Origin of the sequence: Ottowia massiliensis (assembly GCF_900240305.1) — a bacterium.
Classification (GTDB): Bacteria; Pseudomonadota; Gammaproteobacteria; order Burkholderiales; family Burkholderiaceae_C; genus Ottowia; species Ottowia massiliensis.
Map to the genome: position 1 here is coordinate 898,668 of NZ_LT964854.1, position 56,607 is coordinate 955,274.

General features: G+C 63.9%; 47 protein-coding genes, 2 tRNA genes and 3 pseudogenes (2 of these 52 running past the window's edge). 19 read left to right on the forward strand and 33 right to left on the reverse strand.

Features of this window, described 5'->3' with window-relative positions; genetic code table 11:
* A protein-coding gene (locus tag C1720_RS04040; RefSeq protein WP_102283319.1) for an NAD(P)/FAD-dependent oxidoreductase crosses the window boundary here: on the forward strand, window positions 1-1,100 show its 3' portion. The gene continues 16 nt to the left of window position 1, outside the view; only the last 1,100 of its 1,116 coding nucleotides appear in the window; its start codon lies off the left edge, out of view; the stop codon is at window positions 1,098-1,100.
* On the opposite strand, the gene C1720_RS04045 is transcribed toward C1720_RS04040, so the two are convergent.
* The 8 genes from C1720_RS04045 to C1720_RS12800 form a co-directional block, all read right to left on the reverse strand.
* Window positions 1,095-1,586, reverse strand: coding sequence for a CinA family protein (locus tag C1720_RS04045; protein ID WP_102283320.1), 492 nt, complete (start codon window positions 1,584-1,586; stop codon window positions 1,095-1,097). The two genes, C1720_RS04040 and C1720_RS04045, sit on opposite strands and share 6 nt — an antisense overlap.
* A gap of 253 nt (window positions 1,587-1,839) precedes the next feature.
* Window positions 1,840-2,985, reverse strand: a complete 1,146-nt coding sequence (gene lldD, locus C1720_RS04050) for an FMN-dependent L-lactate dehydrogenase LldD (protein WP_102283321.1) — start codon at window positions 2,983-2,985, stop codon at window positions 1,840-1,842.
* Window positions 2,986-3,020: 35 nt separating this feature from the next.
* The gene (gene lldP, locus C1720_RS04055; RefSeq protein WP_102283322.1) at window positions 3,021-4,688 is read right to left on the reverse strand and encodes an L-lactate permease; all 1,668 of its coding nucleotides are present in this window, start codon (window positions 4,686-4,688) and stop codon (window positions 3,021-3,023) included.
* 309 nt (window positions 4,689-4,997) lie between these two features.
* Window positions 4,998-5,825: a twin-arginine translocase subunit TatC gene (gene tatC / locus C1720_RS04060; protein ID WP_102283323.1), complete on the reverse strand. Its 828-nt coding sequence runs from the start codon at window positions 5,823-5,825 to the stop codon at window positions 4,998-5,000.
* A 77-nt stretch (window positions 5,826-5,902) separates the two neighbouring features.
* Window positions 5,903-6,403, reverse strand: a complete 501-nt coding sequence (tatB, locus tag C1720_RS04065) for a Sec-independent protein translocase protein TatB (RefSeq protein ID WP_102283324.1) — start codon at window positions 6,401-6,403, stop codon at window positions 5,903-5,905.
* Between the two features lie 38 nt (window positions 6,404-6,441).
* Window positions 6,442-6,681, reverse strand: a complete 240-nt coding sequence (gene tatA / locus C1720_RS04070; protein WP_050715476.1) for a Sec-independent protein translocase subunit TatA — start codon at window positions 6,679-6,681, stop codon at window positions 6,442-6,444.
* Window positions 6,682-7,042: 361 nt separating this feature from the next.
* Window positions 7,043-7,924 carry a 4-hydroxybenzoate octaprenyltransferase gene (gene ubiA, locus C1720_RS04075; RefSeq protein WP_102283325.1) on the reverse strand — a complete coding sequence of 294 codons (882 nt, stop codon included), beginning with the start codon at window positions 7,922-7,924 and terminating at the stop codon, window positions 7,043-7,045.
* Between the two features lie 139 nt (window positions 7,925-8,063).
* Window positions 8,064-8,417, reverse strand: a complete 354-nt coding sequence (locus C1720_RS12800; protein WP_146006857.1) for a hypothetical protein — start codon at window positions 8,415-8,417, stop codon at window positions 8,064-8,066.
* Between C1720_RS12800 and C1720_RS04080 the strand changes: the two genes are divergently transcribed.
* The 3 genes from C1720_RS04080 to C1720_RS04090 all read left to right on the forward strand — a co-directional run bounded on the left by C1720_RS04080 (window position 8,416) and on the right by C1720_RS04090 (window position 11,530).
* Window positions 8,416-8,889, forward strand: a complete 474-nt coding sequence (locus C1720_RS04080; RefSeq protein ID WP_146006858.1) for a hypothetical protein — start codon at window positions 8,416-8,418, stop codon at window positions 8,887-8,889. The genes C1720_RS12800 and C1720_RS04080 overlap by 2 nt on opposite strands.
* 100 nt (window positions 8,890-8,989) lie before the next feature.
* Window positions 8,990-10,966, forward strand: a complete 1,977-nt coding sequence (locus tag C1720_RS04085; RefSeq protein ID WP_102283327.1) for a DNA topoisomerase IV subunit B — start codon at window positions 8,990-8,992, stop codon at window positions 10,964-10,966.
* A gap of 312 nt (window positions 10,967-11,278) precedes the next feature.
* Complete coding sequence (locus C1720_RS04090; RefSeq protein WP_050716497.1) at window positions 11,279-11,530, forward strand: hypothetical protein; 252 nt, start codon at window positions 11,279-11,281, stop codon at window positions 11,528-11,530.
* A gap of 76 nt (window positions 11,531-11,606) precedes the next feature.
* On the opposite strand, the gene C1720_RS04095 is transcribed toward C1720_RS04090, so the two are convergent.
* Both C1720_RS04095 and C1720_RS04100 read right to left on the reverse strand, forming a co-directional pair.
* Window positions 11,607-12,206, reverse strand: a complete 600-nt coding sequence (locus C1720_RS04095) for an SIS domain-containing protein (RefSeq protein WP_102283328.1) — start codon at window positions 12,204-12,206, stop codon at window positions 11,607-11,609.
* A 192-nt stretch (window positions 12,207-12,398) separates the two neighbouring features.
* A complete protein-coding gene (locus tag C1720_RS04100; protein ID WP_102284489.1) occupies window positions 12,399-12,809 on the reverse strand; it encodes a YraN family protein in 411 nt (136 codons plus the stop codon).
* A gap of 55 nt (window positions 12,810-12,864) precedes the next feature.
* Between C1720_RS04100 and rsmI the strand changes: the two genes are divergently transcribed.
* Window positions 12,865-13,824 carry a 16S rRNA (cytidine(1402)-2'-O)-methyltransferase gene (rsmI, locus tag C1720_RS04105; protein WP_102283329.1) on the forward strand — a complete coding sequence of 320 codons (960 nt, stop codon included), beginning with the start codon at window positions 12,865-12,867 and terminating at the stop codon, window positions 13,822-13,824.
* 19 nt (window positions 13,825-13,843) lie between these two features.
* Here the strand turns inward: rsmI and C1720_RS04110 are convergent.
* A tRNA-Thr gene (locus C1720_RS04110) sits at window positions 13,844-13,919 on the reverse strand.
* 205 nt (window positions 13,920-14,124) lie between these two features.
* Between C1720_RS04110 and C1720_RS04115 the strand changes: the two genes are divergently transcribed.
* From C1720_RS04115 to C1720_RS04130, 4 genes are all read left to right on the forward strand, one after another.
* Complete coding sequence (locus C1720_RS04115; protein ID WP_233199798.1) at window positions 14,125-14,964, forward strand: lytic transglycosylase domain-containing protein; 840 nt, start codon at window positions 14,125-14,127, stop codon at window positions 14,962-14,964.
* A gap of 185 nt (window positions 14,965-15,149) precedes the next feature.
* On the forward strand, window positions 15,150-17,534 hold the full coding sequence (parC, locus tag C1720_RS04120) for a DNA topoisomerase IV subunit A (RefSeq protein ID WP_102283330.1): 2,385 nt from the start codon (window positions 15,150-15,152) through the stop codon (window positions 17,532-17,534).
* A 292-nt stretch (window positions 17,535-17,826) separates the two neighbouring features.
* Complete coding sequence (locus C1720_RS04125) at window positions 17,827-18,753, forward strand: tRNA dihydrouridine synthase (RefSeq protein WP_233199799.1); 927 nt, start codon at window positions 17,827-17,829, stop codon at window positions 18,751-18,753.
* A 39-nt stretch (window positions 18,754-18,792) separates the two neighbouring features.
* A complete protein-coding gene (locus tag C1720_RS04130; protein ID WP_102283331.1) occupies window positions 18,793-19,737 on the forward strand; it encodes a DUF808 domain-containing protein in 945 nt (314 codons plus the stop codon).
* Between the two features lie 178 nt (window positions 19,738-19,915).
* Here the strand turns inward: C1720_RS04130 and C1720_RS04135 are convergent, their stop codons facing one another.
* The gene (locus C1720_RS04135) at window positions 19,916-20,455 is read right to left on the reverse strand and encodes a hypothetical protein (RefSeq protein WP_199170948.1); all 540 of its coding nucleotides are present in this window, start codon (window positions 20,453-20,455) and stop codon (window positions 19,916-19,918) included.
* A 76-nt stretch (window positions 20,456-20,531) separates the two neighbouring features.
* On the reverse strand, window positions 20,532-21,131 hold the full coding sequence (locus C1720_RS04140; protein ID WP_199170949.1) for a tlde1 domain-containing protein: 600 nt from the start codon (window positions 21,129-21,131) through the stop codon (window positions 20,532-20,534).
* A gap of 803 nt (window positions 21,132-21,934) precedes the next feature.
* On the opposite strand from C1720_RS04140, the pseudogene C1720_RS04150 reads away from it, so the two are divergent.
* Window positions 21,935-22,680 (forward strand): annotated as a pseudogene (locus C1720_RS04150) (IS5 family transposase).
* A gap of 15 nt (window positions 22,681-22,695) precedes the next feature.
* Window positions 22,696-22,842: pseudogene (locus C1720_RS14175) on the forward strand (DUF1153 domain-containing protein); the annotation flags it as partial.
* A 1-nt stretch (window position 22,843) separates the two neighbouring features.
* On the opposite strand, the gene C1720_RS04160 reads toward C1720_RS14175, so the two are convergent.
* The 5 genes from C1720_RS04160 to C1720_RS04185 form a co-directional block, all read right to left on the reverse strand.
* Window positions 22,844-23,725, reverse strand: coding sequence for a hypothetical protein (locus C1720_RS04160; protein WP_102283333.1), 882 nt, complete (start codon window positions 23,723-23,725; stop codon window positions 22,844-22,846).
* Between the two features lie 3 nt (window positions 23,726-23,728).
* A complete protein-coding gene (locus tag C1720_RS04165) occupies window positions 23,729-24,076 on the reverse strand; it encodes a hypothetical protein (protein ID WP_199170950.1) in 348 nt (115 codons plus the stop codon).
* Window positions 24,077-24,653: 577 nt separating this feature from the next.
* Window positions 24,654-25,454, reverse strand: coding sequence for a tlde1 domain-containing protein (locus C1720_RS04175; protein WP_158241625.1), 801 nt, complete (start codon window positions 25,452-25,454; stop codon window positions 24,654-24,656).
* 202 nt (window positions 25,455-25,656) lie between these two features.
* Window positions 25,657-26,121, reverse strand: coding sequence for a macro domain-containing protein (locus C1720_RS04180; RefSeq protein ID WP_102283337.1), 465 nt, complete (start codon window positions 26,119-26,121; stop codon window positions 25,657-25,659).
* 341 nt (window positions 26,122-26,462) lie between these two features.
* Window positions 26,463-29,378: a valine--tRNA ligase gene (locus tag C1720_RS04185; protein WP_102283338.1), complete on the reverse strand. Its 2,916-nt coding sequence runs from the start codon at window positions 29,376-29,378 to the stop codon at window positions 26,463-26,465.
* Between the two features lie 158 nt (window positions 29,379-29,536).
* Here C1720_RS04185 and C1720_RS04190 point away from each other — a divergent pair, with 158 nt between their 5' ends.
* Window positions 29,537-31,045, forward strand: coding sequence for a DEAD/DEAH box helicase (locus tag C1720_RS04190; RefSeq protein WP_102283339.1), 1,509 nt, complete (start codon window positions 29,537-29,539; stop codon window positions 31,043-31,045).
* Window positions 31,046-31,292: 247 nt separating this feature from the next.
* Here C1720_RS04190 and C1720_RS04195 read toward each other — a convergent pair whose 3' ends face one another.
* The 8 genes and pseudogenes from C1720_RS04195 to C1720_RS04235 form a co-directional block, all read right to left on the reverse strand.
* Complete coding sequence (locus C1720_RS04195) at window positions 31,293-32,915, reverse strand: O-linked N-acetylglucosamine transferase, SPINDLY family protein (RefSeq protein ID WP_102283340.1); 1,623 nt, start codon at window positions 32,913-32,915, stop codon at window positions 31,293-31,295.
* Window positions 32,916-32,990: 75 nt separating this feature from the next.
* Window positions 32,991-33,305 (reverse strand): annotated as a pseudogene (locus tag C1720_RS14405) (tetratricopeptide repeat protein); the annotation flags it as partial.
* 27 nt (window positions 33,306-33,332) lie between these two features.
* Window positions 33,333-33,527, reverse strand: coding sequence for a tetratricopeptide repeat protein (locus C1720_RS04205; protein WP_102283342.1), 195 nt, complete (start codon window positions 33,525-33,527; stop codon window positions 33,333-33,335).
* The gene (locus C1720_RS04210; RefSeq protein WP_146006860.1) at window positions 33,520-34,605 is read right to left on the reverse strand and encodes an FHA domain-containing protein; all 1,086 of its coding nucleotides are present in this window, start codon (window positions 34,603-34,605) and stop codon (window positions 33,520-33,522) included. Before C1720_RS04210 ends, C1720_RS04205 begins: the two co-directional genes overlap by 8 nt.
* A complete protein-coding gene (locus tag C1720_RS04220; RefSeq protein WP_102284493.1) occupies window positions 34,602-36,158 on the reverse strand; it encodes a S1 family peptidase in 1,557 nt (518 codons plus the stop codon). Before C1720_RS04220 ends, C1720_RS04210 begins: the two co-directional genes overlap by 4 nt.
* 156 nt (window positions 36,159-36,314) lie before the next feature.
* The gene (ahpF, locus tag C1720_RS04225; protein ID WP_102283345.1) at window positions 36,315-37,886 is read right to left on the reverse strand and encodes an alkyl hydroperoxide reductase subunit F; all 1,572 of its coding nucleotides are present in this window, start codon (window positions 37,884-37,886) and stop codon (window positions 36,315-36,317) included.
* Between the two features lie 262 nt (window positions 37,887-38,148).
* Window positions 38,149-38,712 (reverse strand): alkyl hydroperoxide reductase subunit C, encoded by a 564-nt coding sequence (gene ahpC, locus C1720_RS04230; protein ID WP_050715461.1) that lies wholly within the window; start codon window positions 38,710-38,712, stop codon window positions 38,149-38,151.
* A 437-nt stretch (window positions 38,713-39,149) separates the two neighbouring features.
* Window positions 39,150-39,641, reverse strand: coding sequence for a c-type cytochrome (locus C1720_RS04235; RefSeq protein WP_050715460.1), 492 nt, complete (start codon window positions 39,639-39,641; stop codon window positions 39,150-39,152).
* A gap of 326 nt (window positions 39,642-39,967) precedes the next feature.
* On the opposite strand from C1720_RS04235, the gene ispE reads away from it, so the two are divergent.
* The 4 genes from ispE to C1720_RS04255 all read left to right on the forward strand — a co-directional run bounded on the left by ispE (window position 39,968) and on the right by C1720_RS04255 (window position 42,687).
* Window positions 39,968-40,825: a 4-(cytidine 5'-diphospho)-2-C-methyl-D-erythritol kinase gene (gene ispE / locus C1720_RS04240; RefSeq protein WP_102283346.1), complete on the forward strand. Its 858-nt coding sequence runs from the start codon at window positions 39,968-39,970 to the stop codon at window positions 40,823-40,825.
* Between the two features lie 22 nt (window positions 40,826-40,847).
* Window positions 40,848-40,924 (forward strand) — tRNA-Gln (locus tag C1720_RS04245).
* Window positions 40,925-40,990: 66 nt separating this feature from the next.
* Entirely contained in the window at window positions 40,991-41,968 is a 978-nt protein-coding gene (locus tag C1720_RS04250; RefSeq protein WP_050715458.1) for a ribose-phosphate pyrophosphokinase, read from the forward strand.
* Window positions 41,969-42,066: 98 nt separating this feature from the next.
* Window positions 42,067-42,687 (forward strand): 50S ribosomal protein L25/general stress protein Ctc, encoded by a 621-nt coding sequence (locus tag C1720_RS04255; RefSeq protein WP_102283347.1) that lies wholly within the window; start codon window positions 42,067-42,069, stop codon window positions 42,685-42,687.
* Between the two features lie 862 nt (window positions 42,688-43,549).
* On the opposite strand, the gene C1720_RS04265 is transcribed toward C1720_RS04255, so the two are convergent.
* The 3 genes from C1720_RS04265 to C1720_RS04275 all read right to left on the reverse strand — a co-directional run bounded on the left by C1720_RS04265 (window position 43,550) and on the right by C1720_RS04275 (window position 51,341).
* Complete coding sequence (locus C1720_RS04265; RefSeq protein WP_102283349.1) at window positions 43,550-49,111, reverse strand: DNA repair ATPase; 5,562 nt, start codon at window positions 49,109-49,111, stop codon at window positions 43,550-43,552.
* A gap of 344 nt (window positions 49,112-49,455) precedes the next feature.
* Window positions 49,456-50,418 carry a porin gene (locus C1720_RS04270; protein WP_102283350.1) on the reverse strand — a complete coding sequence of 321 codons (963 nt, stop codon included), beginning with the start codon at window positions 50,416-50,418 and terminating at the stop codon, window positions 49,456-49,458.
* 137 nt (window positions 50,419-50,555) lie between these two features.
* The gene (locus tag C1720_RS04275; protein ID WP_102283351.1) at window positions 50,556-51,341 is read right to left on the reverse strand and encodes a 3-oxoacyl-ACP reductase; all 786 of its coding nucleotides are present in this window, start codon (window positions 51,339-51,341) and stop codon (window positions 50,556-50,558) included.
* A gap of 88 nt (window positions 51,342-51,429) precedes the next feature.
* Between C1720_RS04275 and C1720_RS04280 the strand changes: the two genes are divergently transcribed.
* A complete protein-coding gene (locus C1720_RS04280) occupies window positions 51,430-52,086 on the forward strand; it encodes a DUF2726 domain-containing protein (protein WP_158241626.1) in 657 nt (218 codons plus the stop codon).
* Between the two features lie 42 nt (window positions 52,087-52,128).
* Here C1720_RS04280 and C1720_RS13620 read toward each other — a convergent pair whose 3' ends face one another.
* Entirely contained in the window at window positions 52,129-52,278 is a 150-nt protein-coding gene (locus C1720_RS13620; RefSeq protein ID WP_158241627.1) for a hypothetical protein, read from the reverse strand.
* A 786-nt stretch (window positions 52,279-53,064) separates the two neighbouring features.
* Between C1720_RS13620 and ypfJ the strand changes: the two genes are divergently transcribed.
* Together ypfJ and C1720_RS14180 are read left to right on the forward strand one after the other, a co-directional pair.
* Window positions 53,065-53,931, forward strand: a complete 867-nt coding sequence (gene ypfJ, locus C1720_RS04285) for a KPN_02809 family neutral zinc metallopeptidase (RefSeq protein WP_050715453.1) — start codon at window positions 53,065-53,067, stop codon at window positions 53,929-53,931.
* A 77-nt stretch (window positions 53,932-54,008) separates the two neighbouring features.
* Window positions 54,009-54,362: a transposase gene (locus C1720_RS14180; protein WP_439650767.1), complete on the forward strand. Its 354-nt coding sequence runs from the start codon at window positions 54,009-54,011 to the stop codon at window positions 54,360-54,362.
* A 337-nt stretch (window positions 54,363-54,699) separates the two neighbouring features.
* Here C1720_RS14180 and C1720_RS04295 read toward each other — a convergent pair whose 3' ends face one another.
* From C1720_RS04295 to ampD, 3 genes are all read right to left on the reverse strand, one after another.
* Window positions 54,700-55,815: a hypothetical protein gene (locus C1720_RS04295; RefSeq protein ID WP_199170951.1), complete on the reverse strand. Its 1,116-nt coding sequence runs from the start codon at window positions 55,813-55,815 to the stop codon at window positions 54,700-54,702.
* Between the two features lie 123 nt (window positions 55,816-55,938).
* Window positions 55,939-56,091, reverse strand: a complete 153-nt coding sequence (locus C1720_RS13625; RefSeq protein ID WP_156304086.1) for a hypothetical protein — start codon at window positions 56,089-56,091, stop codon at window positions 55,939-55,941.
* A gap of 471 nt (window positions 56,092-56,562) precedes the next feature.
* On the reverse strand, window positions 56,563-56,607 hold the end of the coding sequence (gene ampD / locus C1720_RS04300) for a 1,6-anhydro-N-acetylmuramyl-L-alanine amidase AmpD (RefSeq protein ID WP_102283355.1). The gene runs 582 nt beyond the window's last position; only the last 45 of its 627 coding nucleotides appear in the window; its start codon lies beyond the right edge, outside the window — the gene reads right to left on this strand; the stop codon is at window positions 56,563-56,565.

Sequence of the window (56,607 nt, forward strand, 5' to 3'; positions counted from 1 at the left end):
CACGCAAACACTTGGTTTTGCTGGGCACGGGGCGCGCCAACATGAGCGTGCTCAAGAAGCTGGTGGCGCAAGGCATTGGCGGCTTGGCCGTCACATTGGTAGCGCCTCAGCTGAACTATCTGGATGAAGCCATGTTGGCGGGTCATCTCCTGGGCGAGAAGGCGTTGGAAGACTTTGTGATTCCGTTGGAACATCTGCTGGATGGCAGCGGTATTGGTTATGTGCCTGATCTTGTGCAGGCGCTGGATCCGCAGGCGCAGTGTCTTCATTTGGCCAGTGGCGAGATCCTGCCTTACGACGCGCTGTCTTTGAATGCAGAGCCTGAGTTGGATCGTGCGCGGCTGGACAAGCTGATGCCCGGCGTGCGCGCCAATGCCATGTTCGCCTATCCGCGCTACGTCTTCCTGGAGCTATGGCCTCAATTATTGGCGCTGGCGCAAAAGCGTCCCTTGCAGATTGCGGTGATTGGGCACAACAAATTCAGCGTGGAACTGGCATTGGCCGCCGCTGAAATGCTGGCCGCGCCACACGGAAGCCGCGTTACGCTGCTCACCAATGGCGCGCCGGTGATGCAAGACGCGCCTCCAGCCTTGCGCAAATGCGCTTTGGCTCGGCTCAAGGCGCTGAACATCACGGTGTTGCACGAAGTGTGTGTTTCTTTTTCCGCCAAGAGCTTGCAACTGGAAAGCGGCGCGGCGCTGGTGTGCGACGCGCCTTTGCTTGCCTTGGAGTCCGATACGCCCGCATGGCTGCAAGACAGTGGCGTCAAGCTGCTGGAAGATGGACAAGTCGCTCTGAACCGGCGGCTGCAAAGCGAAAGCCACAGTCAGATCTTCGTGGTGCCGTACGACGCTCCCACTGAAGCTGGCCCTGCGCTAGAAGCCAATTTGCACGCCACGCTGTTTGGCGGATCACTGAAAAATGTGCCTTTCGCGCCCAAGATTCGCACAATGCAAAGCGGCGCGCGGCGCGCCATCGTCACACTGGGACCGTGGGCGCTGGAAGGCAATTGGGCCTGGCGCTGGAAAAACACCCGCGATCGCCAGCAACTGGCCGCCGTGGTGCAGCGTCCTGTTCTTTTCAGTGCGCCCCAGTCATGAAGACGGCTCCTGGCGCAGCCGGTCCAGCACGCCTTGCAGCGCGTGCGTCACAGTGGCAGCGCGCACGGCATGCCGGTCGCCGCTGAAGTGGCAGCGCTGCGCAAAGCCCGCATCCTTCACCTGCCAGCCCAGCCACACGGTGCCCACCGGCTTTTCAAGGCTGCCGCCGCCCGGTCCGGCGATGCCGGTCACCGCCACGCTCACTTGCGCATGTGAATGCGCCAGCGCTCCGGCAGCCATCGCGCGCGCCACGGGTTCACTGACAGCGCCGTGCCGGGCAATCAGGCTGGCAGGCACGCCCAGCAATTCGCTCTTGGCGGCATTGCTGTAGGTCACAAAGCCTCGCTCGAACCACTCACTGGAGCCGGCCATTTCCGTGCAAGCGCCTGCGATCAGGCCGCCCGTGCAGCTTTCCGCCGTGGCCAGCATCCAGCGGCGGGCGCGCAGCGCGTCAGCCAGCGCCATCAAGAGAGATTCCAGGAGCATGTTTACTATGAAAAAGATAGTTGCCTGCGCTGATTCCACTAGGACTTGCGGCGTTTTGGGCCTTGAATCGCAGCTGCTGGCAGACCCGGCAAGGGCCAACCCCGTTTTTCCGCTTCCGCCTGAACGGGCTGCCCAGCCCTTCGCCTGGCTGGCGATATCTATCTGGCGCGCCAGAGCCAAGATGAGCGCGGCGGCGCGCAAGCAGGCCGCATCTGCTACGTTCTTGCGGGTGCTGTAGATGCGAAGCCTGCCTTCAGTCGCTTTCCGGCACGAGTGAGCTGGGCGTGATGTCGGCAATGGTGCGTGCGCCGGTGAGCGTCATGGCCACGCGCATTTCTTTTTCCATCAGCGTCAGCAGGTTTTCCACGCCCGCTTCGCCTGCGGCGGCCAGGGCATAGATGTAGGCGCGGCCAATCATGGTGCAGTCGGCGCCCAGGGCCAGCATGCGCACCACATCCAGCCCGGTGCGGATGCCGCTATCGGCCAGGATTTTGATTTGGCCTTTGACGGCATCGGCAATGACGGGCAGGGCGCGGGCGGTGGAGAGCACGCCGTCCAGCTGGCGGCCGCCGTGGTTGGAGACGATGATGCCGTCTGCGCCAAAGCGCACGGCTTCGCGCGCGTCTTCGGGGTCCAGAATGCCTTTGACCACCATCGGCCCCGTCCAGAACTCCCGAATCCATTCCAGGTCTTTCCAGCAAATGGACGGGTCAAAGTTGGCGGTGAGGTAGCCGATGTAGTCTTCCAGCGCCACGGCGTGGCCCTTGTAGGTGGAGATGTTGCCCAGATCGTGCGGGCGGCCTTGCACGCCCACATCCCACGCCCACTGCGGGTGCAGCACGGCTTGCAGGTAGCGGCGCAAGGCGGCGTAGGGGCCGCTCATGCCCGAGTGCGCGTCGCGGTAGCGCGCGCCGGGCGTGGGCATGTCCACGGTGAAAACCAGCGTGGAGCAGCCAGCCGCCTTGGCGCGCTCCAGCACGTTTTTCATGAAGCCGCGATCCTTGAGCACGTAAAGCTGAAACCACATGGGCCGCCTGATGGCGGGCACCACTTCCTCAATCGGGCACACCGACACGCTGGACATGGTGAAGGGCACGCCCCTTTTCTCGGCCGCGCGGGCGGCCTGCACTTCGCCCCGGCGGGCATACATGCCCGTCAGCCCCACGGGCGACAGCGCCACGGGCATGGAAAGTTTTTCGCCGAACAGCTCGATGCCCAGCTCCAGGTTGGACATGTCTTTTTGCAGCACGCGCTGGCGCAAGGCCACGTGCGCCAAGTCGGCCACATTGCGCCCCAGCGTGTGCTCGGCATACGCGCCGCCGTCGATGTAGTGAAACAAAAAAGGCGGCAGGCGGCGGCGGGCCGCTTCGCGGTAGTCGGTGGTGGATGAAATGATCATGGTGTTTTTCCTCTTTCGGTTTCCGGCTTTCAAATTCAATTTCCCGGAAGGGTCCAGGTCAATACATGGGCTTGCAGCGTGGTGAGAACGCCGATCACCGCCGCGAACATCAGGCTGTGCCTGACGGTGAAGCGAAACAGATCCGACTCCCTGCCCGCCAGGCCCACGGCCGCCGTGGCAATGGCAATGGACTGCGGCGAAATCATCTTGCCCGTCACGCCGCCCGTGGTGTTGGCCGCCACGGTCAGCACTTCAGGCAGGCCCAGCTGCTGCGCGGTGGTGGCCTGCAAAGCGCCAAACAAGGCGTTGGCCGATGTGTCGGAGCCGGTCAGAAACACGCCCACCCAGCCCAGAAAGGGCGAGAAAAAGGAAAACGCCTTGCCCGTATGCGCCAGCGCCAGCGCCAGCGTGGCCGACAGGCCCGAATAGTTGGCCACGAAGGCAAAGGCCAGCACCATGCCGATGGAGTAAATGGGCAAGCGCAGCTCGCGCAAGGTTTCGCCCGCCGTCTGCCAGGCCGCCGCCGGCTTGAGTCGCAGGAAGAGGATGCTGATGACTGCCGCCAGCACGATGGCCGTGCCCACGGCGGAAAACCAGTTGAAGACATACACCGCGCCGTAAGCCGTGGGCGCGGCCGCCACGGGCGGCATCTTCTGCACCAGCTGATCCAGCATGGGCACGGGAATCTTGATGACCCAGCCTTGCAGCGCGCCGCCAGCGGCAAACAGCGCCTTGAACGGCGCCAGGCTCCAGAGGGTGACCATCACCGTCAGAAAAATGAAAGGCGACCACGCCTTGATGATGGCCCCCGTGGTCAGCGGCGCCTGCGCGGCGCTTGCGCCCTGCGCCTGCCCGCCGCCCGCCCCGTTTTCAAAGCGGAAGATATAAGCGGGCTGCCACTTTTTCAGAAACACCGTCAGCGCCACCAGCGACACGATGGACGAAGTGATATTGGGCAGCTCCGGCCCGATGAGCCAGGCCGTCAGAAACTGCGTCACGGCAAACGAGCTGCCCGCCACCAGAACGGCCGGCCAGGTCTGCCGCACGCCGCGCCAGCCGTCCATGATGAACATCACCCACAGCAGCACCGGAATGATGATGAGCGAAAGCTGCGTGCCCGCCACCCGGCCTATGGACAAAGCGCTCAGCCCCGACACCTCGGCCGCCACCGTGATGGGAATGCCCATCGCGCCAAACGCCACCGGCGCCGTATTCGCAATCAGGCACAGCCCCGCCGCATACACCGGCTGAAAGCCCAGCCCCACCAGCAGCGCCGCCGTAATGGCCACCGGCGCGCCAAAGCCCGCCGCCCCTTCCAGAAACGCGCCCAGGCAAAAGCCCACCAAAATGAGCTGAAGCCGCTGGTCTTGCGTGATGGAGAGGATGGAGGCGCGGATGATGTCGAACTGCCCCGTCTTGACCGACACCTTGTAGAGAAACACCGCGCCAAAAATCACCCAGGCAATCGGCCACAGCCCGTAGAAAAAGCCATACACCGCCGCCGCCAGCGCCGAGGCCAGCGGCATTTGATAGAAAAACAGCGCCACGCCCAGCGCCAGCAGCACCACCGCCGTGCCGGCCACATAGCCTTTCATGCGCAAGCGGGTCAGCGCCAGAAAGAAAAAAATGATGGGAATGAGCGCGGCCAGGGCTGAAAGCCAGATATTGCCCGCCGCGTCGTAGTTCTGCTGCCAGGGTTGCATGGGCCAGATTCCTTGGGTAGAGCCTGAAAGAGACGCTTCCCGCAGGCTGAAAGCCAGCGCCCTGCATCAGAGCTGCCTGCGAGGCTGGCGGATTGTATCGACGGGTTTCAGCTCAGCCCCTGAACGCAAGCAGCTTGCAAACACACGCGCTGCCAGCGGCGCAACCAAGGCCACATTCATGCTCCCGTATCCATAGCATGATGTCCTAGTGGAATCTGCGCAAGACCGGTTTTAAAGCCCTTGAATCTGCTCCTGTTTTTTTGATGCAAACCGCTCGCTCCGATCTGCCCGGGGCAAGACGGAAAAGCCTCATTCCGGGGTTTGCGCAGGCAAGCGCTCTGCGGATTCGCCCGCGTCGGCGTTTTCCTCGCTCTTGGGCGCAATCAGGCGCGCCACCCACAGGCCCAGCTCGTAGAGCAGGCACATGGGCACGGCCAGGGCCAGCTGCGACACCACATCGGGCGGCGTGGCGATGGCGGCGATGATGAAAGACAGCACGATGAAATAGCGCCGGAAGCTGCGAATCTGCGCCACCGACACCACGCCCAGGCGCACCAGCACCACCACGACGATGGGCACCTCAAACGTCAGCCCGAAGGCCATGAACATGGTGAGCACAAAACTCAGATAGGCCTCGATGTCGGGCGCGGCCGTGATGCTGGCCGGCGCGAGCTTCTGAATGGTGGCGAACACCGTGCCAAACACCACGTAGTAGCAAAACGCCACGCCCGCAAAAAACAGCAGCGTGCTGGAAACCACCAGCGGCAGCACCAGCCGCTTTTCATGCGAATAAAGCCCCGGCGCGACAAAGGCCCACGCCTGATACAGCACCACGGGCAGCGCCGCCAGAAAAGCCGTCATCAGCAAAATTTTCAGCGGCACCATGAAGGGCGAAATGACAGAGGTGGCGATCATCGTCGCGCCCTGCGGCAAGTGCGCCACCAGCGGCGCGGCCAGCCAGTCATACAGCGCCTTGGCGCCGGGGAAAAAGCCCAGAACGATGGCCACCGCAATCACCGCCAGAGCCGACTTGACCAGCCGGCTGCGCAGCTCCATCAGGTGCGCCACGAAGGGCTGCTCGGTGCCCGCCAGCTCGTCTTCTGGCGCATCAGGATCGGGTTTGTTGGCCTGGTTCATGAAAGCGAAGGCGGCATCAGGGCCGCCTCTTGAATCGGTTTGGACTGTCTGCTCGTCCGGCTGAATCGCCCGGTGCGTCACCGCTTTTTCGGGCGGTAGCGCACCATGCGCGCCGCGCCCGATTGCACTTGCCGCCGCACGCCCGCGCGCGCCTTGAACCATTGCGGCGTGGCGCTGCGCCGGAGGCGCCATTTCTTGCCGGGGTGCCGGTACTGCGGCGGCGGCGGCTGCCAGGCGTCTTCTTCGTCGCTGCCGCCTGCGGCATGCGCGTCTGGCGCGTGGCCTGCCCCTTGCAGCGCGGCCTTCGTGCTGCGCCACTGGGCATCCATTTCGGCTTGCGCCTTGTGGATGGACTGCTCAACCTCACGGCCCGCCTGCTCGACGGACTCTTTCATCTTCTTGAGTTCTTCCAGGTCCATCGCGCGATTGACTTCGCTTTTCACGTCAGCCACATAGCGCTGCGCCCGCCCGAGCAGCGTGCCCACGGTGCGGGCCACGCGCGGCAGCTTTTCGGGGCCGATGACAACCAGCGCCACCGCACCGATGAGCGCCATTTTGGAAATGCCGAGGTCAAGCATGCTTGCAAATCAACAAGGCAACAGGGCCAAAGCGGCGGTCAGCTTTTTTCCTTGGCCTGCACGTCAATCGCGTCGGCGGACGCCTTGCTGGCGGCGTTGGTCACTTGCCCGGCGGCAGGCTGCTGCGCCTCGTCTGCCGAGGCTTCTTTCATGCCTTCCTTGAAGCCTTTGACGGCGCTGCCCAGATCGGTGCCAATGTTCTTGAGCTTTTTGGTGCCGAACACCATCACCACGATGAGCAGCACGATCAGCCAGTGCCAAATTGAAAAGGTACCCATAGCAAGTTTCTCCTTGAACTCAAGCGCCGGATTTTAGGTGGCCAGGTGGCAGCCAGGCTGCGGGCAGTCCGTGTGTCTCAAGATCTTTCCATCGCCTGACCGTGAGAGCGTGCCGGGCGTCAATCCGCCCACCAAGGCAGGCGTTTTGGATGACACCGCCCGCCCAGGCAAAAGCAGCAAAATCAGGAGCAAATATAAGAGGTTCAAAACACCAGTCAGCGCACGTTTTTCTAGGACCTTATGCTATGAATAAAAGAGCAAATATCCCGTTCATGACGGCTTGCTGTCTCGCTGCATTCGCGCAGCCTGCGCATTTTGCTCATTCGCTTTTTGGGCTTCATGGCCGGGAGCGCGCTTGCGCTCAGGACGCCGGCCGGACGGCCAGCCCGACCGCCAGGCCCGCAAACAGCGTCAGGCCCAGCCAGTGGTTGGCGCTGAAGGCGCGAAAGCATCCGCCGCGCTCGCGGGCGCGAATCAGCGTGTAGTGCCAGGCCACTTGCGCCAGGGCCGCCGCCAGCGTCAGCGCTGTCACGGCGGGCGGCGCCGCCAGCGCCAGCGCCGCGCCCCAGATGGCCAGGTAGAGCAAGTAGAAAACCATGATGGCCGCCACGTCCCGCTGCCCCAGGGTGATGGCGGAGGTCTTGATGCCTATCTTCAGGTCATCGTCGCGGTCCACCATGGCGTATTCGGTGTCATACGCCAGCACCCAGCACAGGTTGCCCGCCATCAGCGCCCAGGCCAGCGGCGGCACCTGCCCTTGCGTGGCGGCATAGGCCATGGGAATGCCAAAGCCGAAGGCCACGCCCAGCACGGCCTGCGGCATGGCCACGAAACGCTTGGCGTAGGGGTAGGCCAGCGTGATGGCCAGCGCGCCGAAAGACCATCTGACCACGGCGGCGTTCGTCGTCAGCGCCAGCGCGAACGCCGCCAGCGCCAGCGCCGCGCCCACGGCCAGCGCCTCGCGTGCGCGCATGCGCCCGCTGGTCACGGGGCGCTGCGCCGTGCGCTTGACGTGCCGGTCAAACTCGCGGTCGGCCACGTCATTGACGCAGCAGCCCGCGCTGCGCATGAGGATGGTGCCCAGCGTGAACACCGCCAGCAGGTGCCAGCCCGGAAAGCCTCCCGCCGCCAGCCACAGCGCCCCAAGCGTGGGCCACAGCAGCAGCAGCCAGCCCGCAGGCCGGTTCCAGCGGATCAAGTCCAGGTAAAGGGGTAGGCGGCGCAGCGCGGCAGGGGCGTTCATGGCAAGGGCGGGCGGGCAAGGGCGGGCAAAAGCATAGCGGCAAACGGCGGCGGCCAGGCAGGCCCGCCAGAGTCATGAAGCAATGGGCTTCATGATGCAGATTGAATTGGATATTCACCAATATCAGGCGGCGTGAATTTCATTTGCGGCGCCATTGCGCCGCCATGAGGAATTCGGCCTTGCTTTGGAAAATACCGCCCGGGCTGGCATTCTTTCTTCCGCCTGCTTGTTTTCCGCATGATCCGGCCGTTTCTTCCCGGCTGTCTTTTGCAGACGGACGCTCTCGGAAGCCCGGGGAAGATTTGCCGGATACGCTGAATGCGCCGCTTTGTTCAATGAACGCGCCGTCGATTATCTCCTTCATAAAACAAATGGAAATTCCGGCTGCCTTGACTGCGGTTTTCGAGGCGTTTTCGAGGAGATTTTGGCGGCGCGCGCCGCACCTGCGCGCAGATAAAATCCGCCGCTTTCTTTTGAAAAGGAGCGTTCCCATGTCTCACAAACGCTTGATGGCGCTGGCTGCCGTGGCGGCCCTGCTGGCTGGCTGCGGCGCCACGGCCCCGAAGGCCGCTTCTTCAACTGGCTCCGGGGCCGAGGCCCAGGCCAATTCCCCAGCCGTGGCCAAGGCAGACCTGGCGCCAGCCGCGCCGCTGGCGGGCAGCGGGCGCGACCCAAGCGACTGCCTGCCCTCGGCCGGGCAAACGTGGTCCAAGCTGCGCAAGGCCTGCGTGCAGGTGTTTGACGTGGCCGACATCCGCCTGACTGACCCTGACAACCCCGCGCTGGCCGTGTATGTGCTGTTTTCGCCCGACAAAAAAGTGGCCGAAATGTTTTCCGCCAGCTTTCCCGATGGCAGCGTGATGATGGCCGCCACGCGCGGCGGCAACAGCTATTTCGCCAACATGGGCCGCGTGCTGCTGCTCAAGGACAGCCAGAGCAAGGAAGGCTGGCGCATCGCCAAATAAGCTGCCAGCCATGCTGCCTGCATGCCGGCCCGCCCGTTCTTCATGCCCGCCCGCCGCCGTGGCGGGCTTTCTTTTTTCGCCACCGCAACACCTTCACGCCATGTCCACACCCGCCTATGCCGAAAGCTCCATCCGCGTGCTCAAGGGGCTGGAGCCTGTCCGGCAGCGCCCCGGCATGTACACGCGCACCGACACGCCGCTGCACATCATTCAGGAAGTGATTGACAACGCCGCCGACGAGGCCCTGGCCGGCTTTTGCAAGCGCATCAAGCTCACGCTGCACGCCGACGGCTCGGTCAGCGTGGAAGACGACGGGCGCGGCATTCCTTTCGGCCTGCACCCGGAAGAAAACGCGCCCGTGGCCGAACTCGTGTTCACGCGCCTGCACGCGGGCGGCAAGTTCGACAAGGGCGCGGGCGGCGCTTACAGCTTTTCCGGCGGCCTGCACGGCGTGGGCGTGAGCGTGACCAACGCGCTGTCCATCCGGCTGGAGGCCACGATCTGGCGCGACGGACAAGTGGCGCACCTGGCTTTTGCGGGCGGCGACGTGGCCGAGCCGCTGACCGTGCGCCCCGCCCATGACGGCGGCGCAGCGGCGGGCGACCGCAAGCAAGGCACCACCGTGCGCGTGTGGCCCGACGCCCGCTACTTTGAAAGCGCCGCGCTGCCCCTGGCCGAACTCACGCACCTGCTGCGCAGCAAGGCGGTGCTGATGCCCGGCGTGAGCGTCACTTTCATCGACGAAAAACGCGGCACGCGGCAAAGCTGGCAATACAAGGGCGGCCTGCGCGACTACCTGATGCAAACGCTGCCCGCCGACGCCGTGATTCCCGTGTTTGAAGGCGCGGGCCACGCCGGCCGCGACGACGGCAGCTTTGCCGAAGGCGAAGGCGCCGAATGGGCCGTGGCCTTTACCGAAGAAGGCCAGCCCGTGCGCGAAAGCTATGTGAACCTGATCCCCACCCCCGCTGGCGGCACGCACGACAGCGGCCTGCGCGACGGGCTGTTTCACGCCGTCAAGAACTTCATCGAACTGCACGCGCTGCTGCCCAAAGGCGTCAAGCTCATGCCCGAAGACGTGTTCGCCCGCGCCAGCTACGTGCTCTCGGCCAAGGTGCTCGACCCGCAGTTTCAGGGGCAAATCAAGGAGCGCCTGAACAGCCGCGACGCGCTGCGCCTGGTGTCCGGCTATGTGCGCCCCGCGCTGGAGCTGTGGCTCAACGCCCATGTGGAACACGGCAAGCGCCTGGCCGAGCTGGCCATCCGCGCCGCGCAAACGCGCCAGCGCGCCAGCCAGAAAGTGGAAAAGCGCAAAGGCAGCGGCGTGGCCGTGCTGCCCGGCAAGCTCACCGACTGCGAAAGCCGCGACACCGCCCGCAACGAAATCTTTCTGGTCGAAGGCGACAGCGCCGGCGGCAGCGCCAAGATGGGCCGCGACAAGGAAACCCAGGCCATCCTGCCCTTGCGCGGCAAAGTGCTCAACACCTGGGAAGTGGAGCGCGATCTGCTGTTCAAAAACACCGAAATCCACGACATCGCCGTGGCGCTGGGCGTGGACCCGCACGGCGCGGGCGGCGCCCCCGACCTCTCGGGCCTGCGCTACGGCAAAGTCTGCATCCTCTCTGACGCCGACGTGGACGGCTCGCACATCCAGGTGCTGCTGCTCACCCTGTTTTTCAGGCACTTTCCCGCGCTCATCCACGCGGGCCATGTGTTCGTGGCCCGCCCGCCGCTTTTCCGCATCGACGCGCCCGCGCGTGGCAAAAAGCCCGCCGCCAAGCTCTACGCGCTGGATCAGGCCGAACTGGACGCCACCCTCGACAAGCTGCGCAAGGAAGGCGTGCCCGAAGGCAAATGGACCATCAGCCGCTTCAAGGGCCTGGGCGAAATGAACGCCGAACAGCTCTGGGAAACCACCCTCAACCCCGACACCCGGCGCCTGATGCCCGTGCGCCTCGGCCCCTTGGGCGAAGCCGCCACCGCCGAGCACATGAACCGCCTGATGGGCAAAGGCGAAGCCGCCGCCCGCCGCGAGCTGATGGAGCGCCACGGCGACGCGGTGGAAGTGGACGTTTGAGAACCCGCCCCGCAACAAACGCCAAGGCTGTGAACGCCAAGGCGGGCGCGGCGGCCCCGGGCGCAGGCGCTGAATGCGGCTGATGGATGCCCGGCCTGGCTCTCCCGGCCAGAAGGCATCAGAAACAGGAGCAAATACAGGGGCATGAAAACGCCATCCTGCGCAGTTTCCACTAGGACCTCTTGCTATTGATAGCGGAGCGAAATACTGCCCTGCGCCTTGGCGCTGGCGCTGGCGCGCCGCACAATCTGCCGCTTTTTTCTTACACGCAGCCCGCAAGGCGGGCAAACAGGCTCTGAAATGGAGTGCGCCATGAGCGCCAGGCAACTCTCACGCGAATGGCTTCAGGGGCCTTCGCAAGGCAATCCCAGGAAACGGCAACGCATGCGCCAGCCGCTGGCGCTTTCAGCGGCCGCACCGCCGCCGCGCAACCACGTGGCGATGGCGCTGGCCGCGCGCAGCGCCTCGAACGCGGCAGGCAAGCACATACGCCAAAGCGGCGCGCAGCGCCGCGCCGACAAAGTGGCGCTGCAAAAGCTGCTGCGGCGGCAAGAAGATGCGTGACATGCCAGCAGCAGGGCCGGGCCTGTCCGGGAACCCAGGCCCGCTCAAACCGCAGCTGCCCATCGCAGCCAGGCCCTTACTCGTCGCCCAGCAGCAGGGCATCCAGGCTTTCGCAAATGCAGTGCAGCGCCAGTTGCTGCGCATGCAGCACGCTGGCGGCGTGAGCATGGGCGATGGCGATATGGGTATCGGCAGCCAGCAGCAAGCTGCCCAGGGCATCGGCGGCTTCGCCCTCGCCCGTCATGGCGATCACGGGCATTTCACGCTCGTGCGCGGCCTGCACGGCCAGGGCGAGGCTGGCGTGATCAGAGCTGGCCGGGTGGGCGAAAACCATCAGCGCGTCGCCGGGCTGGCCCAGGGCATGCACCTGGGCAGCCAGCGCGCCGACGCCTTCGCTGCGCTGCGCCAGGGCGGCGAAAGTGGCGGCCTCGGCCCCCAGGGCCAGGGCAGGCAGGGCGGGCCGCTCGCGCGCAAGGCCGCCCATGAGCAAGGCGGCGGCGTACTGCGCCAAAGCGGCGGCGGCAGCGCTGCCGCAGGTGAGCACTTTGCCGCCGTTGGTCACGCATTCCAGCGCCGTTTGCGCGGCGGCGGCAATGGGCGCACTCAAGGAACCGGCCCATTGGACAAGCAGCGCGGCGCTGCCGGTGAAATACTGCTGGATGCGTTGTTCAGACATGGCGGAAAGCGGAGCAAAAAGCAAAAAAGCGAGTCTGCCTCAGAGCGCCGCGCAGGCATTCCAGGCCTGCAAGAGACCGCCCGATTCAGCTCTTGAATCCATAGCATGAGGTCCTAGTGGAATTTGCGCTGAACGGCATTTTTGCCGGTCAGATTTGCTCCTCTTTTTGAGTTGCCGGGCTTGCCCCCACGCTCATGGCGCGTGGAAAGCGGCCTGCAACCATTCGATGCGGCCGCCTTCGATGGCCACCACATCAAAGCGGCAAGGCGGCGGCGCGGCGTAGCGCCGCAGAAAGTGGCGCGCGGCCAGCGCCACGCGGCGCTGCTTGAGGGCGCCGACGCTGGCGGCCGCCCCGCCGTGGGCGCTGCCGCTGCGCTGGCGCACTTCAACGAAAACCAGCGTGCCGTCCGGCGTTTGCATGATCAGGTCAATTTCGCCGCCGCCGCGCCCGGGCGTCTCATAATTTCGCGCCACCAGCCGCAGACCGGCCGCCTGCAAGTGGGCCAGCGCCGCGTCTTCCGCCGCTGCACCGGCCTTGCGGGGGCTTGCGCCAGCGCGCGGCCGCGCCCAATGTTTTGTCCATTGCCGCACCCATTGCTGCATTTGCCGCTGCATCTTTTGCCATAGCGCCGCGCGCGCCTTTTCGCCTTTGCCTGCCATGACCGCTTTCACGCCTTCGCTTGCCGCCCGCGCCCTGCATGCCGCCTTGCCTGCCGCGCAGGCCGCCGCCGGGGCGCAGCATTATCCGAAAGGGGCGCTGTACATGGCGGCCACGCCCATCGGCAACCTGGCCGATATCAGCTTGCGCGCGCTGCACGTGCTGGCGCTGGCCGATGCCATTGCCTGCGAAGACACGCGCCACACCCGCCAGTTGCTGGGCGCTTACGGCGTGGAGCCGCGCGCGCTGCTGGCCGTGCACCAGCACAACGAGGCCGAAGGCGCGCAAGCCGTCATCGCCCGCCTGGCGCGCGGCGAGCGCGTGGCTTTTGTCAGCGACGCGGGCACGCCCGCCGTGAGCGACCCCGGCGCGCGCCTGGCCGCTGCCGTGCGCGCCGCAGGCCATGCCATCGTGCCCCTGCCGGGCGCCAGCAGCGTGACAGCGGCCTTGAGCGTTGCGGGCGCCGCTGGCGGCGCGCAAGGCGATGACCGGGGCTTTGTCTTCGCCGGTTTCATGCCGGGCAAGGCCGCCGCGCGGCGCGAAGCCATCGAGGCCCTGGCCGCCGAGCCGCGCGCCGTTGTGCTGCTGGAAGCGCCGCACCGCATACAGGCGCTGGCCGGCGACCTGGCCGCGCTGGGCGCGCGCGCCGTGACGGTGGCGCGCGAGCTGACCAAGCAGTTTGAGCAAATCGCCACCTTGCCCGCGCAAGAGCTGCCCGCCTGGCTGGCCGCTGACGCGCAGCGCCAGCGCGGCGAGTTCGCCCTCGTGCTGCACCCCGCGCCGTACGCCCGCGCGCCGCGCGCCATTGACGAAGAACGCCTGCTGTGCCTGCTGATGGACGAGCTGCCGCTGAAAACCGCCGCCCGCCTGGCCGCCGAGGCCACCGGCGGCAGCCGCAACGCGCTGTACGCGCGCGGGCTGGAAATCAGGCAGGCCAAAGAAAAAGCCGCATGGCGGTAAACCATGCGGCCTGAAGCGGTGGTGCCGACTGCCGGGATCGAACTGGCGACCTACGCGTTACGAGTGCGTTGCTCTACCAACTGAGCTAAGTCGGCGAAAGCGCGGATTATAGCCAGGGCAAATATCATGCGCGGCCCGCAGCGGCTGTTGCCTGCGCGCAAAGAAAGCCGGGGAATGAACGATGGTTTTGACGATTCCATTCATTTTGTAACCTCTTTCTGATACAAAGACCGGATGACCAAGGCGCAGAGCCTGGCCTTCACATCTTGGCCCCGCGCCTTTGAACCGAATCGCAGATTGATGAAACCGTCTTTTCCGCTGCCCTGCCTGCTTTGCCGCGTGGCGCTGCCTGCCCTGGCGCTGGCCTGGAGCGCGCAGGCGCGGGCTGATCTGTGGATGCACGTGGACGCGGCGGGGGCCATTTATTTTTCGGCGGAGCCGCTGGGCACGCCGGGGCAGTTTCTGGTCAAGGGCGCGAGCATGGAGCGGCTGGCGCAGATCAAGGATGCAACGACGCGGCTGAAGGAGATCAACCGCCATGCGCCGCTGCCGCAGGGCATGGCGCGGCTGGAGACATCGCCGCGCTACCACGCGGTGCAGCCGCACTTGCGCGATGCGGCGCGCAAGTACGCGCTGGACTACGGGCTGCTCAAGGCGGTGGCGGCGGCGGAGTCGAGCTTCAACCCCGGCGCGGTCTCGCACGCCGGGGCGGTGGGGCTGATGCAGCTGATGCCCGCCACGGCGCGCCAGTACGGCGTGCAGGCCGATGGGCTGGCGGATCCGCGCACCAACATCGAGGCGGGCGCGCGCCACCTCAATTACCTGCTGCAAAAGTTTGAAGGGCGGCCCGCCCTGGCCATTGCCGCCTACAACGCGGGCGAGGGCGCGGTGCGCCGCGCGGGCAACCGCGTGCCGGACTACCGCGAGACGCAAGGCTATGTGCAGAAGGTGATGCACCTGTATGGCGCCTTCCGCCCGCAGGCGCCGGGGCAGGTCAGTCCGGCGATTGCGGCGGCGGAGCTGGGCGCGCCTTCCTGGCTGCGCGTGGCGCTGCCAGCGGCCAGCGGCGCGGACGGGCCAGGCCCGGCCAGCAATTCAGACGCGGCAGACCGGGCGCAGGCTGACGCGCCTGCGTCGTAGCCCGCCGCCGGGCGCATCAGGGCATCAGGGCGCGCGGCTCGGCGCTTCATACTCGCGCCTTTTTGCCGCAGGCCGCCGCCGGGCTGCGGCGGCTGTTTTCCGGCTCCGGTTTCAGGCCCCCGATTGGCCTGAAGTCCCCGTGGAATGGGCGCGGGCAGCTATCAAAAAACGAGCGATTGCACAGCATGAGTGACGAAAACCTTTTCAGCGCGCAGACCGGCGCCGGCTGCGACGATGACGCCCCGGCGCTGGCGGCCTACGCGCAGCAGGCGTATCTGGAATACGCGCTGAGCGTGGTCAAGGGCCGCGCCTTGCCGGATGTGTGCGACGGGCAAAAGCCCGTGCAGCGCCGCATTCTCTACGCCATGGGCCGCATGGGGCTGGGCTTTGCGGGCGCCAACGCGGCCAGCGGGGCCAAGCCCGTGAAAAGCGCGCGCGTGGTGGGCGACGTGCTGGGCAAGTTCCACCCGCACGGCGACAGCGCCGCGTATGACGCGCTGGTGCGCATGGCGCAAGACTTTTCGCTGCGCTACCCGCTCATTGACGGGCAGGGCAACTTCGGCAGCCGCGATGGCGACGGCGCAGCCGCCATGCGCTACACCGAAGCGCGCCTGTCGCGCATCACGCAGCTGCTGCTGCAAGAAATAGACGAAGGCACGGTGGACTTCGCGCCCAACTACGACGGCAGCGCCGAAGAGCCGCGCCAGCTGCCCGCGCGCCTGCCCTTTGCGCTGCTCAATGGCGCCAGCGGCATTGCCGTGGGCCTGGCCTGCGAAATTCCCAGCCACAACCTGCGCGAAGTGGCCGATGCCTGCGTGGCGCTCATTGGCAACGAGGCCTTGAGCGACGAAGCGCTTTTTGCCCTCCTGCCCGGGCCTGACTACCCCGGCGGCGGGCAAATCATCAGCCCCGCCAGCGACATCGAAAACGCCTACCGCACCGGGCGCGGCAGCCTGAAAGTGCGCGCGCGCTGGAAGGTGGAAGAGCTGGCGCGCGGCCAGTGGCAGATGGTGGTGACCGAGCTGCCCCCCGGCGTTTCCACGCAGAAAGTGCTGGAAGAAATTGAAGAAATCACCAACCCCAAGGTGCGCGCGGGCAAAAAGGCCCTGACGCAAGAGCAAACGCAGCTCAAGGCCGCACTGCTGGCCGTGCTGGACGAAGTGCGCGACGAATCGGGCAAGCAGGCGCCCGTGCGCATCGTGCTCGCGCCCAAAAGCCGCGCCATCAGCCAGCAAGAGCTGGCGCAAACGCTGCTGGCGCACACCAGCCTGGAAACCTCGGCCCCCGTGAACCTGACGGTGGTGGGGCTGGACGGCAAGCCCGTGCAAAAGCCGCTGCGGCACATGCTCACCGAATGGATCGCCTTCCGCCAGGGCGCCATCACTCGCCGCAGCCAGCACCGGCTGCGCAAGGTGAGCGAGCGCATCCACATTCTGGAAGGGCGGCAAATCGTGCTGCTCAACATCGACGAAGTGATCGCCATCATCCGCGAAAGCGACGAACCGAAGGCCGCGCTCATCGCCCGCTTTGCCCTCACGCCGGCGCAAGCCGACGATATTCTGGACATCCGCCTGCGGCAACTGGCGCGGCTGGAAGCCATCCGCATCGAGCAGGAGCTGGCCCAGCTGCGCCAGCAGCAAGCCGCCTTGCAGGAAATTCTGGACAGCCCCGCCGCCTTGCGCCGCCTGATGGTCAGTGAAATCGAGGCCGACGCCCAAGAATTCGGCGACGCGCGCCGCACGCTCATTCACGCCGAGAAAAAAGCCGTGGCCGAGGTGAAAGTGGCTGATGAACCCGTCACCGTCATCATCAGCGCCCAAGGCTGGGCGCGCGCGCGGCAAGGGCACGGGCACGACGCGGCAGCCTTTGCCTTCAAGGCGGGCGACGGGCTGTATGCCGCCTTCGAGTGCCGCAGCGTCGATCACCTGCTCATCTTCGGCAGCGACGGGCGCGTTTACAGCGCCCCCGTCGCCAGCCTGCCCGGCGCGCGCGGCGACGGCCAGCCTGTCACCACGCTCATCGAGCTGCAAGCGGGCAGCCAGCCCGTGCACTACTTTGCCGGCCCGGCCAGCGCCACGCTGCTGCTTTGCGCCAGCAGCGGCCACGGCTTTCTGGCGCAGGTGGAGCACATGCTCTCGCGCCACAAAGGCGGCAAAAGCTTCATCACCCTGGCCGAAGGCGCCCGCATCTGCCGCCCGGCCCTCGTGCACACAGGCGAAGCGCCAGCAGGCGGGCAGGCATCAAGCGGGCAGACAACCGGCGCGGCGGACACGCACGTGGCCTGCGTCTCCACCGGCGGGCGGCTGCTCACCTTCGCGCTCGAAGAAATCAGGCTGATGGAAAAAGGCGGGCGCGGCCTGACCCTCATCGCCCTGGAAAAAGGCGACGCCCTGGCCGGCGCAGCCAGCTACGCGCGCGGCATCCGCGTCACCGGCACAGGGCGCGGCGGCAAGGCGCGCGAGGAAGTGCTGGAAATCCGCAGCCTGAACAATGCCCTGGCCGCTCGCGCGCGCAAGGGGCGCGACGGCCACTTCGGCTTCAAGCCGCAGCAGGTGCAAAGGGTGGCCTGAGCCGGGCGGCTCATGGCATCAGAAACAGGAGCAAATTCAAGGGGGCCAAAATGCCGCCTTGCACACTTTCTACTAGGACATATAGCTATGAATAAAGGAGCGAAATAATGCCTTCCATCCCGGTCTGCACGCAACTTTGCGCTGGCCGCAAAGGTGAGGGGCGGGTTCCGGGCGCGCTCCGGCGCTCTGGTGCATGCGCTCACGCCCGCCCAGCCCGCCTGCGAAAGCGCCAACCGGCGGACGGCCTGCGCAGCGGCTTCTGACGGCGGGCCGCCACGACGATTGCAGCGCCATGACGATTCTTCTGGCCCCCATGGAAGGCTTGCTCGATTGCACCCTGCGCGACGCGCTCACGCAAGTGGGCGGCGTGCAGCGCTGCGTGTCGGAATTCATCCGCGTGACCGACCAGCTGCTGCCGCTGCGCAGCTTCACGCGCGTGGCGCCGGAGCTGCTCAACGGCGGCTTCACGCCAGCGGGCGTGCCCTTGCGGCCGCAGCTGCTGGGTTCAGACCCGGCCTGCCTGGCTGAAAACGCCGCGCGCCTGGCGGCCATTTCCCCGCACGGGGTAGACCTGAACTTTGGCTGCCCGGCCAAAACGGTGAACCGCCATCGCGGCGGGGCCGTGCTGCTGGACGAGCCGCAGCTGCTGCACGCCATCACCGCCGCCGTGCGCCGCGCCGTGCCCGCACACCTGCCCGTATCGGCCAAGATGCGGCTGGGCTACATGGACGATGCCCGCGCCATTGAATGCGCGCAGGCGCTGGCCGCAGGCGGCGCTGGCGAAATCGTGGTGCACGCCCGCACGCGCGCGCAGGGCTACCGCCCGCCTGCGCACTGGGAGCGCGTGGCCGACATCCGCGCCAGCGTGGCCGTGCCGGTGGTGGCCAATGGCGACATCCTCACGCCCGAAGACGCCGCCCGCTGCCGCGCCGTCACGGGCTGCCAGGCGCTGATGATCGGGCGCGGCATGGTCGCCAACCCGGGCCTGGCGCTGCAAATTGCAGGCGGCGGCGCGCTGCCCTGGGCGGCGCTGCCGCCGCTGCTGCGGCGCTTCTGGCGCGATGTGTGCCGGCGCGTGCAGCCGCGCCACCGCGCCGGGCGGCTCAAACAGTGGCTGCACGCCTTGCAGGCGCGCTATCCGCAAGCGGCCGCCGCCTTTGGCGACTTGCGCCGCATGAGCGAAACCGCGCCCATCACCGCCTATCTCGAACAGCTTTGACACCGCTTTTGATTCTTCACCTCAACCCAAGGACTTCTCATGGCCGCCAGCTTGCTTGCCCTGCTTGACGACATTGCCTCCGTGCTGGATGACGTGGCCCTCATGACCAAGGTGGCCGCCCGCAAAAGCGCCGCCGCCGCCGATGACGTAGCCGTGCTCACCAAACTTTCCGCGCAAAAAACGGCGGGCGTGCTGGGCGATGACCTGGCGCTCAACGCCCAGCAGGTGGCGGGCGTGCGGGCCGACCGCGAGCTGCCCGTGGTCTGGGGCGTGGCCAAAGGCTCGCTCGTGAACAAAGCCATTTTGGTGCCCGCCGCGCTGGCCATCAGCGCGCTGGCGCCGTGGCTGGTGACGCCGCTGCTCATGGCCGGCGGCGCTTTTTTGTGCTTTGAAGGCGCCGAAAAGCTCGCGCACCGCTTTCTGGGCGGGCATGAAAAAGAGCATGAAGCCGCGCCCGGAGCAGACGCGCGCGCTGAAACCGATCTGGCCGCGCTGGAAAAAGCCAAAGTCAAAGGCGCCGTGCGCACCGATTTCGTGCTCTCTGCCGAAATCATCGCCATCACCCTGGGCAATGTCACAGGCCAGCCGCTGCCCACGCAGCTGGCCGTGCTGGCGGGCATCGCCCTCATCATGACGGCGGGCGTGTATGGCCTGGTGGCCGCCATCGTCAAGCTCGACGACGCGGGCCTGTTTCTCAGCCGGCGCGCCAGCCGCGCCGCGCAGGCGGCGGGCCGCGCCATCTTGCGCCTGGCCCCGTGGCTGATGAAGCTGCTCACGGTGGCCGGCACCGCCGCCATGTTTCTGGTCGGCGGCGGCATCCTCGTTCACGGCGTGCCCGCGCTGCACCACCTGGCCCACGGCTGGCAGGCAGCGGGCGGCCTGACCGGCGCGCTGCTGCCGCTGCTGCTGGACGCAGGCGCGGGCCTGGCCGCAGGCGCCTTGCTGGTGGCGGCCATGCATCTATTGCACAAGGCGCGGCAATGAAAAAGGGGCTGGAAAGCCCCTTTTTCCCTTATCTCCTTGCCCGTTCACGCCCGCCCGGTCTGTGCGCCGAGAGCCTGTTCAAAGCCCGTGCGCGAAAAGCACAAACCCGGGTGCTGCTGGGCCTTGCCGCCCCTGATGCCGCCCTTTTGCCCCTTACGGCCAGACGCTGAACAGGCCATTAATCGCTTTCCATTATTCCCACGGCATGGAAAATCAGCCTGTTTCCCATATAAGCTGATCGGCTCCAGTAATGACAATCGAATTGGCCCGATTTGGCGACAATGCGGCTTTGCGCTTTTTCATGAACCGGTGAATCTGCATTTTCATTATTTTCCACAATCATGCCTATGGCTTTCCCATCCAGCCGCAGCGGCGCATCTTGCGGTAAGGCACGGCAAAAATCTGCGTGCCATTGCACAGGCGGCAGGGCAGAAATACTGACCTCCCTCAGCCGCATGGGCCTGCCGCCGGGCTGAAAGGAAAATGTCAGAAAAACCCGCCCCGACCGGTAGCAAACGGATGGCGGCGCTGAATCGCTGGCGTCAAACTCAGCAGCATGCCCGAATGCCTTGGCGATATCTTCAGCCGTCGTTTCTCCCAGCATCAGCGGCCTGTTTTCCAGCCTGACGGCATGGCTGCACCAGTGTGGCGGGGCTGCAAAACAAGGCGTCATGAATACTGGCAAAAGCATTATCCCGGCCATATTTTTCACGCGCATCCTTCATCCTTTTTCTCATTATTCATTAGACAGGAGGAGCAGAAACTACCCTGCCTGAGTTCAGAAATAGCAACGGCTATCTGATGACTTCTAGTCGATCTCCTTCATGCAATAGCTCGCGAACATCACGAGGCATGATAATACACCCTTGTGATGCGTCGTTTTGCGCATTATCACCATGAATCATAAAACCAGACCGACCATACATATTATTATCTGAGTCTGGAGTCAATGGAAAAGCAATTGGCCTTCCATCGTTGGGCCTATCTGCCTCTAATGTATAACTGCCTTGTGGAATTGGACCAATATTGCGCACATTTTGCGCATCAGGATTATTCCTTCCCTGACCACCTCCTGACACATTGCGGCCAGAATAACCATTATGATTGACGATTTCATTGCCTTGCGTATCATGGCAAGTCAGATTGCCTGTACTTTGTGTATAAGTGCATGATAGATGTGCGCCTGGAAGGTCGCGCAGATTTGTCGCAGGGGTTTCTTGCAGTGCATTTGAACTGTTTGACGGCTGATTATTTGCATAATTTTCAGGCGCTGCTTCAGCAGTCTCAACGCTCGCGCCAGAAGCGCCTGCGTAACCCTGCACGCCTTGACCCTGCTCGCCTTGTTGAGAGAGGGAAGCAAAGAAAGGACCCACAGAGCTCATAATAGAAGGCATAATATATCTCCTAGATAACGCCATGAACAAAAAGCAGTTTGCATACAGCAACCCGCGCCAAGATTATAGGCCATATACTCACATTCCAGCTATACAGTGCAAATACTAGGTGTATATTTATACATGGACATATGTATGTAAACCAATAGGCATGCTGCATGAGCCCGCTCCGAAAGCTGAAATTGACCCGGATAGGGCGGGCAAGGTTGCTTTCTTGGCCCTGTTGAGAATTACCGAGACTGAATCACAGCCGAAGCCAGATAGATCGTAGCCTTGAAGCTGGCATCGGTCTTGTCACTGCACATGGCTATGCGCTTGAACTCCTTGAGCTTGCCAAAGAAGTTTTCTACTATTGAGGTGAGGCAGCGGTACATGCACTCATCAATGGATAAAGGCTGGCGTCGATTGAGCCTTTGTGAGATCACGATTGGCGCGCCTTGCGCTTGCAATAGCTCTATCAGCTATTGGACATCAAACGCTTTGTCTGCCAGCAGCGCCCCAATCTTTGGGTTTCGGATTAGTTCTTGGATTCCTTTGCTGTCAGGCCCGGCATCAGCACGAACTTGAGCAGATGGCCCAGCGCATCGCACAAGGCCAGTATCTTGGCGCTCACGCCCTCCGCGTGTATTGCCCCAGTGAAAACCTGCTCAGGTGTTACCGTTGAGAGGAAGACACCATGATTACGTTGATGGACGAAGAGATCAAGCGTTGGAGGGCCAAGAGCAAGACGACGTTGGTGCTGGAGATCATCCGGGGCAAGACTAGGGCCTGTTGAGAATCCCCTCTCATGCTGCAATCCCGCCATGGAAAGAAGAGTATTGAGCGACAAGCAGTGGGCACTGATGGCCCCGCACTGCCTGGGCAAGCCTGGCGATGCAGGGCCAAGAGGCACGGACAACCGTTTGTTTGTAGAGGCCGTGCTGTGGATCGTGCGCACAGGCAGCCCCTGGCGCGATTTGCCTGAAGAATTCGGCAAATGCAACACCGTTTTCAAACGCTTTCGTGACTGGGTCAAGGCCGATATCTGGCAAAAACTCTTTGATGCCGTCAGCGGCCAGCCGGATATGCAATACGCCATGGTCGATGCCACGATCGTGAAAGTGCACCGTCACGGCCAGGGCGCAGGACTCAAAGCCAGGCCATAGGGCACTCGCGTGGGGGCGTGAGCACCAAGATACTGGCCCTGTGCGATGCGCTGGGCAATCTGCTCAAGTTCGCTCTGATGCCATGCCAGCGGCATGACAGCAAAGGAGTCGAAGAGATGATCCGGAACCAAAAGTTTGAGGCGCTGCTGGCAGACAAAGCGTTTGATGTTCAATGGCTGATAGAGCGATTGCAAGCACAAGGCGTGCCAATCGTGATCTCGCAAAGATCCAATCGACGTCGGCCTTTGGCCATTGATGAGCACATGTACCGCTGGCGTCACCTCATAGAAAACTTCTTTGGCAAGCTCAAGGAGTTCAAGCGCATAGCCATGCGCAGTGACAAGACCGATGCCAGCTTCAAGGCAGCGATCTATCTGGCTTCGGCTGTGATTCAATCTCGGTAATTCTCAGCAGGCCCTAGCGTGTCGGAGGCGAGCAGGAGCCATGACCCGCCGCCGTCGGAGATCGAGACCTAGTTGGAGGATGGTTGCGCAGGCATGGAGAACGTCCTGAATACCAACCCGCAGGGCGTGCGTGAGCAGTACGAGCGCCAGCTGAACTTTTGACTTATCCATTTTCCAACAACTCCTTGTGTTGCTTCAAAAAACGCCTGCCATACCAATCCTCCAGCGATTTTCCTTCTCGTTTCCGGTATTCTTCAGGGTATCTGAATTTGTAATACGCCAACAGAAAATAAGGAAATCCTACGAAGATAACGGCGGCAATGGATCCGACATTGATGATGAGCCACGCCAATAAAAATCCAAAAGCTTGTATTGATGTTGACAGTTCCAGCGAAGAGCTTTCCAACATCATTTTGATCATAATCCCCACACCTAGAATCCCCATTCCATACACAGCCATGAGGCCGGCAACTTTATCCTGTAGAGCGGGCGTTGCGGCTTCATGATACAAAAGCCTTCTCAGATACTTCAGTTTCACAACAAGCATCCAGCAAGCCAGAAATATCATGGAAGCATAAATAGCGCCAACCCAAAAGAATGACAGAGCAGGCAAAAGAAAATCAGTAAACAGCAGATCCAGCTCCAACAAGAACCAGATCATTGCCGTAAAGACATGGAAATTATAGCGATAAGGCAATATATAGTTTCGTTTTATCGCCTTCCCGGCCAGCACCAGCAATAGCCAAAGAAATAGGCAAATCAGAAAGACTTCAGCCGTCAGGAAACTTTTCTCATATATAGGGACCCTCAATTCCTCGGCATCGTTATGGAGCATGACGGAAATAACGAACACCGCAAAATTGAGTCCTATGACAAAGACTACCGCCAATATAAAACTATAGAGCTTGAACTTCAGAGAAGAGCTTCCCTTGTCAAAATGCTTGGCCGTTTTGAGATGCTGCGTGTCCTGCAATTTCCGGAATTCGTCATTCTCCAGATTCAAACTCTCTTCAAAGCTGGCTTGAAATACCGATTTTTTTATCATTGCTTATGACGTAAATCCCAGTGCCTTTCCAATGCCGCCAAAAACGCTGGAAACGGTATTTGTTGCTCCTTGGATACCCCTGCCAATTTTGCTCATGATATTTTTTGTTCCTTGAACGGGATCGTCAAAGAATTTAGGCTTCACAAACTTGATGCCTTGAACAATAAGGCCCGCTCCTGCTCCAATACATGCCCCCGGAACACCTCCAATGGCGGATCCAATAGTAGCTCCTTCCAACGGACCTACACTGGCTATTGCAGAAAGCGCTCCTTTCCCAACAGCCTTACCGATATCACCTATTTTGCAATAAGCATCCAGCAAGCCGAAAAGATCACGGGCCGAAAAGATCACGGGCGCCAACTCAAGAAATCAGATCGCGGTTTGACGCCCATAACTTTGCCCAGAAAAGCCTTGGCGCCTGCCTTGCAAGGGTTGGCGAAATTTCCTATCCGTTTGAAACCATTAAAGACTTTCTCCCCGAACTTTCGTTGCAATAAAATGAAAGCAGAACATAACAGCAGGCGTGCGCCATCGCAGGAGATGCAATCCAGAGCGCGGGAATATTATATGCACTCCGACAGTTTATTAATCAAATAATATCTATCACTATTGGAAAGGCCGTAATGATTAATGGCTCCATTTATCAGGGCGCCCTGTTTTTTGCAGTCATATTTCTTAATATAGGAGAATGCTTTTTGCACATCATTCACCTTATATTTCCTGTCGGCGTGAATTTCAAATAGATTTTCATCTGCCGCAGGGTATATCAAATACGGTATTTCCTCGTACTGAATGATCGCGCGATGAATATCGCCATTTTTCCACGAAACAGTGGCCTCGTCCATTTTGATGCTATAAAAGATTCTCGCGCATATGTATGAAGCCAGGCTGATTGCGATAAAGATACATATAATAAATAGTATTTTCTTCATTTTATGACCTTGAGTACGTTTCCATCTCCATATCTAGCTCCATCATTCAGAAGATTGATCATGTCATTAAACTGGTCTTGGCAACGCGGATGAACCGTGATGCATCCGTGGGATACATTTCCAATATGCAAGTTCGCTCCCCCTCTGATAATGCCCATATGATAGAGAAAGGAATCGACCTTGCTCCATCCAACGGGCTGCAATGCATACCATCCCTCATGACCCGGCTTGGTATTCGGCTTCATCGTAAACAATCCCGGCCAAATTGGCCCGTGATCTTTTACATGAACGGAGTCAGGATTGTTTTTATGGTCGCCGCGACCAGAATGAATGCAGCCCGGATCAATGCTTTTTCTTAAATTTGGAGTATTGGGATTATTTGATGTGCAAGCGAACGTTTGCAGAGTAATCGAGTAATGGCAGTTCGCTGCTTTGCTTGCGCTGCCGGCTATCGATATCGATTCTGCGGCCTTCGCAGAAAAACCATAATAATCTCCAGACTGATCAGTATGATCATCGTTGGCCTTGGTTCGAGCATCTGTTGATTGGGCGCTGTTTTTTCCCTCACGCTTTCCTTCCTGCAAAAGGGAGTATGGATGTGCGCCAGGCAAGTCACGCAAATTCGTTACGGCGCCCGCCCGAGTCGTTTCCGGGCGATTTGCCTGGCTGTTGTTTGCCTGTGGCGTTTCGACTGCTTCAACTTCTGTGGCTGTGCCGGAAACGTTTGCCTTATCCGACGCAGTCTGTTGCGCATAGGCAGCGAAGGAAGGACCCACACGACTTGAGATGGATGCCATGATGCATCTCCTTAGACAGAGGTGCAAAAAATGGAATGCAGCCCTGCACCCGACAAGCTGCATTGCGACTGTAGGACATTGTTTTCATCATGCACAGCTAGGATCGTTACTAGGCGCCTTTTCTAGATATAAGGGTATCTATCTATACAACGAAAGTCTACTTTCCCTGATCCGCCCGATTCTCTTGGGCTGCGCGGCTGGCTCAGTCCGGGTAGCGCACTATCGTGACCTCTGCGGCAGACTCAATGTCTTTGAATGCCGACAGCATCACGCGCAGCGATCCTTCTGCGCCAAAACCGCCGGTACTGGCGCCAATCAGCGGAAACGCCACGCTGGCAAAGCCGTGCTCATTGACCAGCCGCATGGCCGAATGCACCGACTGGCCAATGGACGCCTCGCTCGCGCGCCACCACAGGCTGATGCCCGCCACATGAATCAGCGCCTTGCACGGCAGCCGCCCCGCGCCCGTGAGCACCGCACCGCCCAAGGGAATCGGCCCCATGCGCCCCAGCTCGCGAAAAGGCGCGCAACCCGCCCGCCGCCGAATGGCCCCGGACACGCCCTGCGGCAGCAGCAGCCACCAGGGGATGATGTTGCGGTTCCAGGCATTGACCAGCACCTGCGCGGGCTGATCCAGCAAATCACCATGAACGATGCGGGGCGTCATGAACTGCGGGCGTGGCGAAGTTGAACGGGCTGGCAAGTATGTCGCGCGGGGCCACCGCACCGCATGACAGACATGCCTTCATGGCGGCCCATCCGCTCCGCAGGCCGGAATGGATGCGGATGGCGCGGGCGGGTGAGATGGCTTGCTGGGCCGCTCCTTCCGCCAGGCATCATTTAAAAAAACAGGAGCAAATCAAGGGCGATAAAAATGCCCGTTGCGCTTTTTGCACTAGGACCTCACGCTATGGATAGAGGAGCGAATTCAGAGGCGCTCCATCCATCCTGAAAAGCGATCCGCAGCACGCCTGCGGGCGAAAGCGCGGGCTTGGGCGGCGGGCGGGGTCACTTGGGCAGCCGCGCCAGTTGCTCTTGCAGGCGCGCCAGCGTGGCGCCAAAGGTGGCGGCGCGGTTTTTTTCCTGCTCGATGACGGCGGGCGGCGCTTTGGCCACGAAGGCTTCGTTGCCGAGCTTGGCCTGCGTTTTGGCGATTTCGCCTTCGATGCGGGCCATTTCCTTGCCCAGCCGGGCGCGTTCGGCGGCCGCGTCAATTTCAAGGTGCAGCGCCAGGCGCGCGCCGCCGGCCACGGCCACGGGGGCGGCCTGGGCGGCGGCCTGCCAGGCGGGCGTGTCGTCAAACACTTTCACTTCGCTGAGCTTGGCCAGGGCCTGAAGGGCGGGGGCGGCGGCGCGCAGGCTGGCGGCGGCTTCGGGCGTGTCCGCCACGGCATACAGGGGCAGGCGCTGGGCGGGGGAGACCTGCATTTCGCCGCGCAGGGCGCGGCAGGCGTCCACCCACGCCTTCAGGTGGGCCACTTCGGTTTCGGCGGCTTCGTCGATGTGTTCAGGCTGCGCTTGCGGGTAGGGCGCGCAGGCGATGCTCTGGCCGGGCTGAACGGCCTGGCCCGCCAGCGGGGCCACGGTTTGCCAGAGTTCTTCGGTGATGAAGGGAATGACGGGGTGCGCCAGGCGCAGCACGGCTTCGAGCACGCGCAGCAGCGTGCGGCGCGTGGCGCGCTGCTGTTCGGGCGCGCCGGTCTGGATTTGCACTTTGGCGATTTCCAGATACCAGTCGCAGAACTCGTTCCACACAAAGTCGTAAATGGCAGCGGCCACGTTGTCGAGCCGGTAGTCGGCAAAGCCTTGCGCGGCGGCGGCTTCGGCTTTTTGCAGGCGGCTGACGATCCAGCGGTCGGCGGCAGAGCGGCGGCGGGCGCTGCTTTCATCGCCGCAGTCGTGGCCTTCGCAGTTCATGAGCACAAAGCGGCTGGCGTTCCAGAGCTTGTTGCAGAAGTTGCGGTAGCCCTCGCAGCGCTTGCTGTCGAAGTTGATGCTGCGCCCCAGGCTGGCCAGCGCCGCGAAGGTAAAGCGCAGCGCGTCGGCCCCGTAGGCGGGAATGCCTTGCGGAAACTCTTTGCGCGTGGCTTTTTCCACTTGCGGAGCGGTTTCGGGCTTGCGCAGGCCGGTGGTGCGCTTTTTGAGCAGGGGTTCGAGCGCAATGCCGTCAATCAGATCGACCGGATCGAGCACATTGCCTTCGCTTTTGCTCATCTTCTTGCCTTGCGCATCGCGCACCAGGCCGTGGATGTAGACGTCGCGGAAAGGCACGCGGCCCGTGAAGTGGCAGCTCATCATGATCATGCGCGCCACCCAGAAGAAGATGATGTCGTAGCCCGTGACGAGCACGCTGCTGGGCAGATACAGGTTGTAGTCGCTGGCGGCTTCTTCGCCCTGCCGGGGCCAGCCCAGTGTGCTGAAGGGCACCAGGGCGGAGGAATACCAGGTGTCGAGCACATCGGGGTCGCGCTCCAGCGCGCCTTCATAGCCTGCCGCGCTGGCCCGGGCGCGGGCCTCTTGCTCGCTGCGGGCCACGAACACGCGCCCGTCTTCGCCATACCAGGCCGGAATCTGGTGCCCCCACCAGAGCTGGCGGCTGATGCACCAGTCCTGAATGTTGCCCATCCACTGGTTGTAGGTGTTCACCCATTGCCCGGGCACAAAGCGCACCTGCCCGCTTTGCACGGCGTCGATGGCTTTTTGCACGATGGATTTCGTCTCGCCCTCGCCCACTTTGCTCATGGCGACGAACCACTGGTCGGTCAGCATCGGCTCCACCACCTGGCCCGTGCGGGCGCAAATGGGCAGCATGTATTTGTGTGGCTTGATGTCGATGACATAACCGCCCGCCTGCAAATCGGCCAGGAACTTCTTGCGCGCCTCGTAGCGGTCCAGCCCCTGGTAGGGCGCGGGGCCGTTTTCATTGATGCGCGCCTCAGGCGTGAAGATGGTGATGAGCGGCAAGTGATGCCGCTGGGCGCAGGCGTAGTCGTTGAAGTCGTGCGCGCCGGTGATCTTCACGCAGCCGGAGCCGAATTCGCGATCGACGAAGTCGTCGGCAATGATGGGAATGTTGCGGTTGTTCAGCGGCAGCTCCACCCACTTGCCCACCAGGTGGCGGTAGCGCTCGTCTTCGGGGTGCACGGCCAGCGCGCCGTCGGCCATCATGGTTTCGGGGCGCGTGGTGGCAATGGTCATGCCGCGCTCCAGCTTGCCGTCAATCATTTGCGGGCCGTCCACGAAGGGATAGCAGATGTAGTGCATCTTGCCGTCGGACTCCACGCTTTCCACTTCCAGATCGCTCACCGCGCTTTTGAGCGCCGGGTCCCAGTTCACCAGGCGCTTGCCCCGGTAAATCAGGCCCTGCTCATACAGGCGCACGAAGGTTTCGGTCACCACTTCCGACAGGCGCTCGTCCATCGTGAAGTACTCGCGGCTCCAGTCCACGCTGTCGCCCATGCGGCGCATTTGCTGCGCGATGGTGTTGCCCGATTGCTCCTTCCACTCCCACACGCGGGCCACGAAATTCTTGCGGCCCAGGTCATGACGGCTTTGCCCCTGGCCCTGCAACTGGCGCTCCACCACGATTTGCGTGGCAATGCCCGCGTGATCGGCGCCCGGAATCCAGACCGTGTTGAAGCCCCGCATGCGGTGGTAGCGCGTGAGGCTATCCATGATGGTCTGGTTGAAGGCATGCCCCATGTGCAGCGTGCCCGTCACGTTGGGCGGCGGCAGCTGAATGGAAAAGTTCTCGCCCCGGGCCGCCGCCTCGGCGCTGGGCGCGCCCGTGCCGCGAAAGCCTGCGCGGCCCAGCCCCATCGCTTCCCACTGCGGCCCCCAGCGGGATTCGATGGCGGCAGGCTCAAATGACTTGGAAAGGCGGGCGAGGCCGGGCTGTTGGGGTTGGTTCGGCGTGGCGGTCATGGCAAAGCGTTTTGAACGGAGCGTTCAGGAAAAGCAGGGCGGCGGAAAAAGCGCGGGATTCTAGAAGTTCGCCTCTTTGGCGCGCGGCCCGCAGCCGCTGGCGCAGCGGGCCGCGCTGCCGCATTGGCCCGGCACGCAGTGCGAGAATGCCGCCCCAAATGACCACCGCTTATTCAACACTGGCGCTTGCCGAGCCGCTCAAGCGCGCCGTGGCCGAGATGGGCTACGAAAACATGACCCCCATCCAGGCGCAGGCCATTCCCGTGGTGCTGGCCGGGCAAGACGTGATGGGCGCGGCTCAAACCGGCACGGGCAAAACGGCGGCCTTCTCGCTGCCGCTGCTGCAAAGGCTGCTCAAGCACGAAAACACCTCCGCCTCGCCCGCGCGCCACCCCGTGCGCGCGCTGGTGCTGCTGCCCACGCGCGAGCTGGCCGACCAGGTGGCGCAGCAAATCGCCCTGTATGCCAAATACACGCACTTGCGCAGCGCCGTCGTCTTTGGCGGCGTGGACATGAAGCCGCAAACCGCCGAGCTGAAAAAGGGCGTTGAAGTGCTGGTGGCCACGCCGGGCCGCCTGCTCGATCACATCGAAGCCAAAAACGCCGTGCTCGGCCAGGTGGAATACGTGGTGCTGGACGAGGCCGACCGCATGCTGGACATCGGCTTTCTGCCCGACTTGCAGCGCATCCTCAGCCACCTGCCCAAAAGCCGCACCACGCTACTGTTTTCGGCCACTTTCTCGCCTGAAATCCGGCGGCTGGCCGAAAGCTACCTGCACCAGCCCGTCGCCATTGAAGCGGCCCGCCCCAACGAAACGGCGGCCACGGTCGAGCAGCTTTTTTTCAGCGTGGACGGCGACGACAAGCGCCGCGCCGTGCGCCACATTCTCAAAGAGCGCGATTTGCGCCAAGCCTTCATCTTCACCAACAGCAAGCTGGGCTGCGCGCGCCTGACGCGCGCGCTGGAGCGCGACGGCCTGCGCTGCGCCGCCCTGCACGGCGACAAAAGCCAGGACGAGCGCCTGAAGGCGCTGGAGGCCTTCAAGGCCGGAGAAGTCGATTTGCTGGTCTGCACCGACGTGGCCGCGCGCGGGCTGGACATCAAGGACGTGCCCGCCGTCTTCAATTACGACGTGCCTTTCAACGCCGAAGACTATGTGCACCGCATTGGCCGCACGGGCCGCGCGGGCGCTTCGGGGCTGGCCGTCACGCTGGTGGCCCCAGGCGACGCGCGGCTGGTGGCCGAGGTGGAAAAGCTCATCAAGAAAAAAGCGCAGGTGCAGCCGCTGGCGCTGCCCGGCGGCGAGCGGCGGGAAGGGCGCGAAGACCGTGGGCGGCGCGATTTCCGCGACCGCAGGGACGGCCGTTCAGATGGCCGCTCAGATGCCAGCGCGCGCGACAGCGTCTATGCCACGCGCCAGTTGCCAGGCCAGCCGACAGACCCCTTTTTCGACCAGCCCTACGAGCCTGCCGCGCAAGGCGAAGCCGCCGAATTGCCCGCCTGGGAAAAAGCCGCCCGCAGCGCCCCGGCCATCGCCCGGCCCGGCCTGCTCTCGCCCAACATCAAGCCCCGGCGGCAGGTGGCGGCGCTGTTCAAGCCCCGCGCGCAGGAGCCGGACGAGGCGGACGCTGCGCCAAGCCAGACGCCGGACGGGCAGCCCGGCTGAGCCGCAGCCAGTCCGCTTGCGAAAAAAGCGGGCCGCGCGGCCCGCTTGTTTGCTTGCGCCCGCAGCGCGCGGCAACGGGGAGCCGGCCTCCAGCCGCGCCTCTGCGCCTCTTTTGACCTAAAAAAGAGGAGCAAATACAAGGCACGAAAAAAGGCGTCTGCGCAGTTTCCACTAGGACATCACGCTATCAAACCAGGAGCGAAATAAGGCAAAGGAATGAAAGCGGGCGAAATGGCGGCGCCCGCCGTCATGCCGCAGGCAGCGCAGGCACGTCAAAACCCTGCGGCGGCAGCCCTTGCTGCTGGCGCTGACACATGGTCAGCAGCGCCTGCTCCAGATGGCGCGTCAAGCGCGCGGTGTCAAACAGCGCGCTGGCGCGGCCCTGCTGGTTCAGGCGCTGGCGCAAGGCGGCCAGCTCCTGCGCATGCGTGGCCAGGCGCAAGGCCAGGGCCTCGTATTCATCGGCCGTTTGCGTGACGAGTTCGGGCAGGCCCACGGCGTGCAGCAGGCTGGCGGCCATGCGGCCCGCGAAGCTGCGGCCCGTTTGCGTGAGCACGGGCAGGCCGGCCCAAAGCGCGTCGCTGGCGGTGGTGCCGGCGTTAAAGGGCAGGGTGTCCAAGAACAAATCGGCCAGGCGGTAGCGGGCCAGGTAGTCGCCGTAGGCGCAGCGCTCGGCAAAGACCAGCCGCCCGCCGTCGATGCCGCGCCGCGCGGCCTGCGCGCGCAAATTGGCCCAAACGTGCTCGCCGTCATTGACGAGCCAGAGCACGCTGCCGGGCACGCGGTGCAGCAGGTGCATCCAGATATCGAACATGCCCGGCAGCACTTTGTAGGTGTTGTTGTGGCAGCAAAAGACAAAGCCGCTTTCGGGCAAGCCCTGGCTGGCGCGCGTGGGCACGGCGGGGCTGATGGCGCGCTGGCTGTCGTTGGGCTGGAAGGTGTCGGGCAGGCGCACGATGCATTCGCTGAATTCGCCTTCGCTGCCGGGCGGGGCCACGTGGCGGTCGGCCAGGATGTAGTCGATTTCGTCCATGCCGCTGGTGCCAGGAAAGCCCAGCCAAGTCACTTGCAGCGGTGCGGGGCGCAGCAGCGGCACGCCCGCCTGGCCGTCGCCCGTGGCGCCCATGAGGTCGATCAGCACATCCAGCCGTAGCGCGCGAATGCGGCTGGCGGCTTCTTCGGGCGTGCAGCGGCCCAGGGCGATGGATTCGTCAAAGGCGGCCAGCACGCGCCGGCGCATGGGCGTGTCAGATACGGCTTTGGCGCAGGCGTCGATGCCGATGACGCGAAAGGCGCTGCGATCGTGCGCCTCGAACACGCCCACCAGCAGGTAGGAAACGGCGTGATCGCGCAAGTCGCCCGAGAGGTAGCCCACCCGCAAGGGGCGGCCAGCGGCGGGCGCGGGCACGGGTTCGGGCGGTTTGGGGCGCGCGGGCAGCGGACGGGGCAGCTTGGCGCGCTCGGCCGCCATGCAGGCGCGCGCGCTGCGCAGCAAATCGGCGCCCGTGGCGCCCGGATGCGCCAGCATGGGAAAAGCCATGCTGTAGGCGTTGTGCTCATCCAGCTGCGCCAGAACGCGCGCCCAAAGCGCGGGCAGATCGTCCCAGCGGGCCTGCTTTTGCCTGTAGCGCATCAGCTCCGCCAGAAAGGGCGGCTTGTCATCCAGCGCCACGCCTTTTTCCAGACAGTCCAGCGCCTGTTCGTCTTCGCCCAGCTTGAACAGCGCGCGCGAGCGGCCCACCCACGCGTCCGCGTTGCCCGGATCGCACTGGCAAGCCTGTTCGTAGCTGGCGGCGGCGGGCTGCGGCTGATCCAGCGCCATTTCGGCATTGCCACGGCTGACCCACAGGCCGCTGTGCCGTGGCGCCACGGCCAGGCCGCGCCGGGCACAGGCCAGGGCGTTCTCGAACTGCCGCCCGTCTTCCAGCGCCGCCGCCAGCGCGTGTCAGTGAAGGGCGTCGGCAGGCGCCAGCCGCGCGGCCTGTTGCAGGCTTTGCACCGCCTCGGGCAGACGCCGCAAATCGCGCAGCGTATTGCCGCGCAGCAGCCAGGCGGCAGGCTGCGCCGGATTGAGCGAGAGGGCGCGGTCGGCGCTGGCCAGCGCTTCCTCCAGCCGCTGGGCGGCATGCAGCGCGCGGCCCCGGTCGCACCACAGGGCGGCATCCGCCGGAGCCAGCGCCACGGCGGCGTCAAAGTGGCTGATGGCCTGCTGCACGCGCCCCTGCTGGCTACAGGCCACGCCCAGCATGGCCCAGGTGCGGGCGTCTTGCCCGTTGAGCGCGGCCGATTACTCCAGGGCGCTGGTTGCGTCGGGCCACTGCGCGGCCATCAGACGCGTCAGGCCCAGCATCTGCCAAGCCAGCGCGTCGCCCGGTTGCGTTTGCAGATGCTGGCGCAGCAGCTGCGCGGCCTGCGGCAGGCGGCCCTGGCTGGCCAGGCGCGAAGCTTCCTGCAGGGCGGCGGCGCTTGCGGGCTTATTCATCCAGCTCGCTGTCTTCGTGCTCGTCCTGCTCGGTCACGCGCCCGGCCAGGGCGGGCCTGAGCGCCTGCGCGCCCGTCAGGAAGTCATCCAGCGGCTGCGCGGGAGCCAGCCGCCAGGAAGGCGGATACAGGTGCGACAGATAGAGCGTGCCCTGCCCCAGCCGCTTGTGCGACTGCCACTGCAAGCCCAGTTGGAGGCCCAGGGCCGCCAGCAGCAGGCAGGCCATGCCGCCCGCCAGCAGGCGGCGCGACAGCGGCGTAGCCGCGCACAGGTGCCGCCACACAGTGGCCGCCAGCACGGCATAAGCCAGGCTGCGGTCAAAGCGCGCCAGCGCAGGCCATGAAAAGGCAAAGGCGCCTGCGTGCAGCGCAGCCCCGATGCCGCCAAAAGCCAGCAGCCCCAGAGCCGCAATGCGCAGATGGCGGCCAAACATGGCAAAGCCCGCGAAGAGCTTGCTGGCCATCATCCACAGCAGCACCCACGCCAGCAGCGGCAGAAAGACGCCCAGGCTTTCCGACAGGATGCGGCCCGCGACATTGCCCGCCGTGTTCATGCGCAGCAGCGTTTCAACCGCCACCCAGCCCAGCAGCGCGGCCACGGCCAGCACCGTGACAGCCAGGCCCCGCCGCGATGCGGGCCGCCAGGGCTGGGGCGGGGGCGGCTCGGCGCTGGCCAGCCGCAGCATGAGCTGGGTGCGGCCCACGGCCAGCGCCGCGCCCGGCTCCCAGATGAAGGACTGCCCGCCGCGCATGTGGCGGCGGCCCAGCCAGACGCCATTGACGCGGTCTAGCACCCGCACATGCACGCGGCCCGCCTCATCCACGCCCAGGCGCAGATGTTCGGCAGCCAGCGCCGGATCGGTCAGCACGGCATCGGCATGGACGGCGCGGCCCAGCGTGCAGGGCCAGCGCATGATGGGCACAGCCTGCGCCAGATGGCGGCCGCGCTCGCTGACTTCCAGCACGGCCAGCGCGCGGGCGGCTGGCGCGGCCCGGGGCGGCAGCGGCGGCTGGCCGGGCGATGTGTCCTGCGGCAGATCGCGCGACAGAACGGGTTCCACAGGCGCGGCGGCGGTCATGGCGCGGCCCCCTCTTGCGCGCTGGCCTGGGCATCGGCCTGCCAGGCAAAGCCATCCAGAAAGTGGCGCGACAGCAGCAAGGCGTTGTCAAAGGACAGGCCGGCGGCATCCATGCGCCCCAGCACGCTGCTTTTGGGCTGATTGACGCTGGCAACCAGCACGGTGAGGTCATACAGCCCCGTCAGCTTGCGGTAGGCGCGCATGCACAGCACCACGCGGGCGGGCATGCCCTTGAGCTGAACGAAGTCCTGCCGGCATTCGGCCGCGCTGCGGCGGGCGTCGCCGTTTTGCGGCAGCGGTTCATTGGCGAAGCTGGCCGAATACTGATAGGCGAAGGCCAGCTCGCGTATGCGCGGCGCGTCGTACGCCTCGTAGCGCAGCTGGATGCCGCCCACCTCTCCGGTATCGCCCGTGAACACGCTGCTGTCTATGCGGCATTCGCTGCGCTCGTACGTGAACAGGGCGCGCGGTTCGTGCTCCTGCCCATTGCCCCAGCAGCGCGACAGGCTTTCGGCGGGCAGCGGCACGGTGTAGCGGCCGTAGCGCTCACTGCGCGCCGTGGAGGCCATGAGGCGCTCCATCAGCGTCTGCTGGTGCTCCAGCAGCTGGCGCGCCATCTCCTCATGGGCCGCGCCCTGCATGGGAGCGGCCTGGCGCGCCTTGTCCAGCAAGGCGCGCGCGAACCCGGCGGGCACGAGAAAGCTCACCTGCTCGGCGTCCAGCCGCTTGGCCACGTTCACGCCAATCACGCGGCCGCGCGCGTCCAGCGCCGGGCCGCCGCTCATGCCAGGGTTGAGCGCGCCGCCAAAGAAGATGCGCGGATAAAAGCTGCGCTGCACCAGCCCGTTGTAATTGCCCTCGGTGATGGCAAAACCCACATCCAGCGGGTTGCCCAGCGAATAGATGCGTTCGCCCTGCTCCAGCGGCTCGCCTTGCGGACGCAGCTGCAAGGCAGGCACGGGGTCGGCGGGCGGCTGCACGGGGCGCAGCACGGCCAGATCGTGCAGCACATCAAAAGCCAGCAAGGCCACTTCGGCTTCCTGGCCATTCACGTTCACGCTCACGCCCCGGTGGCTGTCCGGCTCCAGCGCCAGATCGCTGATGACGTGGAAATTGGTCAGGATCAGCCCCGACGCATCCACATACGAGCCGGAGCCAATGCTGCTTTGCGTGCGGGTGGCGCGCCGCAGCGTGCGGATTTGCACCAGCTTGTCGCGCGCGGCGCGGTAAATCTGCTGCGCGTCGGGCGAAGGCGGCTGCAAAACGCCTGGCGGCTGGCTGGCGCTCTCCTGCGCTTGCGGCGCGCCTGATTCGCCTGGCTGCGGCTGCGCGGCAATGGGTGCGAAGCGAACGGGCGCTTCTTCGCCCTCGTCCAGAGCTGCTGGCAAAGCCTGTTGCGGCTCCGGCGGCGCTTCTGCCTGAAAGGACTCCTGATGCGCCGCCTGCGGCTCAGGCGCGGGCTGCGCCAGCGCCACGCCAGCCAGCAGCCCTGCCGCCGCGCCCGCGCACCAGCGGCGCAGACAGCGCGAGAAAGTGTGTGTGAATGTGAACATGACAATGGCGCGCGATTGTGGCACGGCGCTTTCAGCGCTCAAGACCGTTCCAAGGCGCTTGCAGGCATTCAAAAGATTCAGCGTTGCCCTTCATGGACCCAATGACCATGAAAAAGCCCGCCGACGCGGGCTTTTGCGCTTGCCTTTGGCAGGCTCTCACTGTGCCGCAGGGGTGCGGATGAGGTAGTCAAACGCGCCCAGGGCGGCTTTGGCGCCTTCGCCGGCGGAGACGACGATTTGCTTGTAGGGCACGGTGGTGCAGTCGCCCGCTGCGAAGATGCCGGGCGCGCTGGTGGCGCCTTTGGCGTCGATGACGATTTCGCCCATCGGGTTGCGCTGCACCACGCTGCCCAGCCATTCGGTGTTGGGCGCCAGGCCAATTTGCACGAACACGCCTTCCAGCGCCACGTGTTCGCTGGCGCCGCTGTCGCGGTTTTTGAAGCTCAGGCCGCTGACTTTGCCTTGGCTGCCAGTGATTTCGGTGGTTTGCGCATGGGTGCGGATGGTGACGTTGGGCAGGCTTTTGAGTTTGCTGACCAGCACGGCGTCGGCTTTCAGGTCGGGGTTGTATTCGAGCACGGTGACGTGCCGCACCACGCCGGCCAGGTCAATGGCCGCTTCCACGCCGGAATTGCCGCCGCCGATGACGGCCACGTCTTTGCCCTTGAACAGCGGGCCGTCGCAGTGCGGGCAATAGGCGACGCCTTTGGTTTTGTATTCCTGCTCGCCGGGCACGTTCACGTTGCGCCAGCGCGCGCCGGTGGCCACGATGAGCGTGCGGCTTTGCAGCGTGCCGCCGTTTTCCAGCCGCACGGTGATCAGGCCGCCGGGCTGGGCGGCGGGAATGACTTCGGCCACGCGCTGGGCGCTGATGAGGTCTACCTCGTAATTGCGCACGTGCTGCTCCAGCTGCGCGGCCCAGGCGGGGCCGTTGGTTTCGGGCACGCCGGGGTAGTTGGCGATTTCCATCGTGTCGTTCACCTGGCCGCCAAAGCGTTCGGCCACCAGGCCGGTGCGGATGCCTTTGCGCGCGGCGTAAATGGCCGCCGTGGCGCCAGCGGGGCCGCCGCCAATCACCAGCACGTCAAACGGCGCTTTGGACGAGAGCTTTCCGGCGTCGCGCGCGGCGGCGCCCGTGTCCACTTTTTGCAGGATTTCTTCCAGCGTCATGCGGCCGCTGGCGAAGAACTGGCCGTTCAGATAGACGGCGGGCACGCCCATGATTTCGCGCGCTTCGATTTCCTGGGGAAAGAGCGCGCCGTCAATCACCGTCACGCGAATGCGCGGGTTGAAGATGGCCATGAGCGAGAGCGCCTGCACCACGTCGGGGCAGTTGTGGCACGACAGGCTCATGTAAACCTCGAAATTCAGGTCTTGCGCCGGCTCCAGCGCCTTGATTTGCGCCAGCGTGTCTTCGGCCACTTTGGGCGGGTGCCCGCCCGTCCACAGCAGCGCCAGCACCAGGCTGGTGAATTCGTGGCCGAGCGGAATGGCGGCAAAGCGCAGGTGCTGCTCGCCATCGGGCCGCGTGAGGGCGAAGGACGGGGCGCGCGTGTCCTGCCCGTCGGTGTGCAGCGTGACCTTGTCGCTCATGCCCGCCACTTGCTCCAGCAGCTCGCGCAATTCGGCGGATTTGGCGTCGCTGCCCAGCGTGGCCGTGAGGGTGAAGGGGCGGCGCAGCATGCCCATGTATTGCTGCAACTGGGCGGAGATGTCTTTGTCAAGCATGAAGATTCCTTTCGTATCCGATGGGACTGATGGGCGATGGATATTCGCTCTTTATTTAATAGCTGCCTGCGCACGTTTCACGGAGACCACGGCCGTTTTCAGGCCCTCAAATTCGCTCCTGGAAAAGGAGCTTTGCACCGACTGCCGGAGAACAGCCAGGCGAAAAAAAACCGGACGGCCAGCGGGTCGCGCGCCCGCCTTGCCTGCCATCCGGCCCGGTTTGCATGAAGCGGCCCGAAGGCCGTGAGGCATCAGCAGCGGTTCAGATTTTTCCGACCAGCTCCAGCGAAGGCTTGAGCGTTTGCTCGCCTTCCTTCCACTTGGCGGGGCAGACTTCGCCGGGGTGCGCGGCCACGTATTGGGCAGCCTTGACTTTGCGCAGCAAATCGCCCGCATCGCGGCCGATGCCTTCGGCGGTGATTTCCACGGCCTGAATCACGCCTTGCGGATCAACGATGAAGGTGCCGCGATCGGCCAGGCCCTGGTCTTCGCGCATGTTTTCAAAGTTGCGCGTGATCGTGCCCGTGGGGTCGCCAATCATGGTGTATTTGATCTTGCCGATGGTCTCGGACGCGTCGGCCCAGGCCTTGTGCACGAAGTGCGTGTCGGTGGAAACGGAGTAAATCTCCACGCCCAGCTTCTGGAATTCGGCGTAGTGGTCGGCCACGTCGCCCAGCTCGGTGGGGCACACGAAGGTGAAATCGGCCGGGTAGAAGAAGAACACGGCCCACTTGCCTTTGACATCGGCTTCGGTCAGCTCGATGAACTGGCCGTTTTTGTAGGCGCTGGCCTTGAAGGGCTTGATTTCGGTGTTGAGTACGGACATGAGAGGCTCCTTGAGTTGAGAGGTTGAGATGGACGCCTGCGAACAGGTTCTGAAAAGCGCGCCTGGCTGGGCGACGGGCTGAATTATCAAGGCAAACTATCAACTATTCCAATTCATTCTGCCTAATCTATTGTTAGGCGGGAGCTATCTGCTGCGGTGAGGCGCGCCTTTGGGCTGATTGCTCCGACGAGCCACATCAAAAACAGGAGCAAATGAAAAGCGCCTGGAATGCCTATCTGCGCAGAATTCACTAGGACATGGCGCTATTAATGTGGGAGCAAAATACTCCAGTGCTTCGCCAACTTCGATCCGCCTTGAAGCAAAGGGATTCCAATTGAAGTGAACGCGAAGCGCGGGCGCGCTTGTTCCCGCGTTCTTGCCTTGGCAAGGCCCGTCCTGCGCTGTCTGCGTTTGCTGGCAGACCGGCGAGCAAGTCCTTATTCGCCTTGTTGGGCTGCGGGGGCGGCAGGCTCTTCAAACTGGGCGCCAGCGGCATTGGCCATATAGGCAACGGCGCGGGCCACCTCCAGCTCGGTCGCAGAACCGCCCGCCTGGGCAGGCATGGCACCTTTGCCGTGGACGGCCGCGCTGACCAGCGCGTCAAAGCCCTGCGAGATGCGCGGCGCCCACTCGCTGCCATTTTCAAATCTGGGTGCGCCAGAAACGCCTGCGGCATGACAGGCGGCGCACTGCGCCTTGAAAACGGCTTCGCCCGCGCGCGGCTCACGCGGGCCTTTGGCGGCCTGCGCAAACCGGATGCTGCCCACCTTTTGAATGCGCCGGGCCATATCCAGCTCTTGCGTAGCACTGGGCAAAGACTTGCCATAGTCAGCGGGTGAAGGCAACAGCCAAGCCAAGGCAATGAGGGCCAGCAGGGCGGCCGCAGAGGCGGCAATGATGGGGGCGGAGGATTTGGATGTGTCGCTCATGGCGTGTGGTGTCCGGGCAGCGCATCGGAGGTGAACGGCCTGACGGCAATTGCTCCAGAAAGCGTGCGGGCCGAGCCACTCTTTCTTGTTGCGGTTCAAGCGGAGCCGCGAAATTTATAGATCCGCCCGCACTCCATGTTCGCCATGCCGAATGCCCGAGCGCAGCGCTGGGGAAAAGAGCCGCGCGGACAACAATGCGGCGCCATCGAAGCCGCGAGGCTTATTGCCCGCCGATCAATACGCTTTTTTGCCATTGGCCGGGCCGGAGGAAATTTGATCGGTCTTTGCCCCTGCGGTATTTTTCATGCCAGAACTCCCTCGCTGCCATGCACTCGCTACACGACCTGCCCGCGCCAGCCAAGCTCAATTTGTTTTTGCACGTCACGGGCCGCCGCCCTGACGGCTATCACTTGCTGCAATCGGCCTTCGCGCTCATCGACTGGTGCGACACCCTGCACATCGAGCGGCGCGCCGGTGGCCGCCTGAGCCGCGAAGACCTTGGCGCGCCGCTGCCTGCCGATGACCTGACGCTGCGCGCCGCCCGCGCCCTGCAAGCGGCCACCGGCTGCACGCAAGGCGCGCACATCGCCATTGAAAAGCGCATTCCCGCGCAAGCGGGCATGGGCGGCGGCTCTTCAGACGCCGCCACGGCGCTGCTGGCGCTCAACCGCCTTTGGCAACTGGGGCTGGATGGCGCGGCGCTGGCGCACATCGGCCTGCAACTGGGCGCGGACGTGCCGTTCTTCCTCTTTGGCCGCCACGCCTGGGCCGAAGGCGTGGGCGAAAAACTGCAGGCCATTCACCTGCCGCCCACGCGCTTTGTGGTGCTCAAGCCGCCTGCCGGCCTGGATACCGCGCAAATTTTTCGCTCGCCTGAGCTGCGGCGCAATACGAAACCTGCTATAGTCCGCGCTTTCGCTGCAAGCCCGCTTGCCTTTGGCAAAAACGATTTGCAGCCAGTGGCCGAGCGGCTCAATCCGCAAGTCACCCAAGGCATTCAACTGCTGCAATCTGCGGGTCTGAATGCGCGGATGACAGGCTCTGGCAGCGCTGTTTTTGCGCCGCTTCATCAGGAGCGGCAAAGCGGCCTAATCACGCCGCCGCAAGGCTGGCTGATGAAGGAATGCAGCAGTCTTGCCGCCCACCCGCTGGCCGGATGGGCGGCAGGCAAGATTTCAGGGTGATTCATTGCGAATCATCCCGCGCAGGGGAGTCGCCAAGTTGGTTAAGGCATCGGATTTTGATTCCGACATGCGAGGGTTCGAGTCCTTCCTCCCCTGCCAAACATTCTGGGTAAGCGCCATGCTGCGCGGCGCGCCATACAAGTCCCACTGATCCTGCGCCAGCTTATGCAGCCTTCCACATCCAACGAATTTCTGGTTTTCGCCGGAAACGCAAACCCCGCGCTGGCGCAGGAAATCGCCAGCAACCTCCGCATCAACCTGGGCGCAGCCGCCGTTGGCCGCTTCTCCGACGGGGAAGTCACGGTCGAAATCAAGCAAAACATTCGCGGACGCCACGTCTTTGTCGTGCAGCCCACTTGCGCGCCCACCAATGAAAACCTGGTGGAGCTTTTGATCATGGTGGACGCGCTCAAGCGCGCGTCAGCCGAAAGCATCACCGCCGTCATCCCCTACTTCGGCTACGCGCGGCAAGACCGCCGCCCGCGCTCCACGCGCGTGCCCATTTCCGCCAAGGTGGTGGCCAATCTGCTGCAAACCGTCGGCGTGGCCAGCGTGCTCACGATGGACCTGCACGCGGACCAGATCCAGGGTTTTTTCGACATTCCGGTGGACAACATCTACGCCTCGCCCGTGCTGCTGGGCGACTTGCGCCAGAAGAACTACACCGATTTGCTGGTCGTCAGCCCTGACGTGGGCGGCGTGGTGCGCGCCCGTGCGCTGGCCAAGCAGCTGGGCTGCGATCTGGCCATCATCGACAAGCGCCGCCCCAAAGCCAATGTGAGCGAAGTCATGCACATCATCGGCGACATCGACGGGCGCAACTGCGTCATCATGGACGACATGATCGACACCGCTGGCACGCTCGTCAAAGCCGCCGAAGTGCTCAAGGAGCGCGGCGCGAAAAAGGTTTACGCCTACTGCACGCACCCCATTTTTTCCGGCCCTGCCATTGACCGCATCGCCAACGGCACGGCGCTGGATGAAGTGGTCGTCACCAACACCATCCCCCTTTCCGGCGCTGCCACGCAGTGCCACAAGATTCGCCAGCTCTCGGTCGCGCCGCTGTTTGCGCAGACCATGCAGCGCATTGCGCGCGGCGAATCGGTCATGAGTCTGTTTCTGGAGCAGGACGGCCTGTTCTGATTCTGGAGACGGCCAGGCGGGCCTGCACGGCATCAGCGTGCGGGCCTTTTTTCATCAGAACCGGGCTGGTCGCGGCACGGTTCAAACAGGAGTCACACATGAAATTTGTCGCTTTTGAGCGATCCACGCAAGGCACGGGTGCGAGCCGCCGCCTGCGCAACGCTGGCAAGGTGCCGGGCATTGTTTACGGCGGCGAAGCCCAGCCGCAAATGATCGAGCTGGACCACAACGCGCTGTGGCAAGCCGTCAAAAAGGAAGCCTTCCACGCCTCCGTGCTGGAAATGGAGCTGAACGGCCAAACCAGCAAAGTGCTGCTGCGCGATCTGCAAATGCACCCCGTGCGCCAGCAAATCCTGCACGTTGATTTCCAGCGCGTGTCGGCCAAGACGCGCCTGCACACCAAAGTGCCGCTGCACTACAAGGGCGAAGAAGAATCGCCCGCCGTCAAGCTGGGCAAGGCGCTGATCAGCCCCGTGCTGACCGAAATCGAAATCTCGTGCCTGCCCGCTGATCTGCCTGAAGCCATCGAGGTCGATCTGTCCAAGCTGGAAATCGGCGCTACCTTGCACCTGAGCGATGTGGCTCTGCCCAAGGGCGTCAAGCCTGTTCTGCATGGCAAGAATGATCCCGTGCTGGTCACGGTGGTCATGCCTGCGGCAAGCAGTGAAAGCGAAGACGAGGCGCCAGCGCCAGCGGCTGATCAGCCAGCCGCCGAATAAGGCCGCCAGTCCGGAGCCAGAGCGTGGGCAGCGCGGCCAGGGCCGCGCCAGGCGCAAGCCACGGCAACTCGCCACAAACCGCCATTTACGTGGCGGTCCCTCCAGACTCCGCTGCTTTTCCTCTTCGGCTTTGCCCGCCGGGGCCACAAAAGCCTGCCAAGAACACTTGGCAGGCTTTTTTTGTGCCTTGGCCAGCTAAAAAACTGTTCACTATCTGCAAGTGGTCAGCAAGGTCCGCCTGCGGGCTTTTGTCCCATGCGGCCAGAGCATGAACAGGCTTTCAAAGGCCAGATGCACAGCTGCTGGCTGAAATGGCCCGCTGCCAGCTGGCCGCGTCCATGGTCTCGCACGACGTGACGGAAGCTGTCGCCTGTCCGGCACCGCCATCAGCATGGTCAGCCAGCCTCGCGTCCGCCTTGCCTGCCGATGGCGGTGCACCTCCGCCCCGTCTTCCGCCAGCGCGCGCTGCTGAAGGCAAGCTGAAAAAGGGCTGCCGCGCCGCTTCGCCTGCCAGCGCGGCTTCATGGCGCATTCACGGGCCGATGCGCGTGAGCCAATGACGCCCGGCGTCTGATTGCAGCCGGCCCGCGCCGGGGCGGGCAAGCCTGCACCGTCAAGATGAATCAAAACAGGAGCAAATTCAAAGGGGCATAAATATCATTCTGCGCAATATCCACTAGGACATCGCGCTATGGATAAAGGAGCTAAAAAGCCATTCTCCGCCGCACATGATCTCGCCTGAAATGCAGCCCGCTCCGCAAAGCGGGGGCTGCCCGCGCGGGCGGCGGTGGCATCCATGCGCTTGCGGCATGCCGCTTGGCCCATGAGCCATTTCACGCGCAGGGATTTTTCGTTTCGCCGTTCATGAGCTTCGTGGCTCGTGTTCCTTTTGCTCCAGCTTGCGCAGCTCTTTTTCCACTTGTTCGATTTGCGCGTGTGTCTGCGCCCGTGTTGGCGCGTCGTGGCCCAGGCGCGCTTCGATGCCGCGCACCAGCGGCATGATGAGCTGGCGGTAGGTGACGGAAAGCGACAGCAGCGCTTCGACCATGCGCTTTTCCTGGGCGCGGTCGCTGTGCTGGGCCAGATCGGCGGCGGCGCCCTGCAAGGCCTTGAGGGCGGCTGCCGTGGCGGACAGGGTGTCTTGCAGCTGGCGCTGGGTGGCCGCGTCGCCTTCCTTGATGCTGCGGGCCAGCGCGGTCAGGGGCCGTGCCAGGAGCATGTGGCCTTGCGTGAGCTGGCGGGCGAGTTTCTCGGCGGTTTTTTCGGGGTTGAGGGCTTCGAGGCTGCGTGAAATATCGAGCAGGCCGCGCGTGATGCGGATGGCGGGGTCGTCATCGGCGCCGCCCATCTGGCGCTGGCGGCGGAATTCGGCCTGCACTTGCTGCCAGCGGGCGGTTTCTGCTTCAGTGGCCTGGCCGGTGAGCTGGGCGAGCTGGAGCAGGTTTTCTTCCGCGCCGCTGGTGAGGGTCTGGGCTTCGGCGCGGTAGTGGTCGCGCAGCAGATCGCCGATTTCCTGCGGTGTCATCAGCGGGGTGACTTGCGGGGCCAGGCGCGCCATGTTGCGGTAGCTGCCTTGCAGCCGGAAGGGGGGCGACTGGCGGTAGCGGTCGTCTTGCGCGGCGGACTGGATGTAGGCCTGATTGACCTTGAGCAGCACGTCGCGCACGCTCATCAGGCGCACCAGCAGGTTGCGGATTTCTTCCAGTTCGGCGGCGCTGTAGGGGTGGGCCAGGCGGGCGGCGTCCACGGTCTCGCCCTGGGCCATGCGAACGAGCAGCTGCACGTCTTGCGGCTCGCGGCTGGCCAGCGGCTGGGTGACGGGGTGGCTGGTGAGGCTGTTTTCGATGTAGGAAAGGGCAAACGCTTCTTCGCGGCCCGTGAGCACGTCGCCCAGGTTGTAGATGTCGGCGCGGTTGGCGAGCATGTCGGGGATGCGGAAGACTTCGCCCGATTCGGTGTAGGGGTTGCCGGCCATGACGATGGCAAAGCGCTTGCCGCGCATGTCCCAGGTGCGGCTTTGGCCCTGCCATACGCCTTCGATGCGGCGGGTGCTGTCGGCCAGGGCGATGAACTTTTGCAGGAATTCGGGGTGGGTGTGCTGGATGTCGTCCAGATACAGCATGACGTTGCTGCCCATCGCCAGGCCGAGGTTGAGCTTTTCCAGCTCCTGGCGCGCGGCGCTGTTGGGGGCGGCGGCGGGGTCGATGCTGGTCACGCCGTGGCCCAGCGCCGGGCAGTTGATGCGCACGAACACCAGCCCCAGCCGCTGGGCCACGTATTCCATGAGCGTGGTTTTGCCGTAGCCGGGCGGGGAGATGAGCAGCAGCAGCCCGCTGCGGTCGCTGCGGCTGGCTTCGCCCGCCGCGCCGATTTGCCGCGCAAGGTTGGCGCCGATGAGCGGCAGATACACCTCGTCAATGAGCCGGTTGCGCACGAAGGTGGTGAGGGGCTGGGCCTGAAACTGCGCCAGGTGCAGGCGGGCGCGCTCTTGCTCCAGCAGCTCGTGCCGCAGGGTCTGGAAGGCGTGAAAGCCGGGCAGCACGCGCTCGCGGTGGCGGCGCACGCGCTGCCAGAAGTCATTGAGATCCAGCGCCAGCGCGCCGTTCGTGATGCGCGGGTGCTCGCTGCGCAGGCCGGTGACGGTGGCGGTGAGAGCGGCATTGACGCGGCGGCGCGCGGCGGCGCACGCCAGGCAGGTGGCGGCGTCTTCCACGCTGTCCGGGCGTGCGGCGCTGTCTTTGCCCTGGGCTTGCGCGAAGGCACTGGCCCACTGGCGGGCGATGCGCCACTTCTCCAGCGCAGCGGCGGCGGCCAGGTCGCGCTGCCAGGCCGCCAGCTGGCCGCCGCTGTCCAGCGAGCGCTCCAGCGCGGCAGCCAAGTCCTGCCCGCTGCCGCTGGCGGCCCAGGTCAGGCCCCCTTCGGCTTCGCCTTGCGCCAGCTCGCGCGCAAGGTAGGCGGCGGCTTCGCGGCACAGGCTGGCGCGCTCTTGCGCGTCGTCGGCGGGCAGCAGCTCTTGCAGCACATCGGGGTGTTCGGCCGCGAAGGCTTGCAGCATCAAATCCGCCTCTGCCGCAAGCGCATCAACGCTTTGGCGCTCTGAAAACAGTAGCGCAATGCCTTGCGCGGCGCGCGCGCGCCGGGCCAGCGATTCGCGCGCTTCGTCGCGCAGGCCGTTTTCCCACATCAGCAGGGCCAGCGCGCGGGCCGCGCCGCTGTAGATAAGCAGCCCGGCGGCGGCCTGCATGGGGGCAAGGGCGCGCACGATGGCCAGCGCGTCATCGTCATGAATGCCGCGCTGGTAGCCCTCCTGGTAGCGGGCGGCGGCAAAGCGGCGCAGCGGCTCCAGCAGGGCAGCGGGGGCGGCCGCTTCGCCGTTTTCAGCGGATTCAGCAGGGGCGGCAGGGTCGGCAAGGTCAGATTCGGCGAGCGCGGCCAGCAGCGCGTCCCAGCCGGGTTCGGCCTGGCCGGCCTGCACGGCGTCCAGCCACTGGGCGGCCAGCCATTCGGCGCGGGCCAGTTGCGGCGTTTCAGACGCCAGCGGCTGGTTCCAGAAAGGGCGCAGCGCCAGCAGGCGCTCGTCTCGCGCGGGGGCCAGGTAGTCGGTGCCGGTGATCTGCCAGGCCAGCGCGGGCTGGCCGCCTTCTTCATGCGCCACCAGCGTCAGGTCGATGGGCTGGCGATTGACGGTAAAGACGTGCTGGCCCAGGCGGATGCCGCCCGCGCCCCCTGCGGCGTCTTCAGCGGCCAGGTCGCGCTGGTCGCGCACGGCGCGCATGGCCTGCTCTTGCGCGGCCTTCAGGCGCGTGGCCAGGTCATCGGCCGCCACGGCCGCGCCCAGGCGGCGCAACTCGGCCACCTGCTCGCGCAGCTTGGCCAGCAGGGGGTCGGCGGCAAAGTAGCTGTGCACTTGCGCCATGTCGGCAAAGCTGGCCACGCGGCGCGGCACGCCGTCCAGAATGCGGCCCGCCGCGTCGGCCAGGGCCTTGGCGCGGCGCTGGCGCGCGTCCAGCAGGCTCTGGCGGCGCGCGCCCAGGGCTTCGTAAACGGCTTCGCGCTGGGCGGCAATGTCGGCCAGAAAGTCTTCCTGCTCGGCAAAGCGCGCCTCGATGTCTTCCAGCTGCGCCAGCAGGCGGGTGAGCGCCTCGTCGCATTTTTCGGGCGTGTCGGCCAGCTCCAGCGCGTTTTCCACGGCCTGGCCGAACAGTTTGAACTGCGCGCCAAATTCGGCCCGCTGCTCGCCTGCGCCCAGCGTGCGGCGGCGCTGGCGGGCCTCGGCGCGCAGACGGTTGATGTCGGCATACAGCCGCGCAATGCGGTCCAGGATGGCGGTGCGCTGCACGGCGTCGCCGCCCGGCAGCAGGCCGATTTGCTCGCTCAGCAAGTCCAGCCCGGCCGCTTGCGCGTCCAGCCCGGCCAGCATGTCGCCCACTTGCGTGGCGCTGCCCGCCTGCGGCAGCTGCTGGGTCAGTTGCGCCAGCGCCTGCTCTTGCGCGGCAAAGGCTTTTTCGCCGCCCAGAAATTGCAGGGCGCGCTCGCCCACGCGCTGCTGCTCGGCGGCCAGCTGCTGCGCCATGCCGTCGATGCGCGGCACATCGGCATAGCGCAATTCGCGCAGCGCATGCATCTCGCCCTGGCGCTGGCGCAGCTGCTCCAGCGCGTGCACGAAATCGGCGGGCTGGCGCCACATCTGCGCGGCCAGCTCGCCCAGCAGCTCGCGCGTTTTCGATTCGGCGGCGTCCAGTGCGCGCGCCGTGCTGGCGCGGATGGCCTCCACTTTCTCGAACTCGGCCAGCGTGGCCTGCGCCGTTTGCTCGATGGCGTGCAGGTCTTGCGCGGCTTGGCCGGCCTCTGGCGCGTCCAGCCAGAAGTAGGCATCGCGCGCGCGCTGGCACTGGCGGATGAGGTCTTCATACGCCGTGCGCGTGGGCGCTTGCTCGCGCACCGCGCGGGCAATGCCGTTCAGGTCGGAAATGCCGCGCACCAAATCGGCATTGCCCACGCGGCCATAAAAGCCCGTGCCGTGCCGCCCCGGCTGGCGGCTGGCGTATTCCTCCGTGGCAAAAGGCGTTTGCCACAGCTGCATGGGGTGTATGCGCGTGGCCTCGCCTTGCGTGGCCTGAAAAACCAGCACCCGCCCGTCATAAAACCGGGCAAAACCGTTGGCCATAATCGGCGCGGCCAGCCGCTTTTCAATCAGGTTGTATGTAAACAGGGCGTAATGCGGAATATCCAGATGCGAAATATCGGAGTGGCCCTGGCCTGATTTTCCGTTATGGGGCGTGCTGCCGTAAAAGATATACGCCACATCTTCGCCATTGGGCGAGCGCAACATGCGGGCAAAACGCAAATTGGCCGCCGTTTCGGCCGGCAAATCAAACTGCTTGTATTCGCCTGATTGCAAATAATAGCCGCCCGGAAAGATAATGCCGTGGTCTTCGGGCAATTGCACGCAGGAAGCGCCGATGGCATCAATGCGCACCACCTGCTGCGTGCGCTGGTTGTAAACCAGATAGCGCACCGTGCTTTCACGGTACGGGCGTATGCGCAGCAAAATCAGCCGGCCCAGTTTCGCGTAGGCAATTTCGGCATCGCCCAGCGCCTGGCTGGCGTCTTCCACCGGCTCGCTGTAAATGCCCAGGCCCGATTCGGTATTGTTTTCCACCTTCACGGTCAAATCGCCGCCCGTGGTTTCAACAAAAACCGTGTCCAGAATATTGATGTGCGGATGCCGCCCGCTCACGTGCTGCTCGCGCGTGACGGCCGTCCATTCAAAATCATGGCTGGCGGGCAGGGCAATATCGCGCTCGCCGCGGTTGTCCACATAAGTCAGGCTGCCGTCGGATTCATAGCGCCAGCGGAATACGCGAATATCCTGGTTTTGCTGCCCGATTTGAAATGAAGCCAGCACATATTCTTGCGTGTGCGTGAGCTGCCGCAGCGTGGCATGTTTGTAATAGGTATACAGCTCGCGGAAATCGGCCACAAAGCGCGCGTCTTGCAAAAAGCTACCCTCAATGGGCAGGGCGATCAGCTCGTCGCTTTCCGCCTCGCCCTCGGTGTGCGCCAGCTCGTAGAGCGCGAACACGTCGCCCACGCCCGTTTCCTGCCGCAAGCCCATGAACACGTTGAAGCCAAACAGCAGCTTGCCGGGGCCGATGCGCACCATGTCGCGCGCCACGCAGTTGTGCTCGGTGCGCGCGCGCGTGCGCAGCACCAGGCGCTGCTCGGTCTGCCCGAATTGCGCCTGCCGCCCGGCGTTGAGCGCCAGCGCCTTGTCCAGCAGCGCACCGCCTTGCGCTTGCAGGCGCTTTTTCAGCAGCTCATAGCTGCTGCTGGCGGCCACGGCGGCATCCACGGCATCTACGGCGGCGGCTTCGGGGTTTTCGGCGGCGCGTTCGGCGTTGCGTTCTTCAGGGGCATTCATGAGGGCGGTCCTTGGCGGATCAGGCGGGCGGGATGGAATGGGAAATGTGGAATGGGAAATGGGAGCGCGCCGCCAGCTCCATGCGGCCAGCAGCCTGGCGGATGCTATCGGAATGAACAGACGGAAACAGCGATGAACAGCAGGAAACAGACCGTGTCCGCGATGCGCCGCTTCACGCCCCCAGAGCCTGTTTGCAATCTGACCGTCAGGGGCAGAGGATCAGCGCGAACGGCAAGGCGCAAACGGATCTCGTGCTTCGGCGAGGATTTGCAACGCCCCAGATCACCCGAGGCTGCGCTTTCCGCACCCAAGGCGAACTTTGAACGGGCCTTCAGAACCCATGCTCAAAAAGAATGCCGCAGTCCCAGCTCAATGCCTTTGCGGCCTGGCTGACTGCGGGCTTGGTCATGCGCCACCGTGGCGTAGAGCAGGGTGCGCCGGGAGAGCTTGTGGCGGTAGCTCAAAGCCAGCAGCTTGCGGTCGGCCTGCGGCGCAGGGCCACGGTCATCGAGCCGCGAAAAAGCGGCGCGCCATTCGCCCGCGCCGCTGGGCAGCGCCAGACCGATCTGCCAGGCGGCGCGGCGGCGCCCCTCGCGGGCGCCTGCATGGAACTGGGCCATTGGTTTGATGAAGCCGAAATCCCATGCCAGGCCCGCTGATGCCACATGCCCGCCTTCGCCTGACTGGCCGTAGGCCACGGAGAGATCTGCCGCGCCACGCCGATAGTGCAGGCGAAGTGAACGCGCCCGGCGCCGGGGCTTTGCGCCGCCTGCGGCATGGAGCGAGACGGCGGCAGACAAGGCCAAACCCGCCAGCCGGGGGGTTTCGTAATACACGCCGTTTTCAAAACGCACGAAGGTGGCTGAAGCGTGGCCCAGCAGCAGGGCGCGCGTGCCTGGCGTGCCGATGCCGCCGTCCATTGCGTCATAGCTGGAAGCGGCGTAGCGCGAAGGCGAGTAAGAGCGCCCCATGCGCAGCGCGCCCCAAGGGCCGCGCAGGCCCAGCCAGGCCTGGCGGCCCCAGGGGCGGGCGGCGTCCACAGCGCCGTCTTTCAGGCTGATGCGGCTTTCAAGCTGGAACTGGGCGCGCAGGCCTCCGCCCAGATCTTCGCTGCCGCGCAGGCCGATGCGGCTGTGCGAGGCGCGATCCATGTGCCATTTCTGACCTCGGGCGCGGGTGAGATTGACGTCCAGGCGTCCATACAGCGTGACGCCGTCCTGTCCTTGCGCCACGGCGGGCGCGAAAAGGCTGGCGGCCAGCAGGGCCAAGGCCAAGCGGCCCGGGCGCGAATAGAAGGTTTTTTGCATCAATAAGAGGAGCAAATTTAGGAGCCAGAAATGGGCGCTCGCGCTCGTTCTACTAGGACCTAATGCTATGGAATAAGGAGCTGAATTGATGCCTGCTTGTGCCCGCACGGCAGCTGCGGGCGGACTGCCAGCGCCGATCAGTGCTTGACCAGGCCGCCATCCACAATCAGGTTCTGCCCCGTCACGGCGCGCGCCCAGGGCGAGGCGAAGAACAGCACGGCATCGGCCAGCTCGGCAGGCGTGGTCACGCGGCGCAGGGGCGTGCTGGCGGCAATCAGATCGAACACCGCTGCGGGCGTGGCGGCAGAAGCGTCGGTGGTGCGCAGCAGGCCGCCAGAGACCATGTTCACCGTGATGCCCTCCGGCCCCAGCTCCTGCGCCAGCGTGCGCGTGAGCGCCAGCAGCGCTGCCTTGGCTGCGGTGTAGTCGTGGTAAGGCACCACGGGGTTTTGCACGAGATTGGTGCCGATATTGACGATGCGGCCAAAGCCCTGCGCCCGCATGCCCGCCAGCGCCGCCTGCGTGGTGTTGAGCGCGGCGCGCACGCCTTCGAGCTGGCCGGATACGGCCTGCCAGCTCAGCGCATCGGCATGCGGACGGGCGTCGCCGTTGAAGCTGAAGGCAGGCAGCGCGTTGTTCACCACGGTGCAAACAGGCGCGCCAAAGTGCGCGCGCGCTTGCTCAAGCATGGCCTGCACAGCCTGCGCGTCACGCACATCCGCCTGCACGGCCAGCGCTTGGCCGGGGTGCTGCGCCGCCAGCGCGCGGGCCGCCTCCAGGCTATGCAGGCAGTTGATGAGCACGCGTGCGCCTTGCGCCAAAAAGGCCTCCGAAATGGCGCGGCCCAGACCGCGCGCGCCGCCCGTCACCAGTACGGTCTGCGCCGCCAGCGGCGGGCAGGCTGCGCTCGCAATTGCGTTCATGATGGTGTTTCCTTGCAAGAAAAATCGTTCAAATGTTGAAAAAAGTCGCTTATCATGCCGTCATTTTTCACTAGGGAGAACACGCATCATGTCTTTGGGATTGGGGCTTTTGCTCATCGTCGCCGTGCTGGCAGGCGTTGGCGCGTGGCTGTACATGAAGCAGCAAAACAAGTCATCCACCGCCTCCATTGACGACAACCGCTACGCGACGGAAGAAGCCATCTCGCCCGCGCACATCAGCTTGCTGATGTACCTGCGCGAGGCTTTCCCGGGCCGCGCCGTGCTGTTCCGCCCCCGCATGGATCAGATCATTTCCGTGCGCCACTCCGAAAACCGCGCTCTGGCCACCGCGCAACTGGCCGCGCATGTGGTGGATTTCGTCGTCTGCACGCCTGACGGCAAGGCCGAGCATGTGTTCGATGTGCGCATGCGCAGCGCCAACATCGACGAAAACCAGCAACGCCGCGAAACCGCCTTCAAAACCCTGGTGCTCAAGAGCGTGGATTTGCGGCTGCTGCGCATCCAGCGCTCGGTCAGCAAGCTGCCGCCGCCCGAAGAATTCGCCGCCAAGCTGGCCGAATCGCTGGGCCGCGCGCGCGACCCCATCGCCTCCTACTACATCAAGCAAGACAAAGGCGGCAGCCAGGCTGGCGGCAAACCAGCGGCGACCACCACCAGCCCGGCCAATCTCACCGACCTCATGGGCCTGCCTCCTGACAGCGAGCCGGGCAAGCTGAACAAATAAGACCCTGTCAGCAGTCCGTGGGCGCGAATGAGGCGCTTCGCCTCAAGAGGAAACGACGTCTGCCAAGCCGTGCATCAAGGCTTGCGGAAAATAGCAAGAAACGCGGATGCGAGGCAGGCTGCGCAACAGGCAGCTGGTATCGGCTTGTTGCGCTTTTTTATCAATAGCACCGAGTCCTGGCAAAACGGGCATGAATGCCTTTTTTCTCCTTGAACTCGCTCTTGCTTTAAAACGTCACAGACTGCCTGTGGTGCTATTTACCACCCGGTTTTCCAACGTGGCAGGGCATGCTGCCTGCTGGCACAAATGCAGCGAGCCTGAAACGAGCGGCATAAGCACATTGAAGCAGGCCCCAGGCGCCTGTTAAAGAAAGAGCGCGCACAAGAAAACAGCGCGGCACAAAACACATCGTAAGGGGCCATCTTACGCGGATGGGTGCTCTTGCGTGCGCCCTACCTCTCCAATAGGGGGCAGATGCGCTCAAGCTGTTTTCGGTTAATGTCGCTTGGATATTTCAGTTGGGTATTTTGGGTTGCTTTTCATCCCTCTTCATCAGGCCATGCGCAGAGCTTTTTTGGTTTGGTTTCTGGGCGGAGGATGCTGTAAATGTACAGCATATTACTGAGTGAACAACTTGAATTGGAAATTTCGCATGAGTATGTTTTCTGGCGCGTGTTTTCAATACGCTAACATAATACCCACACGACAGGTTGACTGTAATATCGTCAAACGATGGTGCGGTATTGAGGATGATTTTTAGAACAGCCTCCAGATGGGCAGAAATAAAAGACCATCCGGATCAGGCTGGCACAAAAGTATCTATGACCGGCCTGCTGTTTAATGAAATGCCACAAGGCCTGCGCGCGGAAAGAGGCGTGCTTCGTCCGGAGCAGAAGACCGGCGCGCCAGCCAGAAGGCAGCCTCTGTCCGGGGCTACCATCTTTTCATTTGCAGGTTTGGAACGCGGGAGCATTTGCGATGAAATGGGAAGGCAATCGACAGTCTGACAATGTGGAAGACCGGCGTGGTTCCGGCGGTAGCTTCGGCGTGGGCGGGCGCGGCATTGGCGTGGGCAGCGTCGTCATTGCGCTGGTGGCCTGGGGCGTGTTTGGCATCAATCCGCTGACCACGCTGGGTTTGCTGGCGGGCAGCGGACAAACACAGGTGGCGCATCAGGCGCCTGCAAGGCAGCCGCCCGCCAATGACCGGGATGCCGCTTTTGTATCTACCGTGCTGGCTTCAACCGAAGATGCCTGGCAGCAGGTGTTCGCTGCGGCAGGGGCGCGGTACCAGCCGCCGCGTCTGGTGCTGTACCGGGGCGCAACGCCTACGGCTTGCGGCACAGGGCAGGCGGCGATGGGGCCGTTTTATTGCCCTGGTGACCGCAAGGTGTATCTGGACATGGATTTTTTTGACACCCTGAGCCGGCAACTGGGCGCGCCGGGCGAATTCGCGCGGGCCTATGTCATTGCGCATGAGGTGGGGCACCACGTGCAGACGCTGCTGGGCACCACGCAGAAGGTAGATGCCTTGCGCGGGCGCATCAGCCAGCGCGAGCAAAACGCCTTGTCGGTGCGCGTGGAGCTGCAAGCCGATTGCTATGCGGGCATCTGGGCGCACCAGTCGCAACGGGCCAAACAGTGGCTGGAGCAAGGCGATCTGGAATCAGCCATCAATGCCGCCGCCCAGATCGGCGATGACCATCTCCAGCGCGAGCAGTCTGGCGTGGCCCGGCCCGACACCTTCACCCACGGCACCAGCGCCCAGCGCCAGCGCTGGTTTTTGACGGGATACAAAAGCGGCAGCGTGGCGGCTTGCGACACTTTCGGCGCGCAGTCGCTTTAAAACAGATCTACAACACCTTTGCCCGCTGACGTCAGCGCAGCGTGTGGGACGTGCTGCTGACGCTGCTGTACCAGAAGGTGCGCGCCAAGGCATGCGGGCCAAACCCAGCGCGGTCGTCATCGACTCCCAATCGGTCAAGACCGTCTCAAAAGGGGCAGCGCGGATATGACGCAAGCAAAAAAAATCTTGGGCGCAAGCGCCACATAGCCGTAGACCCGATGGGACTGCTGTCGGCCGTGGTGATGCACTCGGCTGGCATTCAAGACCGGGCAGGAGCCAGGGCTTTGCTGATCAGGCTGTTCATGCTTGCCTGGCTAATAAGTCAATCGAGAAGATTAAGTAAGGACGACGAAGTCAGCGTGGCCTCAGCTGAAGCATTCATCAGGATCGCTTGCGTCCGGCGCATGGCCAGACTTTTGGGATCGTTTTAAGGGCGGAATCTCAATTAAAAAGGAGCAAATTTGCAGGGCCAAAAAACCCTTTTCGCGCTGATTTCACCAAGACTTCATGCTATGAAATCAGGGGCAAATTCGCCTCCCCTCTTTCTCTTTCCGGCATGGCCGACATGCATGCCGCAGCGCGGGCTGCTGTGCAGCATGCGTGAAGCCTTGTAGCGATAGCGGTGTGGTTTGCTGCGTGGCGGCAGGCAGCCGCGAACAAAACGTGGGCTGCACCCATGGGCGGATTTCGTACAGGCTCTGAGGGCTTTGCCCTTGCCTGCCAGCCGCTGATGGACAGTTGAAGTGAGCCGTTGAAATCCGCAGCTCTCTATCTGGCATTGCGCTCCAGGCCTTCACGCACAAGCCTAGCAGCGCCCATGAACGCGGAAAACGGCCCGCTCTCGTCTGCCGTTTCAACATCCGGCTCACCATTGGCCCGGATGCCATTGACAGCCAGTGGACGCATGGCGTTGCTCAGACGGGTGTCTGGAGACATCTTGCGAGCCGTATTTGAATCCAGATTCAGCATGCGCCATTGACGACCGGCTGGCGTGGCATCAGCCAGGCTGGCCGCATAAGCCAACAGGCGTTCAACCAGCTTGCCACGCGCGCTTTCGTCGGGCGCTGCCGATACCAAGGCAGCCTGCAAAACACCAGCCCAATAGCCCAGCGTTGCCGCAGGGGTGTACGGCGCATAGGGCGCAGCTGGGGCATGGGATGTCGATGGCGCAGTGGCCGTGTTAAAGCGCTGTGGCGCTGGCTGCTGCAATTGCCCTCCTAACACCAGCCGTGCCAGCACATCGGCCAGGGGCTGGGTGTCGCCCGCGCGCAGCAGCGCCCGCGCCCAGTCGTGAAGCGCACGCCCGTCGCGCTCTTGTGCGTGTAGCGCCAAGGCCTGCACCACTTCGGGGGCCTGCGTGCCGGTCACCAGCGCCGTCACTTGCGTTACGGCCTGCGCATTGCCTGCGCGCAAAGCATCACGCAAGCTGGCGATGGTCTGCGCAGCTTGCTGGGGCTTGGGTTTGTGGTGAGCGGTCATGAAAGTGCTCCCGGCGCTGGGGGTGGCTTCGGCGTCGTGCCGGACAGGTTGTGAACACGCATCTTTGCACGCCACCAACAGCGCAATCAGGTTGACAAGCAGCCATGCATGGTCCAGCCCAGCCTTGCGCCTGTGCGTCAGGCGGATAAGCGTCCCTGGTTTCATGGCTGCGCGCTGTTTCTGACAAGAATCCATGTCGCTACGAAATAGGTCAATCGGATTCGACTTATATGCTGTCTCCTTATCTTTTTCTCCGTTCGGACGCTGGCGGGCGCTGCCAACAGGCAAAGAGGCATCCAGCAGTTTGGCCACGGCATCGTGCTTGGCACTGACGGATTGATCGTAGAAGGCTTTGGCTGCAACACCACTTCCCGTCGCGCCCGCAGTTACACCGGCACCGCCCAAAGGCGGCAGTCTCAGAACCACCACTGCGACCGTGTTGCTGATTAACGCATTGACGGTTTTTACCTTTTATTGGCGTCACTGAAATTAGGGCTATTGAACAACTCTGCGTGATCTTCCTTCAAGTCATTGCCCCGTGCCAAACGAACCTGAATCGCCCAACTGCCTATACGCTTTGGCATTTATGACCGATTTGGCATAAATAGCCATGGCTGCTTCTGAAAGCTTGCTCACCACCGCACTGGCATCTTCATTCGGTAAATCGGCTACCTCCTCCATGGGTTTTATTGACTGCGGCTGATGCTCCGCCGCCTCCACCCACTTGAGAGCAGGCGCATTGGCTAGCAGCTGAAAGAAAAAAAAAAACCCTCCATATAAAGCCTTTCATGGAAAAAATGGGAAAGCAACCGGTTCGGCTTGACTAAAAAGCCGCCAGAGGCCCTTCAATGCTGACAGCCTCAATTTGCTAACGGGGATCGTTCCCGGCTGGTGTTACTCGCTAGGCGGCCGTTGCGCGCGGCTGCCGCTGCCGCCCGATACAGACCCCGCACAAGCGGTTTTTCGCCGCCCGCAGGCGGGCTATGTGCATGCACCGCAAGCCTGAATGAATCAAAAAAAAGGAGCGAAAAACAGGGCATCAAAATATCAAGTGGCGCAGTATTTACTAGGACATTGCGCTACAAATAAAGTAGCAAAAATAACGTCTATCCGTCTGCTGTTGATACCCGTCCCGCGCCCTGGTGCGGACCACTACGGTTGCGGCGGCGCATCAGTGCATGGGAAACGCCAATGAAG

Excerpts from the sequence above, each read along its gene's own strand:
- lldP (WP_102283322.1), bottom strand. The coding sequence starts at position 4,688 with ATGCAACCCTGGCAGCAGAACTACGACGCGGCGGGCAATATCTGGCTT.
- C1720_RS04085 (WP_102283327.1), top strand. The coding sequence starts at position 8,990 with ATGTCCACACCCGCCTATGCCGAAAGCTCCATCCGCGTGCTCAAGGGG.
- tatC (WP_102283323.1), bottom strand. The coding sequence starts at position 5,825 with ATGAACCAGGCCAACAAACCCGATCCTGATGCGCCAGAAGACGAGCTG.
- tatB (WP_102283324.1), bottom strand. The coding sequence starts at position 6,403 with ATGCTTGACCTCGGCATTTCCAAAATGGCGCTCATCGGTGCGGTGGCG.
- tatA (WP_050715476.1), bottom strand. The coding sequence starts at position 6,681 with ATGGGTACCTTTTCAATTTGGCACTGGCTGATCGTGCTGCTCATCGTG.
- C1720_RS04185 (WP_102283338.1), bottom strand. The coding sequence starts at position 29,378 with ATGACCGCCACGCCGAACCAACCCCAACAGCCCGGCCTCGCCCGCCTT.
- C1720_RS04270 (WP_102283350.1), bottom strand. The coding sequence starts at position 50,418 with ATGCAAAAAACCTTCTATTCGCGCCCGGGCCGCTTGGCCTTGGCCCTG.
- C1720_RS04210 (WP_146006860.1), bottom strand. The coding sequence starts at position 34,605 with ATGACCGCCGCCGCGCCTGTGGAACCCGTTCTGTCGCGCGATCTGCCG.
- C1720_RS04265 (WP_102283349.1), bottom strand. The coding sequence starts at position 49,111 with ATGAATGCCCCTGAAGAACGCAACGCCGAACGCGCCGCCGAAAACCCC.
- C1720_RS04235 (WP_050715460.1), bottom strand. The coding sequence starts at position 39,641 with ATGAGCGACACATCCAAATCCTCCGCCCCCATCATTGCCGCCTCTGCG.
- C1720_RS04255 (WP_102283347.1), top strand. The coding sequence starts at position 42,067 with ATGAAATTTGTCGCTTTTGAGCGATCCACGCAAGGCACGGGTGCGAGC.
- C1720_RS04115 (WP_233199798.1), top strand. The coding sequence starts at position 14,125 with ATGAAACCGTCTTTTCCGCTGCCCTGCCTGCTTTGCCGCGTGGCGCTG.
- C1720_RS04250 (WP_050715458.1), top strand. The coding sequence starts at position 40,991 with ATGCAGCCTTCCACATCCAACGAATTTCTGGTTTTCGCCGGAAACGCA.
- C1720_RS04180 (WP_102283337.1), bottom strand. The coding sequence starts at position 26,121 with ATGACGCCCCGCATCGTTCATGGTGATTTGCTGGATCAGCCCGCGCAG.
- C1720_RS13625 (WP_156304086.1), bottom strand. The coding sequence starts at position 56,091 with ATGGAGGAGGTAGCCGATTTACCGAATGAAGATGCCAGTGCGGTGGTG.
- C1720_RS04095 (WP_102283328.1), bottom strand. The coding sequence starts at position 12,206 with ATGTCTGAACAACGCATCCAGCAGTATTTCACCGGCAGCGCCGCGCTG.
- C1720_RS12800 (WP_146006857.1), bottom strand. The coding sequence starts at position 8,417 with ATGGGAACGCTCCTTTTCAAAAGAAAGCGGCGGATTTTATCTGCGCGC.
- C1720_RS04205 (WP_102283342.1), bottom strand. The coding sequence starts at position 33,527 with ATGAATAAGCCCGCAAGCGCCGCCGCCCTGCAGGAAGCTTCGCGCCTG.
- C1720_RS04275 (WP_102283351.1), bottom strand. The coding sequence starts at position 51,341 with ATGAACGCAATTGCGAGCGCAGCCTGCCCGCCGCTGGCGGCGCAGACC.
- C1720_RS04280 (WP_158241626.1), top strand. The coding sequence starts at position 51,430 with ATGTCTTTGGGATTGGGGCTTTTGCTCATCGTCGCCGTGCTGGCAGGC.
- ispE (WP_102283346.1), top strand. The coding sequence starts at position 39,968 with ATGCACTCGCTACACGACCTGCCCGCGCCAGCCAAGCTCAATTTGTTT.
- ubiA (WP_102283325.1), bottom strand. The coding sequence starts at position 7,924 with ATGAACGCCCCTGCCGCGCTGCGCCGCCTACCCCTTTACCTGGACTTG.
- C1720_RS04090 (WP_050716497.1), top strand. The coding sequence starts at position 11,279 with ATGAGCGCCAGGCAACTCTCACGCGAATGGCTTCAGGGGCCTTCGCAA.
- C1720_RS04160 (WP_102283333.1), bottom strand. The coding sequence starts at position 23,725 with ATGATAAAAAAATCGGTATTTCAAGCCAGCTTTGAAGAGAGTTTGAAT.
- ahpF (WP_102283345.1), bottom strand. The coding sequence starts at position 37,886 with ATGCTTGACAAAGACATCTCCGCCCAGTTGCAGCAATACATGGGCATG.
- C1720_RS04100 (WP_102284489.1), bottom strand. The coding sequence starts at position 12,809 with ATGCAGCAATGGGTGCGGCAATGGACAAAACATTGGGCGCGGCCGCGC.
- C1720_RS04220 (WP_102284493.1), bottom strand. The coding sequence starts at position 36,158 with ATGTTCACATTCACACACACTTTCTCGCGCTGTCTGCGCCGCTGGTGC.
- lldD (WP_102283321.1), bottom strand. The coding sequence starts at position 2,985 with ATGATCATTTCATCCACCACCGACTACCGCGAAGCGGCCCGCCGCCGC.
- ypfJ (WP_050715453.1), top strand. The coding sequence starts at position 53,065 with ATGAAATGGGAAGGCAATCGACAGTCTGACAATGTGGAAGACCGGCGT.
- C1720_RS04045 (WP_102283320.1), bottom strand. The coding sequence starts at position 1,586 with ATGCTCCTGGAATCTCTCTTGATGGCGCTGGCTGACGCGCTGCGCGCC.
- rsmI (WP_102283329.1), top strand. The coding sequence starts at position 12,865 with ATGACCGCTTTCACGCCTTCGCTTGCCGCCCGCGCCCTGCATGCCGCC.
- C1720_RS04125 (WP_233199799.1), top strand. The coding sequence starts at position 17,827 with ATGACGATTCTTCTGGCCCCCATGGAAGGCTTGCTCGATTGCACCCTG.
- C1720_RS04140 (WP_199170949.1), bottom strand. The coding sequence starts at position 21,131 with ATGCCTTCTATTATGAGCTCTGTGGGTCCTTTCTTTGCTTCCCTCTCT.
- C1720_RS04080 (WP_146006858.1), top strand. The coding sequence starts at position 8,416 with ATGTCTCACAAACGCTTGATGGCGCTGGCTGCCGTGGCGGCCCTGCTG.
- C1720_RS04130 (WP_102283331.1), top strand. The coding sequence starts at position 18,793 with ATGGCCGCCAGCTTGCTTGCCCTGCTTGACGACATTGCCTCCGTGCTG.
- ahpC (WP_050715461.1), bottom strand. The coding sequence starts at position 38,712 with ATGTCCGTACTCAACACCGAAATCAAGCCCTTCAAGGCCAGCGCCTAC.
- C1720_RS13620 (WP_158241627.1), bottom strand. The coding sequence starts at position 52,278 with ATGCCCGTTTTGCCAGGACTCGGTGCTATTGATAAAAAAGCGCAACAA.
- parC (WP_102283330.1), top strand. The coding sequence starts at position 15,150 with ATGAGTGACGAAAACCTTTTCAGCGCGCAGACCGGCGCCGGCTGCGAC.
- C1720_RS04135 (WP_199170948.1), bottom strand. The coding sequence starts at position 20,455 with ATGCGCGTGAAAAATATGGCCGGGATAATGCTTTTGCCAGTATTCATG.
- C1720_RS04175 (WP_158241625.1), bottom strand. The coding sequence starts at position 25,454 with ATGGCATCCATCTCAAGTCGTGTGGGTCCTTCCTTCGCTGCCTATGCG.
- C1720_RS04190 (WP_102283339.1), top strand. The coding sequence starts at position 29,537 with ATGACCACCGCTTATTCAACACTGGCGCTTGCCGAGCCGCTCAAGCGC.